Source organism: Mesorhizobium sp. M7A.F.Ca.MR.176.00.0.0, assembly GCF_004023165.1.
Classification (GTDB): Bacteria; Pseudomonadota; Alphaproteobacteria; order Rhizobiales; family Rhizobiaceae; genus Mesorhizobium.
On record NZ_RZTC01000035.1, the window covers coordinates 1 to 55659 of the forward strand.

The window sequence follows — 55659 nt, forward strand, 5'->3', positions numbered from 1 at the left end:
GAAAACTGTTACCTATCTATCCGGTTCAAACTGTTACCCATCTATCGGCTGGACAGCTGGCCGCATCGCTGGCGCCTATTCTGCAACATTGGAGATTGGCGAAACCGTCCATGACGGCGTCTTTCTCCCCGTCACTATACGGGGAGAAATGCCCGGCAGGGCAATGAGGGGCGGCGCTGACCTCGGCGATACCGGACGGACAGCGCGCCACATATCGTGGCGCGCCCTGACCAATTTTACTCCGCCGCCTCATACCCCGCGATGCCCTTGATCTCCAAAAAATCCTCGAGCCCGTATTCGGCATATTCGCGGCCATTGCCGGACTGCTTGTAGCCGCCGAACGGCAGGCCGGCGTCCCACTGGGGATAGTTGATGTAGACATTGCCGGTGCGCATGCGCGCCGCGACTTCGCGCGCCTTCTTCATGTCCTTGGCCTGGATATAGGAAGCGAGGCCATAGACGGTGTCGTTGGCGGTCTCGACCACCTCGTCGACGCTGTCGTAGGGCATGATCGCCAGCACCGGCCCAAAGATCTCCTCGCGCGCGATGCGCATGTCGTGGGTGACGTCGGCGAACACCGTCGGCCTGACATAATAGCCGCGGTTGAGTTCGGCCGGACGGCCGGGGCCGCCGGCGACCAGCGTCGCACCTTCATCGATGCCGGCCTGGATCAGGTCCTGGATCTTGTCGAACTGGATCTGGCTGACGACCGGGCCAAGCTTGGTGCCGGCGGCGTCGGCGGGGCCGACGGTGAACTTTTCCGCAGCCGCCTTGGCATAGCCGGCTGCCTCGTCATGGCGGTCGCGCGGCACGAACATGCGCGTCGGCGCGTTGCAGGACTGGCCGCTGTTGCTGAAGCAGCCGGCGACGCCCTTGCTGACGGCGCTTGCGAGGTCGACATCCCCGAACAGGATGTTGGCCGACTTGCCGCCAAGCTCCTGATGCACGCGCTTGACCGTGTCGGCGGCGGCCTTGGCCACCAGGATGCCGGCACGGGTTGAACCGGTGAACGACATCATGTCGATGTCAGGATGGCTGGACAGCGCCTGGCCGACGCCCGGTCCGTCGCCATTGACGAGGTTGAAGACGCCCTTCGGCACGCCGGCCTCGTCGAGGATTTCGGCGAAGATGATGGCGTCGAGCGGCGCGATCTCGGAGGGCTTCAGCACCATGGTGCAGCCGGCAGCAAGCGCCGGGCCGACCTTGCAGGTGATCTGGTTGAGCGGCCAGTTCCACGGCGTGATCAGCCCGACGACGCCGATCGGCTCCTTGACCACCAGATGGTTGCCCTTGACGTGGCGGAATTCGAAAGTCTTCAGCACGTCGGCCATCTTCTGCAGATGCGCAAAACCGATGCCGACCTGGCTGTCCAACGCCATCTGGCGCGGCGCGCCCATCTCGCGTGACACAGCGACGGCAAGATCGCCACTGCGCTTCTTGTAGACCGCGATGATGCGGTTCAACAGGTCGAGCCGCTCGCCAACCTCGGTGAAACCAAAGCTGTTGAAGGCGCGCCTGGCGGCGGCGACCGCCTTGTCGACATCGGCCTTGGAGCCGAGCGAAATCTGCGCAAAGGCGTCCTCATTCGAGGGATCGATGATATCCAATGTGTTGGGCACAACAGGATCGACCCACGCGCCATCGATATAGAACTGCAGATTGTGTGACATGGTTTTCTCCTTGACCGCATCGTCGCGCCGGGCCGTCATATCTGGCTGGAGATAACGATGCACAAACGCCGCTGTCAAACGCAACCCCCGAAGTGGTTGAGCCAGTGCGGCAGTGATTGAGCCAGAGTGGTTGGGCCAGCAACCGGCTTGGTGAGGATGGACTACAGCAAGGTATGCCCGGCCTCGACCAGAAACCGCCTCGCCGCGGCCTGATCCGTCGATTTCACCAACAGATGGTCGCCATCGAAAGTGGACACCACGAAGATGCCCAACCCGTTTTCCGACAACGGCCTGATGACCGAGAGCACGATACCGGTTTCGTCGAAGGCAAACGGCCCATGAAGCTTGAAGGCCACCCAGTCACCGTCCTGCCTGACACTATCCGGCACACGATCCTGCAGGCAAACGATCGAAAGCTCGTCGTCAGTCCTTGTGATGCTGACGAAGCCTGGCCCGTCCGCCCAACCGGGGATGGTCTCCCACGCCGCCAGCCGGGCAACCGCGTAAAACCCTGGGAGTTGTTTGAGCCTGACGCAGATGGCCATTGTCGAACCCCTCCCTCAGATCGCCGGTGATCCCGCCAGCTTCTTGCTCATGTGGACCGTCATACCGTTCATGAACGGCTCTTCCCGGTCCACGATATAGCCCTGCCTCTTGTACAGCGACACATTCGCCGCGAACGCGCCATTGGTCAGCAGACGAAGCTCGGCACGTCCTGCTTCGATCGCCTTACGCTCGGCAAGCTCCAGCAACAGCCGGCCAATCCCCCTTCCCTGCGCATCCGGTGCGACGCAGACATTCTCGATCCACAGGTGATCCTCGGCCAGCACGGTTTCGATCATCCCGACGATCCGATCATCCTCGACGGCGAGATCGAACGGATGCTCGGCAACGGCCTTGTCGTAGTCGGCGCGCATCGGCAGCGGCTCGCGGCCGATCACCGGCACCCATTTGGCATAGGCGGCGCGAACGATATCCCGGATCGCGGCGGCGTCAGCGGGCTCGGCCGGCCGAAGCCGGATGGAAAAATTGTTGGTCATCAAAGTGCTCCAGACATGAAAACCCCCGCCGGCGGTTTCGCGGGCGGGGCTGGAAACGAACGAACCGGGTCTATCCTGCCGGTCTTTGTCGTCGCGCAATCAGTCTGCCGCTCCGCATTGTGCAGGGGCGACGTCGCTTGGTGGGCGCGAGGAAGAACATGGCGCCAAGCTGGAACAGGAAGCGCGGCGCGTCAAGACACCTACAACGGCTTCAGTATTCCTGCGCCGTCGGCCTGAACAGGATTTCGTTGATGTCGACCTCGTCGGGCTGGCTCATGGCGAACACCACCGTCCTGGCGAAGGAATCGGCGGGGATAGCCACCCGGTCGTAGAGTGCCCGTACGCCCTCGGCGACATCGGGCTCGGTGACGCTGCCGGGCAGCTCGGTCGACACGGCACCGGGCGAGATGATGGTGGTGCGGATGTTATAGGGTTTCACTTCCTGGCGCAGGCCTTCCGAGATGATGCGCACCGCGTGCTTGGTCGCGGCATAGACCGCTCCACCCGGCCCGACCTTGTGGCCGGCGACCGACGATACGTTGATGATGTGGCCGCTCTTCTGCGTCTTCATGTGCGGCAGCGCGGCAGCAATGCCGTAGAGCACGCCCTTGATGTTGACGTCGATCATCCGGTCCCAGTCCTCGACCTTGCCGCGCTCCAGTGGCGAGTGCGGCATCAGGCCGGCATTGTTGATCATGACGTCGACGCGGCCGTGCGTCTTGACCGCATGGTCGACCAGACGCCGGACCTGGCCGACATCGGTGACGTCGGTCTGAAGGATGGCGTCCTCGCCAAGTTAAAGCGCGCCGGCCAGCGCCTGCAACCGGTCAAGGCGGCGCGCCCCCAGGACCAGTTTCGCACCCTCCCTGGCCAGAAGCCGTGCGGCGGCTTCGCCCAGCCCGCTGCTGGCGCCAGTGATGACGACGACTTTGTCCCTGATGTTCTCGGCCATGATTCTTTTCCTTTTCTGATCTTTGGCTTCGCTGCCCCCGGCAGCCTGGGCGGTCGCGTTGGCGGCTCAGCCGGGCAATTCGACCCGACCGAGCCAGCCGGTGACCTCTTCAAGCGTCTGGCGTTCCTGGTCGCACTGCTTGGAAAAACCCTCGATGAGCCGAGCCCCTGGTGCATGATCTGCGAGGACTTTCAGGCTCTGCCCTATTCCGTAGCCGCCATGGGTGATGAACGGCACCAAGGTCTTGCCGGACAGATCGTGTTTCGACAGGAAGGAGCGGATCACCGAAGGCGCGGTCATGCCCCAGATCGGAAATCCGAGGAACACCGTCTCGTAGGATTCGATATCAGGCATCGTGGCGGCCAGCGCCGGTTCGAAACCGGACTCCCGCTGCTGCTCCGCCACCGCAACCTGCTGCTTGTAGTCTTCCGGGTAGGGATCGACGGTCGCGATCTCCAAAATATCCGCTCGCAGAGTCCTGCTGATCTGGCGCGCGATGACCCGCGTGTTGCCGGTGCGGGTGTAGTAGGCCACCAGCACTTTGGCGCCGCCCGTTCGCCGCGCGCTCGACGCACTGGCGGGCCGGCTCGATCCGGGACTCAATCCGGCGCCCAGAGGCAGTGCAAGCATGGTCATCAGCGCACCTCGTCTTGAGACTGGTTGGCTCATCACGCTCTCCCAGGTGGCTAACGATCGATCCTTGCTTCCTGTTGCGGAGAATAGCGCGCTCCCTTCACCGCGATCGCCGAGACCGCATTCTCGATGTTGGCAAGATCGTCCGCCGTCAGCGCGATGGTGGCCGACGCGATGTTCTCTTCGAGGCGATTGAGCTTGGTGGTGCCGGGGATCGGAACGATCCAGGGCTTCTGCGCCAGCAGCCAGGCGAGAGCGACCTGTGCTGATGTCGCCTTCTTCTCGGCAGCGATCACGCCGATCGCGTCGACCAGCGCCTGGTTCGCCTTGCGGGCGTCTTCCGCAAAACGCGGCACGGTGTTGCGGAAGTCGCTGCTGTCGAACGTCGTGCTGGCATCGATGGCGCCGGTGAGGAACCCCTTGCCCAGCGGGCTGAAGGGCACGAAGCCGATCCCCAGTTCTTCAAGCACCGGCAGGATCGCCTCTTCCGGTTCACGCCACCAGAGCGAATATTCGCTCTGGACCGCGGCGACCGGCTGTACCGCATGCGCGCGCCGGATCGTGCGTACGCCCGCCTCGGAGAGACCGAAATGCTTCACCTTGCCTTGGCTAATCAAGTCCTTCACAGCGCCCGCCACCTCTTCGATCGGCACGACCGGATCGACGCGGTGCTGGTATAGGAGGTCTATGTGGCCGGTCCTCAGCCGCCTGAGCGAGGCCTCGACGACGTCACGAATATGCTGCGGCCGGCTGTCCATGCCATCATGTCCGGCTGTCCCGGCGATGTCGATGCCGAATTTGGTGGCGATCACCACCTGGTCACGGATCGGCTGCAGCGCCTCGCCGACGACCTCCTCGTTCGTGAACGGTCCATAGACCTCCGCGGTGTCGAAGAAGGTGATGCCACGGTCGAACGCCGCCCTGATCAGGTGGACTGCATCCGCCGTCTCCATCGGCTGCCCGTATGACTGGCTCATCCCCATGCAGCCGAGCCCGATGGCCGAAACGTCGAGACCGCTGTTTCCAAGTGTGTGCATCTGCATTGTCGTTATCCCTTCTTCTCGGCGTCGGCTTGTTCGAAGACCTTGCGGGCAATGCCGATCGCAGTGCTTGCAACGGGCCATCCGGCGTAGAAGGCGAGATGTGTAATGGTTTCGATGAGTTCGTCGCGGGTGACGCCATTGTCGAGCGCGCGCTTCATGTGAAAAGGCATTTCATTGATCCGGTAGCCCGAAATCAGGCTGGTAACGGTGACAAGGCTGCGGTCCCGCGGCGACAGGCCGGGGCGCTCCCAAACATCGCCGAACAACACCTCGTCGGTGTATCTGCCAAGCGCGGGAGCGATATCGGAGAATGGGCTTTTCAGCCTTGGAACATCTGTCATGGTGGTCTCCTTCGAAGAGTTCGGGCGTTGAACTCGGCGCCACGCGCCGATACTTGGTCAAACCCCGTATTGTTCGTCGCTGACATGCTCCAGCCAGTCGACGACCTTGCCGTCGAGCGCTTCGGCGACAGCGATGTGGCTCATCGCGGTGGTCGGCGCGGCGCCATGCCAATGCTTCTCTCCGGGCGCGAACCAGACGATGTCGCCGGGCAGGATCGGTTCGATCGGGCCGCCCTCGCGCTGCACCAGGCCTGCGCCCGAGAGGACGATCAGCGTCTGGCCAAGCGGATGCCTGTGCCAGGCGGTGCGCGCACCGGGCTCGAAAGTCACGGTGGCGCCGCCGACCCGGGCGGGCTCGCTGCCCTTGAACGGCGCGTCGATGCGCACCGCGCCGGTGAAATAGTCGGCCGATCCCTTGGCCGAGGCTTGAGAGCCGTTTCGCGTGATGTCCATGGTTTGTCCCTTCCTGGCAACAGGCGTGACGCGACCGCCGGTCTTCAGAGGCGGCCGGCAGAGGCGCCCGGTGTGATGACGCCTATCTAGGGTCTGCGATTGGTGCCGATTAGGTGCTATATCCAGCATGATCTTATGAAAGAGGCTCATGAATGCCGCGAGACAATCTGAATGAGCTAACCGCATTCCTCGCCGTCGCGCGCGAGGAAAGCTTCACCAGGGCGGCGGCCAAGCTCGGGGTTTCTCAATCGGCGCTCAGCCATACGGTGCGGGCGCTGGAGGGGCGGCTGGGCGTGCGGCTCCTGACCCGCACCACGCGCAGCGTGTCGCCCACCGAGGCCGGCGAGCGGCTGGCTCGCACCGTGGGGCCGCGGCTCGATGAGATCGAAGCCGAGATCGCGGCACTCAGCGCCTTGCGCGAAAAACCCGCCGGCACCATCCGCATCACCGCCGGTGAGCATGCCGCCGATGCGATCCTGTGGCCTGCCCTGGCGAAATTCCTGCCCGACTATCCCGACATCAAAGTCGAGATCATCGTCGACTACAGCCTGACCGACATCGTTGCCGAGCGCTTCGACGCCGGCGTGCGGCTGGGCGAACAGGTGGCGCGCGACATGATCGCGGTGCGCATCGGCCCCGACATGCGCATGGCGGTGGTCGGATCGCCGGCCTATTTCGCCAAATGGCCGAAACCGCGCACGCCGCAGGATCTGACCACCCACAATTGCATCAATCTGCGGCTGCCCACCTATGGCGGGCTCTACGCCTGGGAGTTCGAGAAGGCCGGGCTCGAGCTGAAGGTGCGGGTCGAAGGCCAGCTTGTGTTCAACACGGCCGCGCTGCGCATGAACGCGGTGCTCGCCGGCCTCGGTCTTGCCTATCTGCCGGAGGAACAGGTGACGGCTCATCTGGCCGACGGCCGGCTGGTGCGGGTGCTCGCCGACTGGTGCGCGCCCTTTCCCGGCTACCACCTCTATTACCCCAGCCGCCGGCAAGCGACGCCGGCCTTCTCGCTGCTGGTCGACGCGCTGCGCTACCGCGGCTAGAACAGGCTCTCCATCTGGACTGTGCCCGCAGTCGTTCTATCTTCCGGATCGAGCAGATCTGACGAAATCCGGAGCTATCGCCGTGACCGTGACCGACCTCTATCGAGGCTACATCGCTTGCCTCAACAATCAGCACTGGCAGAAGCTGCATCGCTTCGTTCATGACGAGGTGCACTACAATGGCGACCGCGTCGGGCTGTCGGGTTACCAAGAAATGCTGGAGCGCGATTTTCGGGAAATCCCGGACCTCTATTTCGACATCCAGCTGCTGATCGCCGAACCGCCGTTCATAGCCAGCCGGCTCCAGTTCAACTGCACGCCGAAGGGAACCTTCTTCGGCCTGCCCATCAACGGCAGGAAGGTGTCCTTCAGCGAGAACGTCTTCTATGAATTCCTCGACGACAGGATCAGGAACGTCTGGTCGGTGATCGACAAGGCGGCCATCGAAGCGCAGCTTTAATTCAGGCCGGCCAGAAGATGACGCCGATCGTTCGTAAAAATCGATCATTATGACGAAAATAATTCGTTGGAAAGATTATTTGAGTAATGGCATTCCTCCGGCACACCCGTCTGGAGCATTGCTTTGTCTTCCGTTTCCCACTTCGCGAACGATATTCCGAAAAGCGCTTTTCCTGCCGATCTGACACGAGGGCGGAAATCCCTCAACTGGAATGGCATCGTCCCCGGCATCGTCCTTGTCACGATGATTACTGCCGTCGCCTTCTCGGCCCGCAATGTTTCGGGCTTCGCGCTGTTCAGCCCGATGATCCTCGCCGTCGTCGCCGGCATGATCTACTCCAACGTGCTGGGCACACCGGTGCACGCCAAGGCCGGCATCGCATTCTCGCAAAAGCGCCTGCTGCGCTTCGCCATCGTTCTGCTCGGCTTCCAGCTGACGCTGGGCCAGGTCGTCTCGATCGGCGCCGGCGGCGTCGGCATTGTCGCCGCCACGCTTGGCGCCACCTTCGTTTTCACCATTACGCTCGGTCGGCTGATCGGCGTCGACGCCAAGCTGGCGCAGCTGATCGCCGCCGGCACCTCGATCTGCGGCGCCTCGGCCATCGTCGCCACCAACATCGTCACCGATGCGCGCGACGAGGACGTCACCTACGCCGTCGCCTCGATCACCTTGTTCGGCACCGTCGCCATGCTCGGCTTCCCGCTCATGGCGCCCATGCTCGGCCTCGACCAGCACGCTTTCGGCCTGTGGGCCGGTGCTTCGATCCATGAAGTGGCGCAAGTCATCGGCGCTGGCTTCCAGAACGGCACCCAGTCCGGCGAGATCGCTACCGTCGCCAAGCTGACCCGCGTCGCCATGCTGGCGCCGATGGTCGTCGCGCTCGGCCTGATGGCGCGCCGCAGGAGCAGCAGCGAGGTGGCGGCGCGGCCGCCCATGCCGTGGTTCGTCGCCGCCTTTGTCGCAATCGTAGCGCTGAACAGCCTCGTCACGGTGCCAGCCGAGGTGAAGTCGGCAATGGCGCTCGCCACCACCATCATGCTGACCATGGGGCTGGCCGCCATGGGCCTGCAGGCCGACATCTCGCAGCTGCGCTCGCGCGGCCTGCTCCCGCTGGCGCTCGCCTTCTCGGCCTTCCTGTTCATCGGCTGCTTCAGCCTGATGCTGGTGAAATTCACCTAGTCTAAACCGGGCCTCAGTCCTCGAACGAACTCGACGCGGCATAGATCGCCGCCAGCGTCTCGATGCCGGCCTGGTCGGCCTTGTCGAAGCGGCCTGGCAGCGGGCTGTCGAGATCGAGCACGCCGAAGACGCCTTCATCGTCCTCGAGCAGCACCACCAGTTCCGAGCGCGAGTCCGCATCGCAGGCGATGTGGCCGGGAAAATCATGCACGTCCTTGATCAGCATCGAGGTGCCGAGTTCGACCGCCGTTCCGCACACGCCCTTGCCGACGGCGATGCGCACGCAGGCCGGCTTGCCCTGGAACGGCCCGAGCACCATTTCCTCGTCCGATTGCAGGAAATAGAACCCGGCCCAGTTGAGGTCCGGCACCATCTGGAAGATGAGTGCTGCGGTGTTGGCGGCGTTGGCGATCGAATCGCGCTCGCCGTCGAGCAGCGCCTTAAGCTGAGTGGCGAGGTCGCGGTAGAACGCGGCCTTGTCTGAGGTGTCGATGGCCTTGGCCGCAAACATGAACGTGTCTCCGTATAGGGGGTGGCGGTTCGTCCGATCGCTTGCCAAAGTCCGGCGAGCTCCGCAACCAGACGGCCGCCTGGACAGTCTAGCGTGGATTGCGTCCCCTCCGAAAGCCGCAAGATAAGGATTGCCTCCCGGCGCTGAGCCGGTCGGCAAGGCAGCTATGCGTAAACTTTGCGATGGATCATCTTGAGAATCATGACGGCCCCGATCGGGGGCCGCCATTCACATCTCAAACAGGTCGAACAAGTCCTGGGTTTTAGTAGCCGCCCATGCCGCCACCGCCGCCACCCGCAGGCGCGGCATCCTTGGCCGGGATGTCGGTGATCATCGCTTCGGCGGTGATCAGGAGGGCTGCGATCGAACCGGCATCCTGCAGTGCGGTACGCACCACTTTCGCCGGATCGACGATGCCTGCCTTGATCATGTCAACATAGACCTCGTTCTGGGCGTCAAAACCCTGATTGTGGTCCTTGCTGTCGGTGAGCTTGCCGACGACGATGGAGCCCTCGACGCCGGAATTCTCGGCGATCTGGCGGATCGGCGCTTCAAGCGCCCGCAGCACGATCGTAATGCCGGCCGTGACATCGGCATTGGCGCCGGTCAGGCCGCCAAGCACCGAGCGGGCACGCAGCAGAGCCACGCCGCCGCCGGGCACGATGCCTTCTTCAACCGCCGCGCGGGTGGCGTTCAGCGCATCGTCGATGCGGTCCTTCTTTTCCTTGACTTCCGACTCGGTGACGCCGCCGACGCGGATGACGGCAACGCCGCCGGAGAGCTTGGCCAGCCGCTCCTGCAGCTTTTCCTTGTCGTAGTCGGAGGTCGTCTCCTCGATCTGGCCCTTGATCTGGGCGACGCGCGCCTGGATGGTCGCCTTGGTGCCGGCCCCGTCGATGATCGTGGTGGTGTCCTTCTCGATCAGCACACGCTTGGCGCGGCCGAGCATCTCGATGGTGACGTTTTCGAGCTTGATGCCGAGGTCTTCCGAGATCATCTGGCCTGATGTCAGCACGGCGATGTCTTCCAGCATTGCCTTGCGGCGATCGCCGAAGCCCGGCGCCTTGACGGCCGCGACCTTGAGGCCGCCGCGCAGCTTGTTGACGACCAGCGTCGCCAGAGCCTCGCCCTCGACGTCCTCGGAGATGATCAGCAGCGGCCTGCCGCTCTGCACCACCGCTTCGAGGATCGGCAGCATCGCCTGCAGATTGCCGAGCTTCTTCTCGTGGATGAGGATGTAGGGCTCTTCCAGCTCGACGCGCATCTTGTCGGCATTGGTGACGAAATAGGGCGAGAGATAGCCGCGGTCGAACTGCATGCCTTCGACGACGTCGAGTTCGGTCTCGGCGGTCTTGGCTTCCTCGACGGTGATGACGCCGTCATTGCCGACCTTGTCCATCGCTTTGGCGATCATCTCGCCGACGCTGGCATCGCCATTGGCGGCGATGGTGCCGACCTGTGCGATCTCGGCCGACGACTTGACCTTCTTGGCGCGCGCCTGGATTTCCTTGACCACGGCGGAAACCGCCTGGTCGATGCCGCGCTTCAAATCCATGGGGTTCATGCCGGCGGCGACCAGCTTGGCGCCTTCGCGCAGGATCGAGGCGGCCAGCACCGTGGCGGTGGTGGTGCCGTCACCGGCGAGGTCGTTGGTCTTCGAGGCCACTTCGCGCACCATCTGGGCGCCCATGTTCTCGAACTTGTCGGCAAGCTCGATTTCCTTGGCGACGGTGACGCCGTCCTTGGTGATGCGCGGCGCGCCATAGGCCTTGTCGATGATGACGTTGCGGCCCTTGGGGCCGAGCGTGACCTTCACCGCATTGGTGAGGATCTCGACGCCGCGCAGCATGCGGTCGCGCGCGTCGGTGGAGAATTTGATTTCCTTGGCAGACATGATTTTTATCCAGTTCGTTCGGAGAAAATGAGGTCAGGCAGCTTTCTTGGCGGCCACGGTCTTGTCGGTTGCGGCCGTCTCGCTCTTGTCGATAACGCCCATGATGTCGGCTTCCTTCATGATCAGAAGGTCCTCGCCGTCGATCTTGACCTCGGTGCCCGACCATTTGCCGAACAGGATGAAGTCGCCGGCCTTGACGTCGAGCGGAACAAGCGTGCCGTTTTCGTCGCGTGCGCCAGGGCCGATGGCGATGACTTCGCCCTCCTGCGGCTTTTCCTTGGCAGTGTCGGGGATGATGATCCCGCCCTTGGATTTGATATCGCCTTCGGCGCGACGAATGACGACGCGGTCGTGGAGTGGCCGAAATTTCATGGGAACTTTCTTTCTGGGGCCGGCACAGGCGGCCACGCCCCTCCTCTATAGACGCGTTGGCACTCGATAGATAGGAGTGCCAAAAATTATTCGCGGGCCAAATTAAATATTCAAAAGTATTATTTCAGCTGGCCGTTTCGTGATATCCGCAGAATGTCAAATAATTCAAAAGATTGAATTTTGCCGATCGAGTGCCTATTTATCGGACAAGTTCACTTTCACGATTTCAGGCACAAGGGAGATTTCTTCGATGGCCGAAGGCAATCAGACGATCATGGAAAAAGCTGAAGCCCGCTTTGTCGACAAGCAGAAGAAGACAGCGGAGAAAAACAAGGCGACCGCCGAATATATGTCCGAGGCAAGAGCCAGGGAGATCAAGACGGCAAGGCTGAGGGAGCTTCGGCTGGCCAAGGAAGAGGCCGATCGTGTCGCCGAGGCCCTCAATCCTACGCCGAAGAAGAAGCGGGCGACCAAGAAAGCCACGGAGGCCAAGACATGAGCCTCACCTTCCCCAACCCCAGCCGCAGCTATGACGAAGCGGGCCAGCGCATTCGTTTCGTCGGCCATGACGGCATGTTCCAGATCTCATTTTCCGTCGCTGCCGACGCCATGGCCAAGATGCGGCCGGGCACTGCTGCCGATGAAGCCGGTTATCTCCAGACATTCGACACCGAGAGCAGCGCCATCCGCGAGGTGGCGTCGAAGGCCTACGACCGCACCCGCAAGAGCATGTATGTGCTGACGGCGGCCGATTTCGGCTGAAATGCCGGCGAGTTGGCGCTGACCGCGATCAGGTCTTGCGCTCGGCCCTTTCGCGGCGTTTGACGTCGCGGACATTCATCTGCACGACCATGTCCTCGGCCTCGCGCGGCCCCATCCCGACCATCACCTTTTGCCGGACAACCGCAGGCTGGCCGGTGAAGACATCGATGATGCTCCAACTCTGGGGAAGCTCCATGCGCACCGTGTAGCGGTTGGCCATGCCGGTCAGCCTTGCATCCTGAAAAACACGGCGCCCAGGATCAGCACCGTCCAGGCGACGACCGACAGTTTCAGCACCATGCCGCCATGCGCAGCCAGAAGCTTCCGCAGGTGCGGCACACCTGCCGGCGAGATTGGTGCCGCCGCCAAGGCGACAGGGGTCTTGAGGCCAAGTTTTCCAAAAACGGGCAGCAGCGACGGTTCACGCACGAAAGGCCTCGAATGTCAGGAAAAAGCGAAGCAACAACGCTCGCCTCCCTTCCATAGCACTCTTTTCGCGAGCGCCTGCATGCCAAATTCAAGACAGGACTGCTTTGACGGCCGGTCCGTACTGCCTTCGCAACACACAATCTATTCGTGGGACCTGACTGCGCTCGGGGCAGATTGGGACGCCAAATTCTGGAGGCCTCGCCTCGGGATCGAACCGAGGCTTCAGAGATTTGCCGTCTCCAGCGTAGCCGCTCCGCCACGAGGCCATGGCTGTCGAAGTAGCGGCCAAATATTTACGGAAAGGTTAATCCCGAGGGGATTGTTCAGAATTTTCGGGATCGAGTTTCAGAGTGTTCGCCAGCCAACCTTGCCGGGCCTAGCTTCCGGCACAGAGTTGCGATCCCTCACGCCCAAGCGGCAGCCCGCCCCGTCTCGACCGAGGGCCTCCAGCACTGCGACTGACGTTCTTCCCCTGAGCTACGCGCTTCCGAGGCTGCTTTATACCCCGGGTTGCATTTCGGAGGAGAGGAGCGGAGGCCAACCAACTTTCCCCTTGAACAGCGATTCGATCTGGCTTAGCTTCATCTGAGAAAAGGTTTTCCCAAGCAATTGTCGTTGGGCTCGGCCACCAGCCGGGCCTCATCCGGCTCGGTAAGAGAAAACCTTTTCCCAACCAAGGATCTCGGCGCGATGCCATCGGACGATCTGCCTGTTCCGGTCTTTTCCAAGCCAGTCACCTTGCGTGACGTGGCCGCCCAGGCCGGAGTCAGTGTCGCCACCGCATCCAAGGCACTCAATGGCCAGGGCCGGATGACAGCCGAGACGCGCGAGCGCATTCGCGAGACCGCCCGGCGGCTTGGCTTCCGGCCCAACAGCCTGGCGCAAAGCCTGCTCCGGCGGCGCAGCTTCACCGTCGGCCTGCTCACCAACGATACCTATGGCCGCTTCTCGCTGCCGCTGATGTCGGGCATTTCGGACGCGCTGGTCGACAATGGCGTCTCGGTGTTCCTGTGCAATGTCGAGGAGGATCCGCGGCTGGGCCAGATGCATGTCGACGCCATGCTCGACAAGCGCGTTGATGGCATCATCGCCACCGGCAAGCGCATCGATCGCCATCTGCCCGTCGACCTCTCCAATCTGCGCGTCCCGGTGATCTATGCCTTCACGCAGCCAGATCCCGACGCCGTCGCCTTCGTCTCGGACGATGTTGGCGGCGCCCGGCTGGCCGTCGAGCATTTCTGCCGGCTGGGCCGCAAGCGCATCGCCCACGTCACCGGGCCGGCGAGCTTTGCCGTGGTGCACGCGCGCGTCCAGGCTTACCGCGACGTGCTCGTCGAAAACGGCCTGACGGTCAGCGAGCCGCTGCTCGGCTCCTGGTCGGAAGCCTGGGGTCACCAGGCGGTTGCGCAACTGTTCGACGGCAAAAGCGAAAGGCCGGACGCGGTCTTCTGCGGCAACGACCAGATCGCGCGCGGCGTCATCGATGCGCTGCGCGAACGCGGCCTCGACGTCCCCAGTGATGTCGGCGTCATCGGTTTCGACAATTGGGAGATCGTGGCCGAGGCGACGCGCCCGCCGCTGACCTCTGTCGACATGAACCTTGTCGCGCTCGGGCGCGAGGCCGGGTTGACCCTGCTTTCGCTGGTCGGCGGCAAGCCCGCCGCGCCGGGCATTCGAAAACTGCCGTGCCGGCTGGTGGTGCGGCAGTCATGCGGCCATCCGCCGGGTGGCTGAAAACGAAGCGCCGCGCAATCGGCGCCAAGCCGCGGACCGCGGCCAACCTTGGAGGAGGAGAACATGAGGAACCTGATTGCCAAACTGACCCTGGCCGCTGCCGTTCTGGGTGGCGGTCTCGGCACTGCCGCCGCCGAGACGGCCAACATCTGGGTGCGCGCCGACGGCTCGAATTTCATGCCGAGGATCGTCGATGCCTACAACAAGGCGCACACCAACCAGGTCAAACTCGACATCATTCCCAATGCCGAGATCATCCCGAAATACGGCGCCGCGGCCGCCGGCGGCACGGCGCCCGACGCGCTGTCGCTCGACTTGATCTACACGCCCTCCTTCGCCGCAGCCGGCCAATTGGAGGACATTACCGACTGGGCAAAGTCCCTGCCCTATTTTGCCAGCCTGTCGCCGGCGCATGTGAAGACCGGCACCTACAAGGATCACATCTATGGCCTGCCCTTCTCCGCCGACGCCTCGGTGCTGATCTGGAACAAGAAGCTGTTCAAGCAGGCCGGCCTCGACCCCGAAAAAGGTCCGGCCAACTGGGCCGAGATCGCGGCCGATGCCGAGAAGGTCAACGCGCTCGGCGGCAACATCAAGGGCTTCTACTTCTCCGGCAATTGCGGCGGCTGCAACATCTTCACCTTCACACCGCTGATCTGGGCGTCTGGCGGCGACATCCTGAGCGAAGACGGCTCGAAGGCGACGCTGGACAGCCCGCAGCTGCGCGGCGCCATTGATCTCTACCGCTCGATGGTCAAGAAGGATCTGGTGCCGGCGGGCGGGCAGACCGATACCGGCGCCAACTTCTTTGCGGCATTTGCCGCCGGCAATATCGGCATCTCGCCGTCCGGCGCCTTCGCCATCGGCGCGCTCAACACCCAGTATCCCGATATCGACTACGGCGTCACCTTCCTGCCGGGCAAGGACAGCGGCTGGTCGTCCTTTGCCGGCGGCGACAATTTCGTCGTCACCAAGGGCACCACGAAACTGCCCGTGGTGAAGGAGTTCCTCGACTTCGCCTATTCGCTCGAAGGCCAGACCATCCTCGCCAAATACGGCAGCCTGCCGGTGCGCGGCGACATCGCCAAGGAAGCGCTGAAGGATCTCGATCCGCGCTACCAGGTCGCCGCCGAGGCCATGACCAAGGGCAAGACGCCCTATTCGGTGGTGTTCAACGACCTGATCAACTCCGCCAACGGGCCGTGGACGCAGATGATCAACGAGGTCTTCTTCGGCGACGATGTCGACGGCGCCATAGCCAACGCACAAGAGACGATGCAGTCGATCATCGACCAGGCGCCGCAGAAATAGCCCAACCTCACCTCCCCCTTGAGGGGAGGTCGGACCGCAGGTCCGGGTGGGGTCGCCACCGCAGTGCTCGACGTTTCTTGATGTCGCGCGCTCCGCAGAGGACCCCACCCCCGGCCCACGGCCGGACCCTCCCCTCAAGGGGGAGGGGGACGCAGCGCCAAGGGAACAGCCATGACCATCACCGCAGCAACCCCTGCCCCGCCCCGCGCCCGCAGGGTCGCCAGCCGCCAACAATGGATCGGCCTGCTCTATGTCGCGCCGGCTGTCGCGCTGGTCGTCGTCTTTTTCCTGATCCCGCTCGGCATGACGGCGTGGATGTCGCTGCACAACTGGCCGCTGATGGGCGAGCACAGCTTTATCGGCCTCGGCAATTACGTCGCCATCCTGCGCGACACCAGGTTCTGGAACGCGCTGCGCTTCACCGCCTTCTACACGGTGATCGTCACCATCGCGATCTTCGTGGTGGCCTTTCCGCTGGCGCTGTTCGTCGAACGGCCGCGGCCGCTGACCAATCTCTACCGCACCATGTTCTTCATGCCGGCGGTTGTCGGTTTCGCCTCGGCCAGCCTGCTCTGGTCGTGGTTGCTGAATGTCGATTCCGGCCTGTTCAGCCCGGCCGCTTACGACCTCGGACTGATCGACAGGAAGTTCAACCTTCTGGCCACCTTCCAGCCGGCCTTCTGGTCGATCATCGCCATGGTCGTCTGGAAGGTCGCCGGTTTCACCATGATCATCCTGATGGCCGGCCTGCAATCGATCCCGCAGGACCTGCAGGAGGCGGCCGTCATCGACGGTGCCGGGCCTTTCGCCAGGTTCAGGGCGATCACCCTGCCGCTGATGCGCCGCACGCTGGCGCTGGCGCTGATCCTGTCGGTCGCCGGCTCGATCCTCGCCTTCGACCAATTCTACATCATCCTGCGCGGCGGCCCGCGCAACCAGACGCTGACGGCGGTCTACTGGATCTTCAACCAGTCCTTCGTGTCGTTCAAGCTCGGCTATGGCGCGGCACTTTCCATGGTGCTGCTGGTCATCCTGGTGGCGCTCAGCCTCGTCCAGCTATGGTTGTTGCGCAAGCCGGAGGGTCTCGACTGATGGCGCAGGCAGCCTCCCGTAGCCGCCGGCTCCTGAGCCGCGTCGCAGAGCATTCTACCGGCATCGTCGCCTCGGTGCTGTTCGCCGCGCCGATTGTTTGGGCGGTGCTGTCGGCGTTCAAGCCGGCGGCCGAAGCACGCCTGCCGCCGCTGCCGCCCTGGCCGACGTCGGGGTTCTCGCTGGAGAACTATGCCACGCTCAACAGCTTCGGCGACGGGCTGTGGGCCTCTGCGCAAAACAGCATCTATGTCTCGCTGATGACGGTCGTGCTGTCGGTCGCCGTCAGCGTGCTGGCCGGCTACGGCTTTTCGCGGTTTCGGTTTCCGTTCAAGGACCTGTTCTTTATCCTCATCCTGTCGACGATCATGATCCCGTTCCAGTCGATCCTGACGCCGATCTTCCTGGTGCTGACCAAGCTTGGCCTGCACAACACCCTGACCGGCCTGGTCGGCGTCTATGTGACGCTGCAACTGCCGTTCTCGATCTTCATGATGCGCAACGCCTTCGACGCCGTGCCGCGCGAAATCGAGGAGGCCGCCCGCATGGACGGTGCCAGCAATCTCACAATGCTTTTGAAGGTGATGCTGCCGCTGGTCTGGCCGGGCGTCGTCACCATCGCCCTGTTTGCCTTCCTCGGCGCCTGGAACGAATTCCTCGCCGCCCTCGTGCTGATGACCGACCAATCCAAGTTCACGCTGCCGGTGATGATGACCGCACTGCAGTCGGGCCGCTTTGGCGCCATCGACTGGGGCGCGGTGCAGGCGGGCGTCACCGTGATGATGGTGCCGTGCCTCATCCTCTTCCTGGCGCTGCAGCGCTTCTACATCCGCGGCCTGATGGCCGGGGCCGTCAAATAGAATGGAGTAAGTTCATGACCGCATCGCCATCCGAAAAAGGAAAACCGAAGCTCGCCTTCCGCCCGCTGCCGGTGCCGCAGGTCGACGTGCACGGCTTCTGGGGCGACCGCGCCGACGCTGTCGCCACACGCACCGCCGACATCCTCTACGAGCGCTGCGTCGAGGCCCGCATGCTGGAGCAGATCGATCCGGACCGCCCCTCGCCCGGCATAGTCATCCCCTTCCACTCGCCCTCCCCCGACGAAGCCGACCGCCAGGGCGCGGAATTCACTGGATCGACGGTGACCACGCAGATGTTCTGGGATTCCGATCTCGGCAAGACGATCGAGACCGCGGCCTATTCGCTTTACCGGCGCAAGAACCCCGAACTGGAGAAGAAGATCGATGCCGTCATCGACATGTATGGCAAGCTGCAGCAGGAGGACGGCTATCTCTCGAGCTGGTATCAGCGCATCCAGCCCGGCAAGCGCTGGACCAATCTGCGCGACTGCCACGAGCTCTATTGCGCCGGCCACCTGATCGAGGGCGCGGTCGCCTATTACCAGGCGACGGGAAAACGCAAGCTGCTCGACATCATGTGCCGCTATGCCGACCATATCGCGTCGGTGCTCGGCCCCGAGCCCGGCAAGAAGAAGGGCTATTGCGGACATGAGGAGATCGAGCTGGCGCTGGTCAAGCTGGCGCGGGTGACAGGCGAGCGGAAATACATGGAGCTGGCCAGATACTTCATCGACCAGCGCGGGCAGCAGCCGCATTATTTCGACGAGGAGGCCCGCGCCCGCGGCGCCGACCCGAAGGCCTATCATTTCAAGACCTATGAATACAGCCAATCGCACATCCCGGTGCGAGAACAGCACAAGGTTGTCGGCCATGCTGTCAGGGCGATGTACCTCTATTCCGGCATGGCCGACATCGCGACCGAATATGGCGATGATACGCTGCGAGCAGCACTCGACCTTCTGTGGGACGATCTCACCACCAAGAGCCTCTACGTCACCGGCGGACTGGGACCGTCGGCGCACAATGAGGGGTTCACCAGCGACTACGACCTGCCCAACGAAAGCGCCTATGCCGAGACCTGCGCCGCGGTCGGCCTGGTGTTCTGGGCCAGCCGCATGCTTGGCATGGGGCCGAACGCCCGCTACGCGGACATGATGGAACGCGCCCTCTACAACGGTTCGATCTCGGGCCTGTCGCTCGACGGCTCGCTGTTTTTCTACGAGAATCCATTGGAAAGCCGGGGCAAGCACAACAGGTGGAAATGGCACCGCTGCCCGTGCTGCCCACCCAATATCGGTCGCATGGTCGCCTCGATCGGCAGCTATTTCTACAGCCTGGCCGACGATGCGTTGGCCATCCACCTCTATGGCGACTCGACCGCCCGTTTCGACATATCGGGCGTCCCGGTCAGCCTGACACAGGCGAGCAGGTATCCCTGGGACGGCGCCGTCGAGATCACGCTTGAACCGCAGGCGCCGGTCGAATTCACCTTGCACTTGCGCATTCCCGCCTGGAGCGCCAGTGCCCAGTTGAAGGTGAACGGCGAGGCCATCAAGCTGGCTGAGATCACCAGCGACGGCTACGCCGCGATCAAGCGGACATGGAAGAAGGGCGATGATGTCCGGCTCGATCTCGAAATGCCGATCGAGCGGCTCTATGCCAACCCGCAGGTGCGCCAGGATGCCGGCCGAGTCGCGCTGTCGCGCGGCCCGCTGATCTATTGCGTCGAGGCATCAGACAATGACAGCCAGCCGCATCGCCTGACGCTGCCGCGGACGGCCACCATCGAAGCGCAGCACCGGCCGGAACTTCTCGGCGGTGTGGTAACGCTGTCGACCGCGGCACTTGCCGATGCCGCCGACGGGTGGCAGGACGGGCTGTACAGGCCCGAGCCGCCGGCCACCGCCGAGACACGCCTGACCGCCATTCCCTATTTCGCCTGGGACAACCGCGAGCCCGGCGAGATGCTGGTATGGCTCAGGGACGGGTGAGTTGTGATGTTAGCCCGATTTCTTCGGCCACCAGTTCCTGCAGCCGCCACAAATTGCGGTCGCGGATGCCGCAGGCTTCGAGGTGGCGGATCGTCTCGAAAAGATATTGCGCGCCCGAGCCCCAATGACCAACGGCTGTCACCAGCGTCGCCGCGATCGCCTGCTTGTCGAGGTTGCCGGCATAACGCGGATTGGCGGGATCGACGACGAAGCCAAGCGCGCGACATGGGCCGCCTTCGGTCCTGACCTGCAGCCAGCGCGGCACGTTGACGGCGGGCAGGATGGTCATTTCGCGGCGCAGGAGCGCTTCGAGGTTAGCCGCCACCGGTTCCGCGATCTCGAACACCATGCCCTGGCACTGGCCGCCGCGATCGAGCGCCATCATCAGGCCGGGCTGCTCGACCGTGCCGCGAAAACGCTGCACCGTGAAGCAGAACGAACGATGCCAACCGCTGGCCACCGCGCGTTCTCCGCCCGTCACCTCGCCGGCGGGCTTCCACAACAGCGAGCCATAGGCAAATAGTTTCAGCGACCCGGCCGGAGCGCCGGCCAGCACCTCGTCGCGGATGCGCGTATAGTCGGCATCGGTCATGTGAACCATGCCCGGCGTCGGCCCGGCATCCTCGACAGCACGCATGGTGCGCGCGACCAACGCCTCGGTCAGCGCCATCGGCGTGTTGCGCGGGACCCTCGATGATGCGGTGGAAATGGCCTTGCTCATCTTCGCGCTCCCAGTCCTACCGCCATGTTGCTGAAGGCTGAAGGATTCTCAAGGGCCGTGCAGCCGAGATAGATCACGAGTGGCCGATGCCGCTCTTGCGTGACGCGTCTTGGAACGATGTTGCCGGCAAACTGTTCTGTTCCTTGCCGGAGGATGCCATGAACGACGCGTCGGCAAAGCCCGTTGGTCCCGTCCTCTCATCGGCGGAGCGCGTCAACACGCTATCCCATTTCCATCGCGCCGAGATCACTCGCATGGCGGGATGGCGCGACCGGCTCGACCTGACGACCAACTGGGCAATCACGGTGGTGGCGGCGCTGCTTTCGGTATCACTCTCGACGGCCAGTGCGCATCACGGCGTGCTGCTGTTCGCCATGCTGCTGATCCTGCTGCTGCTGTGGATCGAGGCGCGCCGCTATCGGTTCTTCGATTTCTATCGGGCGCGCGTACGCCAGTTCGAACGCCACTATTTCGCCCAGATCTTTTCCCCACAGCCCGACTTCGCCTCGGACTGGCTGCTCATCGTCGGCGAAGGCCTGCGCGCGCCGAAATTCCTGCTGTCGCAGCGCGTCGCGCTAGCCCGTCGGCTGCGGCGAAATTACATCTACCTGTTCCTGATCCTGTTGCTGGCCTGGGTGCTCAAGATATCCACACCCAGCCTTCAAACCGTGGGCGTCAGGACCGGCTTTGCCGGCTCGCTTCGCCAAGCCGTGGACAGCGCCGCCCTTGGCCCCGTTCCCGGTGTGGCGATCGTGGTTATCGTGGCCGCATTCTATGTCGGGTTGCTTGCCATCGTCTTTTTCACGGCCGATGACGACGGCGAACTGTCCTTTGGCGAGGTGCATGTTTGACGTTTATGCCCGCAACAAGTCGCTGCAATGCAAACGGCGGCCCGCGCGTTGAAATGGTCGGTCCGCCGAAACGTTTGGGAGAACGGAACTGCGCGCCTAGATGCCGAAGAACTGCTTGCCAACCATGTAGCCCAGCGCCGCTACGACCAGCGGAAACAGTGCCGGCGCGGCTTTGCCTAGAAGGGAGACCTGCAGGTCCTTCGCCGGCGTATGACGTGCATTGCCGAGATTCTTGGTCATTGCTTGCCTCGGGTTCGAAAGACTCATTAGCAAATGCTGATTAACAGCATGGCCGCGTTAACGGCCTGATAGGAAATCAACTCTGATCAGATGCAAATTCGAATGATCGGCACATGGACGGCAAAGACGCGCTGCCCTATTTAGCGGCGTTCGAAGCATTGGCCGGGACGCGCTGCCTGTTCGCGCCAATCGGGAAAACCGCGCCTGAACAACAAGATGGCTCAGGAGCTCAATTTAGCAGATGACGCCAGCTCCAGAGCCGCCTCGCCCGAGCCTGGTGTTGATAAGCGCTGGTCGAACGGCAGGCCCGCGGCGTACACAGGCCGCACGCTGTCAAAAAATTCGCAAACCAATGTCGGACTGGCCAGGCTTCGTCCGTCCTTGGGGTATCGAACAGGCATTCATGAAAGGATCCAGCTATGCCCGGCACCGTACGTTTGCACCGCGTCCTGACGACCAGCCCGGAAAAGGTCTATCGCGCCTTCGTTGAAGCGGACGCGCTGGCCAAGTGGCTTCCGCCAAACGGCTTCACCTGCACGGTCCATAGTTTCGAGGCAAAGGTCGGCGGCACGTTCAAGATGTCGTTCCGCAATTTCACCACCGGCGACAGCCATTCCTTCGGCGGCGAGTACCTCGAACTCGTCCCGGGCGAGCGCCTGCTCTACACCGACAGGTTCGACGATCCCAACCTGCCCGGCGAGATACGGGTCACCGTGACCTTGAAAAAAGTGTCGGTCGGCACCGAAATCGATATCACCCAAGCCGGCATTCCGGACGTCATTCCGGTCGAGGCCTGCTATCTCGGCTGGCAGGAGTCGCTCAGAAACCTGGCAAAGCTCGTCGAACCCGAAATCAATCAATAGGCTGGGGCCGGAAGAACGGGTCGTTTCTGGCCTGCCGAAGCGTGAGACTTGGACTGTGGCGGGAACTGCCCTTTGTCGCTAGCAATTCATCATCGACATCCCCTGTGACTGGACGTGTCAATGAAGAATGCAGCGGAGGCTGAAAAAGCATGACTCTGACCAACCGAGACATCATCGAGTTGACCGCGTGGCGACGCCAGCTGCACCAGGCCCCGGAAATCTCGAATGAAGAGGAAAAGACGGCAAAGGAGGTTGTCGCCTTCCTCGCCGATACGGGGCCGGACAAGGTGCTGACACAACTCGGCGGGCACGGCGTCGCGGCCATATATGACAGCGGCAAAGCGGGGCCGACGGTGCTGTTCCGTTCGGAACTCGATGCCTTGCCTATCGAAGAACTTTCAGGCGTACCGCATTCGTCGCGCGTGCCGGGCAAGTCGCATATGTGCGGCCATGACGGACACACCGCGATCCTGGCATCCCTCGGCCGTCAGTTGGGGCGCGAAAGGCCTGCAAGCGGCCGCGTCGTGCTGATGTTCCAGCCGGCGGAGGAAACCGGCAATGGCGCGGCAGGCGTCGTCGCCGATCCGCGCTTCGGCGAGATTGCTCCGGATTTCGCTTTCTCATTGCACAACCTGCCCGGCGTGCCATTTGGCGAGGTGCGGCTCAAAGCCGGCGTGGTCAACTGTGCTTCACGCGGCATGCGCATCGTGCTGGAGGGCAAGACCGCCCATTCGTCCATGCCGGAGACCGGCATTTCGCCGATGCTGGCGGTCAGTGAGCTGATGCCGGCGCTGCCGGCGCTCGGGCGCGGGACCTTCGCCGATGACGACTTCTCCATGCTGACGGTCACCCATGCCGCGATGGGCGAAGCCGTGTTCGGCATCTCGCCGGCTCACGCCGAGGTGTGGGCCACGCTGCGCACCCGGCGTGACGAGCGCATGGCGAACCTTTGCGCTGCTGCCGAAGCACTGGTCGCCAGGATCGCGGGCGAGCATCGCCTTTCCGCCCGCTGGGACTATCACGAGATCTTCGTCGCCAGCGTCAACGCGCCGGACGCGGTGGAGCATCTGCGGCGCGCGCTCGATGAAGAGGGCGTCGCGCACGGCGAAGAAGCCCTGCCGATGCGCGCCTCGGAAGATTTCGGCCTGTTCGGCCGTAGTGCCAAATCGGCGATGTTCTTCCTCGGTGCAGGCGAGCGGCATCCTGCCTTGCACAATCCCGACTATGACTTTCCCGACGACCTGATCCCGATCGGGTCGAGGATCTTCATGCGCACGGCACGCAATCTCCTGGGTTGACCTCCGCCAATTCCAACGCCGAAAGGAACACGCAATGCCAAAGATGCCAAAGAACACGATTTGCCTCTGGTTCGACAAGGACGCCGAGGCTGCGGCGCGCTTCTACGCGGAGACCTTTCCCGACACCATGGTGGGCGCCGTTCACCGTGCGCCGAGCGACTTTCCGTCCGGCAAGAAAGGCGACGTGTTGACGGTCGAATTTACCGTTGCCGGCATTCCCTGCATCGGATTGAACGGCGGCTCCACATTCAAGCAGAGCGAGGCCTTCTCGTTCCAGATCGCCACCGACGATCAGCAGGAAACCGACCGCTACTGGAATGCCATCGTCGGCAATGGCGGCCAGGAGAGCGCGTGCGGCTGGTGCAAGGACAAATGGGGCGTGTCCTGGCAAATCACGCCGCGCACGTTGACCGAGGCCATGGCGGCCGGCGGCGAGGAAGCCAAACGCGCCTTTGATGCAATGATGGAGATGACGAAGATCGACGTCGCGGCGATCGATGCAGCCCGGCGCGGCTGACCTCGATCGCAGCTGAGTTGCTATCGGACCTTGATGACGACCTTGCCCTTGGCGCGTCCTGTTTCGACATAGGCCAGCGCCTCGTTGGTCGCCTCGAAGGGAAAGACCCGATCGACGACCGGGCGGATCGCGCCGGCTTCGATGAGCGATGCGATCTTGCTCAACTGCTCGCCCTGCGCCCACATGAAGAGAAACGAGAACGTCACGCCACGGCGCTTGGCTCTCGCTCGAATACCGCGGCTCAGCAGGCGAAGCACCAGCTTCAGCACCATGTTCAGTCCTTTTTCCCTGGCGAAGTCGGGATCCGGTGGGCCGGAGATGGAGATGAGCTTGCCCCCCGGTTTCAAAACATTCAGTGACTTTCCAAGTGTCTTTGTGTCCTGGCTGTTCAAGACGACGTCGTAGCCCGACAGCACTTTTTCGAAATCGTCTTTCCTGTAGTCGACGACGACATCGGCGCCGAGCCCCTTGACCAGGCCGGCACTCGCCGCGCTGGCGGTGGTCGCAACGGTCGCGCCGAGATGCTTTGCCAGTTGGATGGCGAATGTCCCCACGCCGCCGGATCCGGCTTGAATGAAGACCTTCTGTCCCCTCTTCAGGTTGGCCCTTTCGATGAGCGCCTGCCAGGCGGTCAGGCCGACCAGCGGGATCGAGGCCGCCTCCTCCATGCTGAGGTTCCCGGGCTTCAGGGCCACGTCGGCTTCATCCATGGCTATGAACTCGGCGAACGTCCCGATCCGGCCATCGCGCGGCCGCGCATAGACGTCGTCGCCGAGTTTGAACTTGCGGACTTTCGATCCCACGCGGACAACCCTCCCGGCCACGTCGTGACCCAGGATGAACGGCCGGCGATAGGGCAGGATCAGCTTGAACTCTCCGGTTTTGACCTTGGAATCGAGCAGGTTCACCGCCGCGGCGTGGACCTCGACCAGCACATCACTGTCCCCGAGTTTCGGCTCCGGCATTTCGGCCAGCCGCAGCGTGCCGTTCTTGCTGTATTTGTCGACGACGAATGCCTTCATGGCAGTGACTTTCTGAGAGATTGTTGATGTTCGGGACGAAAGCCGCCCGGTGAGAGGTGTCAGGCCTCGAGAAAGGCCAATGCTTTCGGAACGAAATTCGCGTGGTTCTGGAACACCCCGCCATGGCCGGCATCCGCATAGATCACCAATTGCGCCCCCGGAATGCGGCGGGCGAGATCGTGGGTATTGACGCTCGGCACCATCCTGTCGTGATCGCCATTTGCGATCAGCGCAGGGACGCGGATGGCGCTCAAATCTTGCGGCGCCTGTAGTCCATAAGCCTTCACCGCCCGGAGTTGCGCGCCGAACGCGCTAAGCGATATCGGCCTGTCGCGGTCGGCCTTGCGCTCTGTCAGCCGCTGCAGGAACGCCTTCGCGGCGCGGCGCCCGTTCACCGTTCTGGTGAAAAACAGATAGTATTTCGGATCCCGAAAAGTCAGCGCACCCTTGATCATGTCCACGATCGTCAGTGGCGTCATCTTGTCGATGCCTTGGCCGCCGGCCGGCCCGGTGCCGGCCAGGATGAGCTTGCGCACAAGCCTGGGCTCGGTCAGCACGATCTCCTGCGCCACGAAGCCGCCGAGTGAGAAACCGAAGAGATCGACTTGATCGAACCCCAGCGCCCGGACAAAGGCGACCGCATCCCGTGCCATCTCGGCGATGCGTGACGGCGTTTTGCCGCCTGAAGCACCAACGCCCCTGTTGTCGAAGGCAATCACCCACCGGGTCGCGGCGAGGCCATCGACGATGCGTGGATCGAAATTGTCCAGTTGAGCGCCGAGATGGTTCAGCAGGATTACCGGCACGCCCGTCCTTGGTCCGAGCTGCCGATAGACGAATGCCGTGCCGCCGACATCGGCGGAGTGCGTTGGCGTGTCCTGGAACGATGCCCGTAAGTGGGGCGACCGCTTGAACCCATGTGTCATGCTTGGCACCTCCGCCTTGCGGGGGCTGGCCAATCGTGTTGTCGTTGCCAGTCGCATGTGCGTAAAATCCTCTGCTCGCTGTTGTTCAAACCGGCAGGCGGAACTGTTTGCGCAGGCTCTTGTCGAATATCCCCGCGGGAGCAAAGCGACGCAGCAGGCTGACTTGGTGCGCTGCCCTGCCGGCGGTGTAGCGCCGTTGCGGACGGGCATCGGTCGCTGCTTTGACGACCACCTGCGCCACCACCTCCGGCCGATCGGCTACGGGCATCACATCGCGAAGCAGCGCTTCCAGCGTAGCTCGAGCCTGATCGTATTCCTGCAACGACGAATCCGGTTGGATCCCGTTCTGGTCGAAGACAGTGCGAACGAATGCCGGCTCGATGACCGAGACGCGGATATTGAAGGCACGAACCTCGTGGTCGAGCGATTCCGAATAGCCCTCGAGCGCGTGCTTGACCGCCGAATAATGCGCTGAATACGGCGCCGGCACCAGTCCCAGCACAGAGCCGATATTGACGATGCGCCCCTCGCCACGCCGCCGCATCGACGGCAGCACCGCATTGGTCATGCGGATGACGCCGAACAGATTGACGTCGAACAAGGCCTGCACCTGTGCAATCGAGAATTCCTCGGCGCCTCCAAGCTGGCCGACGCCGGCATTGTTGACCAAGAGGTCGATCCGGCCGGTCTGCGACAGCACCGTCGAAACGAGTGCGGCAACGGCCTCACCGTCGGTCACGTCGCAAACCAGCATGGTCACCCCGTCCGGGCCGTTGTCGGCCTTGCGCCGGCTGGTTCCGAAGACTGTGAACCCCGCCTTTGCCAGAGCCTCGGCACTGGCGCGGCCAATGCCCGAAGAGGCTCCCGTCACAACAGCGGTTTTTTCGGAATTCGCATTCATTTGGTGCTCCAAAATCATGAGGGCTAGCTTTTTTGCGCCCGTTGAATTACAGTCGTAATATCAGATTACACTCATAATGCAATAGCAGAAAGGAATAGCAGCCATGCGCTACGAAAAGGGCCGGAAGGACGCCTCGCGCGGACGGATCCTGGAGGTCGCTGCGGAACGCTTTCGCGGCGACGGCATCGCCGCGTCCGGACTGGCGACCATCATGAGCGACGCCGGGCTGACGAACGGCGCCTTCTATCCGCACTTTCAATCCAAGGCGCAGCTTGTCCGCGAAAGCGTGGCGGCGGCGATGGAGCTTCAGGCGCAGCAACTGGCGGAAGCATTGGCTTCGGGCGTGGAGATGGCCATCGGCACGTATCTGTCGGCCGAGCACCGGGACAATCCCGGAAAGGGCTGCGCGTCAGCCGCGCTGCTGCCGGAGCTCGCCCGTCAGCCGCCTGAGACGCGTGAAGCCTATACAAACCACCTGCTGGCTTTGGTGCGCCAGTTGGCGCAAGCGCTACCGCAGGCCAAGGATCCGGAGGGCGTGGCGCTGGCTGTCTTCGCAACGCTCCTCGGCACGCTGCAAATGGCCCGCGCCGTGGGCGGAACGGAATTGTCCGATCGCATCCTCTCGGTGGGGAAAGATGCGGCGAAGACGCTGATCGAGCAGCGTTAGCGCTCCAGGAAGCTGACAGTGAGGAACATGCCGGGCGCTGACGATAGCCGATCCGTCAGATCTTCCGGCTGGCCAGCAGCCTTGTCAGCCAGTCCGGATTCATTTCCGGAACAGAGGACAAAAGCCGTTCGGTATAGGCCGCGTGCGGTGGCGTGAGAACTTCGCTCTTCAATCCCTGCTCGACGACTTTGCCGCGGTGCATGACGACGATTTCGTCGGCTATCGCGCGCACGGTAGCAATGTCATGGGTAATGAAGATGTAGCTCATTCCGAGTTCACGTTGGAGACGTATGAGAAGCTTGAGAATTTCCTCTTGGACGATCTGGTCGAGCGCGGACGTGATCTCGTCGCAGATGATAAGCTCCGGATCGGCAGCCAACGCCCGGGCAATGCAGACGCGCTGTTTTTGGCCACCCGACAGCTCGCCAGGCAGGCGTTCCAGAAAATCCTCGCTCATCTCGACCATGTGCATAAGTTCGCCGATCCGGCGATCCCTCCGCGCGCCCTTAAGGCCGAGGTAGAATTCGAGCGGCCGAGCTATGACTTCTTCGACCGTTTGGCGCGGATTCAGGGCGTTGTCGGGCATTTGATAAATCATCTGGATGCGGCGCAGGACCTCCTTCGGCCGCGTCTTCAGGCCCGTGGAAAGAAGCTGGCCGGCAAAAGAAATCGAACCTGAAATTGGCGGCAAAAGGCCGGTGACGACTCGAGCGAGCGTCGATTTCCCCGAACCGGATTCGCCGACCACAGCCACGGTTCTTCCGCGCGGAACCTTGATGGAGACATCCTGGAGCACCTTGACCTTTCCTGCATAGGCCGCGGTAACGTTGTCTATCGTCAGCAGATAGTCATCGGCTGGAACTTCGGGCTTGGCGAGCTTGCGTACGGCCCAGAGCGTTTTTGTATATTCCTGGCTGGGCGAGGCCAGCATCTGGCGTGTATCAGCCTCCTCCACGGTACGTCCGTGGCGCAGAACCATGATACGATCCGCCATTTGCGCCACCACCGCCAGGTCATGCGTCACGTAGATTGCAGCGGTGCTGAATTCCTCCACGATGTTGCGAATGGAAGCTAGAACTTCAACCTGCGTGGTCACGTCGAGCGCCGTTGTTGGCTCGTCGAATATTATGAGGTCCGGACGACAAGCCATTGCCATCGCTGTCATTGCCCGTTGCAACTGCCCGCCGGAGACCTGATGAGGATAACGAAAGCCTATGGTTTCCGGTTCTGGGAGCTGAAGGCGTCGATAAAGATCGACGGCGCTCCGGTTCGCCTCTTCCCGGCCGGCAATTCCATGCGCCACCGCGGTTTCGACGGTTTGTTCTAAGAGCCGATGTGCCGGATTGAAAGAGGCAGCCGCGCTTTGCGCGACATAGGCAATGCGGGAGCCCCTGAGGCGACGGCGCCCTTTTTCATTGACTGCCAGAAGATCAATCCCGTCGAACAGGACCGAGCCTTGCATGATCCGGCAGCCCGGCTTGGCATAACCCATTGCGGCAAGGCCAATGGTGGACTTGCCGGCGCCTGACTCTCCGATCAGCCCAAGAACCTGGCCCCGCTTCAGCGTCAGATCGACCCCGTGGACAATGGGATGCCACCGCTCATCCGAGAACCCCTCCACATGCAGATTGCGGATTTGAAGCAGATCCTTTCCTTTTTCGCGTGGGCCTGGGCCGCTACTTTTCATCCCGCAACCCGCTTGTTGCTTGCAGGAACCAGTCCACCACGAAATTCACGGACACGGTAAGGAGAGCAATCGCGCCGGCCGGAAGTAGCGGGGTGACATCGCCGTAGGTGATTAGGGTCGCGTTCTCGCGCACCATTGATCCCCAATCGGCCGTCGGCGGCTGAATACCGACGCCGAGAAACGACAGCGCCGCGACTGTCAGGAACACGAAGCAGAATCGCAAGCCGAACTCGGCGACCAGTGGCGGCATGACATTGGGAAGGATTTCCCTGGCGATGATCCATTTCGGTCCCTCGCCGCGTAATCGTGCCACCTCGACATATTCCATCACCGCCACGTTAAGCCCGACGGCGCGAGAAAGCCGAAAGACCCGGGTGGAATCCAGAAGCGCAATGATGACAATCAGGCTCGTGATCGACGAGCCGAAGATCGTCAGCAGCACCAGCGCGAAGATCAGACTCGGGATTGACATCAGCACGTCCACCGCACGCGACAAGATCTGGTCGAGCCACCCCCTGTACAATGCGGCAAGAAGGCCGAGCGAGACGCCGACCGCGAAGGACAGCAACGTGGTCGCGACCGCGATAGCGATGGTGTTGCGCGCACCGTAGATCAAGCGGGTGAGCATGTCGCGGCCGAGCTGATCGGTTCCCAATTTGAACTCCTGGCTCCACGGCGCGAAGGCTTCGCTGAAAACCTGCGTCTCGCCATATGGGGCTATCCAGTGCGCGAAGACCGCAACAAAGACGTAGCCGAGGATCACGACGATGCCGAACCATGCGCTGAACGGTGCCTTCTTCAGCGCAGTTTTCGCCCGGGTGGCACGCGAGCGCCTCAGCCTTTGAACCGCCGCGACAGATTCGGATCTGGTCATCGCGGGTGCAAGAGCCTGGGATTGGTGGCGATGGAAATAATGTCGGCTAGCAGGTTGAGAAGGATGTAAGTCGCGGCGAAAATCAGGGCGCAGGCCTGGACAACCGGAACATCCCTGGATTTCACCGCGTCAACCATCAGCTGGCCGATGCCGGGGTAGACGAAAACGACCTCGACCACGACCACTCCGACGATGAGATACGCCAGGTTGAACGCCACCACAGTGACGATCGGAGCCCAGGCATTGGGCAGGGCATGCCTCAGCACGATCACCATCGGGGACATTCCCTTGAGGCGCGCCATATCGATGTAGGGGCTTGCCAGCATGTTGATGATGGCCGCTCGGGTCATGCGCATCATGTGGGCCACGATTACGAGCGTAAGCGTGATTGCCGGCAGGGCGACTTTCCAGAGATGCTCCCAAAATGGCGTCTGACCGTTCACATTCGACAATGTCGGAAATTTGGGAACCGCATTGAGCATCCAGTTCAGCAAGACAGTGAGCCAATGAGGCAGCGTTTGAGCGAAATCGGATCCGATGAACGTGTCGCGCGAGATCACCAGGTAGGCGAGCATATAGGCGACGAAAAATTCCGGGAATGAAATGGTTGTCAGTGTCGCGACATTCACCAGCCGGTCGAACCAGCCGTTGCGGTACAGCGCAGCCAGAATGCCAAGCCCCAAGGCCAGAGGAACAGCTATCAGCGCAGTCACCGCTGCAAGGAACATCGTGTTGTAGAGGCGTGGTGCGATGATCTCGGCCACGGTACGCCGATATCCGGTGCGGCTCGCAAACGAAGAGCCGAAATCGCCATGGAGCATCTGGGCGACCCAAACGAAGTAGCGCTCGACAGGCGGGCGATCGATGCCGATTTCCCGCTGGAACGCGGCGACCGTTTCGGGCGTCGCCGATTGCCCGAGCGTGGCCTTGGCGAAGTCGCCTGGAAGCATCGCGATCGCAGAGAAGATAATGATGGACACGATGAACAAAGTGACCAGGCCGAGGCCAAGGCGCTGCAGGACCGTTCTTGCGACGGGGTTCATGTGCGTGGCGTTTCCCTTTGGGCGGCAGCCCTGCACTCGGAGCCAGCTGGCCGGAGCCTCAAAACCATCGCGGCTCCGGCCCGCCATCTCATGCCGTGGCGATCCACCAGCGTTCGGCCATTTTCAGTCCATCGTTCTCCCAGTTGGGCGCCACATCACCGTGTGCGAGCTTTTTGGATTGGGCGCTGACGAAATTGTTGAAGACCAGCACGATGCTGCCGCCGTCATCGTGGGTTAACTGCTGCATCTCGGCATACATCGCCGCTCGCTTGGCCTCGTCCGTCTCGGCGCGCGCCTGGACAAGTAGTTCGTTGAAATGGGGATTTTTCCAGAAGGATTCATTCCAACTGGAGTCGGCGGCGAAGGCTTGCGTGAACATCCAGTCGGCCGTCGCCCGACCGCTCCAATAGGAAGCGCACCAGGGTTTCTTCAGCCAGACATTGTCCCAATAAGCGTCCTCGGCCTCACGCACGACATTGACGTCGATGCCGCATTGGGCTGCCGTTTCGCGAATGAGCGAAGCCGCGTCCACGGCGCCGGCAAAAGCGGCATCGGCGACCGAGAGGTCCACCTTCAGGTTCTCCATTCCGGCCTTTTTCAGGTAGTGCTTGGCTTTTTCCGGATCGAAGCTGTGTTGCGGTTGCGGATCCTTGGCGAATTTGATGGCCGGCGCGATCGGGTTGTCGTTGGCCACAGTGGCGTGGCCAAGAAAGATCTTGTCGACGATTTCTTGGCGATTGATCGCCCATTTCAATGCCATTCGCACGTCTGGATTATCAAATGGCGCCATCGTGACATTCATCGGCAAGGTATAGTGCCCATAACCAGTGACTTCGACGATCTCCACCTTGGGATTGCGTTTCAACATGCCGAGGGTCTTCAGGTCGGCGCGGCCGATATAGTCCACCTCCCCCGTCGACAGCGCCGCCATGCGAGCGGCAAGATCCGTGATGGCGATGAACTCCACCTCATCGAGATAGGGCTTGCCGTTCTTGAAGTAGTTTGGATTGCGCTTGAGCTTGGCCGAAACGCCGGGCTGGAAATTCTCGACGACGAAAGCACCGGTGCGAACGCCTGAAGCCCAATCCGCCTTGCCATCCTTGGCCGGCATGATGACCAGATGGTAGTCACTCATAATGTAAGGGAAATCGGCGTTGCCGCTCTTGAGCGTGAAAACCACCGTTTCCGGGCCATCCGCCTTGATGTCGGCGACGGAGTCCAACAGCGATTTCGCCGCCGATTTGGTGTCCTTGCCCATGTGATATTGCAAGGAGGTCACGACGTCATCCGCCGTCACGGTCTTGCCGTTGTGAAAGGTTGCGCCTTTGCGCAGCTTGAAGGCCCAGGTTTTGGCCCCATCCGAAGTTTCAAAGCTCTCGGCGAGGTCCGGTTGGACATTGCCTTTGGCGTCGACCTCAGTGAGGCTGTTGGACAGCGAGCCCGAAAATGCGGTTTGTGTGAACGTGTCGGGGTAGCCGGCCGGATCGATCGAATCCGTCGTCGCGCCATGAGCCATGCCGAGCTTGGCGAAGCCGCCCTGCATCGGTTCGGCCCGCGCCGTGCTCACGAACAGCCGGTCGGCGGCGGCAACGGTCAGGCCCGCGGCCAGCCCAAGATGAATGAAATCGCGACGGGAAACCTTGCCGCCTCCGATCAGGCTTTGCGCGATACCAAGCTTGTATTCAGATTCTGACATTTGACTCTCCCATTGCGGAGTTCTCCGCGTTATTTCTCGTCAAGCACCGGCGAACAAATCTGCTTATCGGCTCCCGCCACCTTTCCTTCGAATTTTTCCAATCCCAATCGGCTTGCGCCAATCAGGCCGTCACGTAGATGCCACCGGCTTCGACGGTGACTGGAAATGTGCGCGCGCGAACGGACGGATCGACCAAGGCCGCGCCTGACTTGATGTCGAACTCCCAGCCGTGCCAGGCGCATCGAACGATCTCGTTTTCGCGATGATAGATGAATTGCGCCTGTTCAACGGGCGCGGTTGTGCCGCATTGCGGCCCCTCGCAAAGCGGAGCGCCACGGTGCGGACAGACATTCAGCAGCGCGTGGAATGAATCTCCGATGCGGAAAATCCCGACCGAAAGGCTGCGGATCTTGGCGATGAACGGAGACCCTGTTTCGATCTCGTCGACGCGGCAGATATATGTCTTCTCGGGCATCGTATGCTTCCTCAGGCGGCATTCGCGGCTTGCGCGCGGGGGATGCGTTTGTAGACTTCCAGCGCGTTCAGTCCCATGATCTTGCTCCTCCAGGCAGGAGGGATTTGCAGCGTGTTGGCATCGTCGTAATCCCAGTGCGGATAGTCCGATGCAAACATCAGCGTGTTTTCTCCGTCCATCGCTTCGAGCGTGGACCAGAGATGTTGGATGTTTGCAGGCTGCTCCAGCGGCTGCGTGGAAAAGCGGATGTTGCGCCGGCAATATTCAGACGGCAGCATCTTCAGCCATGGCGTCTCCTTGCGCAGCGCTTTGTAGTCGGCGTCCAGGCGCCAAAGGACCGACGGAACCCAGGCGACGCCGCATTCGATGATCACGAAGTAGAGGTCCGGCCATTTCTCGAAGACGCCATGGGCGATCATGCTTGCCACGTGCGACATCGCCGACATGTGCAGAATGGCATGCGTTTCCCAGAAGAATGTTGTCGGGGCGGGAGCAATGGCAGTTGAATTCACGCCGCCATGCCCGCCCAGATGAATGGCGAATGGCAACCCCACTTCCGCGCAGGCTTCGTAGATCGGGTGGTAAAACGGGTCGCCATACGGCTTGACGGACCCCTGGGAGGCGAGAACCTGGACCATGCGCGGATGACTGCCAAGACGGCGAATCTCGGCGGCAGCGAGCTTCGGATCCTGTGGCGCGATGATGATCGAGCCCATGAAACGATCGTCTTTCGGCAACCACTGATCGATCTGATAATCGTTGTACGCGCTGACCAGAGCGCTGGCATAGTAAGGGTTAGCCAGGGTCGACGCCTCGATAGGCTCATCGCCGGTCAGGATCGCCACGTCGACTTTGTATTTGTCGAGGTGCTTCTCTTTCATGATGAGATAGTTGTCGGCTTCCGTTTTCGGACGGATGTCCTTGCGGGAGAAGTCCTGCGGGTGGAACCAGGGCCGATGGCCATGCGGAAAGGCGCCAACGGGACCTGTTTTCTCGCCCTCGATGAACATGTCTTTCCACAAGCCGGAGAGATAGGGCTCCAACACGGTGGCGCTTGACCAGTAATTATGACAGTCGCAGTCGACTATGAACACTTCTTCCGCTCCGTATCCGTATCTCGTCCCGGCGGCGCTGCCGGCCGTTGATCTGCTGCAGCTTCCGCCTTGAGTATTGTTTGATCAAGCTTATGATACGTGGAATATGATCGAGTTTTTCGATTGGAGATTTCATGCAACTTGATCACATCGAGACCTTTCTCGACATCATCGAATCGAGAAACTTCAATCGCACCGCGGATCGGCTAGGATTGACCCAGTCGACGATCAGCACCCGCATCAAGAACCTCGAGAGCGCAATCGGGTCCGAACTGTTCCAGCGCGGACGCGCCGGGGCGGAGCCGACCGCCGCAGGGCGCCGGTTCGAAGCTTATGCAAGATCCTTGCTGTCCACATGGTCGCAGGCTCGCCACGATGTCCGGGCGTTCAATCGTTTCGAAGGCACCTTGCGCGTCGCCGCGCAGGTCGGGATGACCCGCTCGGTTTTGCCGGGTTGGGTGGAGACGCTGTGTCAGGCTCTTCCCAAATCGTCGATCCATGTCGAGTCGGATTATTCAAACCAGATGGTCAGCGACCTGAGCATGGGAAATCTCGATATCGCAGTGCTTTATGCCCCGCGATACCTACCCGAAATCTCCTATGAGCATTTGATGGTTGAGGAATATGTGATGGTTTCCACGGTGGCCAGAACCCTCTCCGAGGTCGATCCCGAAACCTACATTCGTCCGGGCTATACGGTCCTGCTGGAGAAGGCCCATGCCGAATTGCTCGGCGAGTTGGCGATCTGTCGCCTTTCCATGGGATCGGAAACCTTGGCGGAGATGATGCTACGGCGCACGGGCGGCACCTGCTATATGAGAAGTGACGATGCGCGCAGGTTCGCCCTCGAACGCCCATCGTTCATCGTCGAAGGCGCTCCGACGCTGCATCAGCCGGTCCATACGGCCATCCTGGCGCGCCGCAAACACGAACCGATCATCCGCAAGGGAATCCGCGCCCTTCACGTTGCCGTGATGTCACTGGATATGTAATCGAAATAATCGATCATAACTCGGGAGGGATGCTTCTGTTGCGGGGGGCCTGGAACTGGCATCTTGGGTTCGACTTCGAACCGAGATGAATGATGAACGCACACGTTTCCTTGGGGGCCCCCGACCTCCTGCCGATGAGGCATCATCGGCAATGGGCACAAACCACATCGCAGCTTGTACTCTGCCGTCGTGTAATCGAGGAAACGCCCGATGTGAAAACTTTCGTTTTCACATCCCCGACGGATCGGATGTTCTGCTTCAGCGCGGGCCAGTATGTACTCGTGCACCTCAAGATCGAGGGTGCCGCGGTGACGCGCTCCTACTCTGTTTCGTCACCACCGACGCGACCGCTCGACCTGCAGATCACGGTGAAGCGAACACCGGGCGGCCTGGTTTCGAATTGGCTCCACGACAATTTGGGGGCGGGCGACGAGATCGAGATCGAAGGGCCGCTCGGCTCATTCAATCTCGATGACCTACCCTATGAAAAGCCGCTCTTCCTTTCGGGCGGCAGCGGGATAACGCCGGTGATGTCCATGCTGCGTGCGCTTACCGACCGCGCGGCCGACCAGGATATCTCATTCGTTCATAGTGCCAGAACGCCTGGTGATATAGTCTTTCGACGGGAATTGGACGCACTTGCCTCTCGCTTTCCCAACGTAAAAGTAACGTGCGTTTGTAGCCAGGAAGATCCCACCTGGAGGGGGCCGACTGGCAGAATAGACAGTCAGATGCTGCTGACCCTCGTTCCCGATCTCCACAACCGCACTATTTTTGCCTGTGGCCCTGAAGCGTACATGAAAGCCGCACGTGCCTGCCTGGATGCGATTGGCGTGGCTCCGTCACGGTACCACCAGGAGAGCTTCGGCGGCGGCAGCAGCCCCCAGTTGGAACCGGCCCCGACAATACCATCTTCGGTCCGTTTCGTCCGCTCCGGGATCGTGCATAACTGCTTGCCCGGAGAGACGCTGCTGGAGGCGGCGCGCCAATGTGGCGTCTACGTCCCAACCGCCTGCCAGCAGGGAGTTTGCGGCACATGCCGCATCGCCAAGCTGTCCGGCGAAGTCGCCATGGAGGATCTCGGCGGGCTGGCCCCTGAAGAGAAGTCGGCCGGCTATGTCCTGGCATGCTGCAGCCACCCTAAGGGCGCGGTTTCGCTCGATCTTTAACCCCGGGTGCTTGGTTCAGCATTGAAGCCGGCGCAGTAAGTGTGTTGAACTGCCGGTGAAGGCGTTGCGGGCGTAGCGGACTGATGCGCATCGACCTCAGCCGATATTGCTCAGAAGTCGAGAGCAACCATCATGCCACGGACTTCGGCCATTTCCAGCAGCAGGTCCTGCAGTCTGTCGTCCAGCGCGGCACCGGTCAGCGCCAGAAGCTCGGTAATGCTCTCTCTCATCGATATGACGGCGGCGCCTGTCTTCTCGGCGAGCAGCCGTCCGATGGCAGCCCGGATCAGCTCGTCCTGATCAGACATGCTTCACCTCCCGACGCACTGCAACCTCTCCTTGCTTTCCATGCCTCACCGCCGCTTTCGACAACGTGCGTGATTTTCCCATACGGTATGTTTTTTGATGCGATCGCGGGCGGCTTTGCTCACGCCAGCAGATCGTCTTTATCGACCTGGCAGTCGTTCAAAGCCGCCAATGAAGGCAGCAGCGAAAAATGGCCGGGTTGGACCGTTTCAACCGCTGCAAGCAGCTCCTGCGGCACTTCCTGCCGATAAAGCCCGGTGCATACGCCCCCTTCGACCCTTGCCGGCAATTCCGTGATTGCGTCGAAAATCGGAAATGTACCCGTTGGTTCTTCCAGGTTCTCGAAACGCCCCACCCGAAACCTCCTCTTGCGCAAAAGTAGCGACTAACGCCGCTATCCCCAAGTGGTTCCCTAGGCCGGCACATTTTTTCGCGCCTTGGTTGTAGCGCATGCCGGTAGGACAGTCATGCCCCCAGGGTGCATCGTCAAAATCGGTACGCACCACTTTTAAATCTTGACGCGTGTCAATTTTTTATAAAACATGCGCAAACGCCGGATTGGCATCGGCCGGCGCTCTGGGAGGAGCAATGCCTGACATCGAAAAGTGCCCAAACCTCGGCTGCAGTCCGCACATTCCAAAGCGGGCAGCAATCTGTTGGCGGGACCATCGCGCCAGGCGCCGGGGTCGCTTGCGCGCCGTCTAACATTGCAGTCACCGGACAGCGACATTGATGCAGCCCATAAAACAATCAGGAGGAGGAAAAACCATGCGTATGTTCAATTGCCTGAAGCTTGGCACGAACCTGCTTGGCGCAGGCATGCTTGCAGCCATCGTCGCAGCGCCCGCCCATGCCGAGGATACGGCGAAAGTCGCGGCCATCGTCAAAGGCCTCGACAATCCGTTCTTCCAGACCATGCAGAAGGGCATCGAGGAACAGGCCAAGGCAAACGGCGTGAATGTCAGCGTCCAGGCCGCCGCCAATATGGGTGACGCCACCGGCCAGGCCGACCGCCTGACCGCCATGGCCATGCAGGATTTCGATTGCTACCTGGTCAACCCGATCAGCGTCTCCAATCTCGTCCAGGCGCTGGTGCCGGTCGCCCAGAAGAAGAAGCCGATCGTCAACATCGACTCGACCATAGACCCCGAACAGGCCAAGGCCGCCGGCTTTGCCGTCTCGACCTATATCGGCACCGACAATGTCGCCGCCGGCGCGCTGGCCGGCGAAGAGATGCTGAAGCTGGTGCCGAAGGGCTCCAAGGTCGCGCTGGTCGCCGGCATCATCGGCGATGTCGGCTCCAACGCCCGCATCAAGGGCTTCAAGCAGGCGGTGGAAGGCAAACTCGACATCGTGGTGATGGTCAGCGCCGACTGGGATCGCGAAAAGGCGCTGACCGCCGCCACCGATATTCTCGCCGCGCACCCGGATCTCGCCGGCTTCTTCGCCGCCAACGACATCATGGCGCTCGGCGTCGAGCGCGCCGTGCGGACCTCGGGCAAGGACGTCAAGGTGATCGGCCTCGACGGCATCGTCGACGCGCTCAAGTCGATTGCGGCAGGCGAACTCACCGCCACCGTCGCCCAATATCCCTATGTTGTCGGCGCCATGGGCCTCGAGGCCTGTGCAGTGGCCGCCAAGGGCAAGGAACTGCCGGCCAACGTGCCGGCGCCGGTGCTGTTGATCAACAAGGACAATGCCGAAGCCTCGCTGAAGAACTTCCCGCGGCCCGGCGGCGACTATCCCGATCCCTTCCGCGAGATGCTGAAGTGAGCACACCAGCAGACAACGCACCCGCCGCCCATTCGGCGGGTGCTGAGGAGAGCCGTCCCTCCCTGGCGGCTCTCCTCCTCGATCCGTCCTTCTGGGCCGACTGGGCATCCGTCGTCGGCCTGGTCGGCCTCGTCATCGTCTTCGGCATCGCCCAGCCGGTCTTTCTCAGCGTCGCCAATCTGCAGGCGCTGCTGTTGGCGGCGGCGATCCTGGTGGTGCTGTCGATCGGCCAGACCTTCGTCATCGCCACCTCGGGCATCGACCTGTCGCTGGCGGCAGCCGTCATGCTCGGCGCCATCATCCTCGGCCTCGTCAACGCCGCCGGCTACGGCATCTTCGTCGCCTGCGGGCTCGCGGTTCTCGCCACCAGCGCCGTCGGTTTCCTCAACGGGCTGATCATCACCGCAGGCAAGATCCCCGACTTCGTGGTGACGCTCGGCACGCTGTCAGGCATCACCGGCCTTGGCCTCATCCTGTCGGGCGGCGAACCGACCATGGTCGGCTCGACCTTCCTGCTCAGGCTCGCTTCCGGCTCGCTCGGACCGTTCGGTTATCCGGTCTGGGTAGCAATCGCAGCCGTCATCGTCGCGCATATCGCACTCTACCACACACGCTTCGGCGTGCATCTGCTGGCGACCGGCGGCCAGACCGAAAGTGCCGGCGCGCTGGGCATCCGCACCAACCGGGTCAAGATCGCCGCCTATACAATCTCGGGCTTCTGCGCCGGCATCGCGGCCATTCTTCTGGTCGCCCGCATCGGCTCGGCCGAACCGCAGATCAACACCAGCCTGCTCTTGAACTCGGTGGCGGCGGTGGTGCTGGGCGGCGTCAGCCTGTTCGGCGGCCGCGCCAGCATTCTGGGACCGGCGATCGGCGCGCTGATGCTCACAGCACTCGTCAACGGCCTGACCTTGCTCAACGTCTCGGCCTGCTACCAACCGCTTGCCGTGGGCGCCATCGTGGTGCTGGCGGCCCTGATCATGCGGTATCAGAAATGAGCGCGCCCCATCACATCCCCGCCGCTGAGGCGATCATCGCCTGCGAAGGGCTGAGCAAGCATTTCGGCGGCATCCGCGCCTTCACCGACGTCGCCTTCCAGGCCCGTCGCGGCGAGGTCACCGCCGTCATCGGCGACAATGGCGCCGGCAAGTCGACGCTGATCCGCAGCCTGGTCGGCGTGCATCAGCCGGACACCGGCAATTTGTTCTTCGACGGCCGGGCGCGGCCCTTCGCCAACCCCGACGAGGCACGCAAGGCCGGCATCGAGACCGTGCACCAGAACCTGGCGCTGATCGACGAATTGACGGTCGCGCAGAACCTGTTCCTCAACCGCGAGATCGTGCGCCGCATCGGGCCGTTCGCTTTCCTCGATCGCAAGGCGATGAAGCGCGAGGCCCGTTCCATGCTGTCGCGGCTGTCGATCAACGTGCCGTCGATCAACCAGCGTGTGCGGCGCTTGTCGGGCGGCCAGCGGCAGGCGATCTCGATCTGCCGCGCTGTCGGCTCCGGCGCCAAGCTGGTGGTGATGGACGAACCGACGGCAGCACTCGGCGTGCAGGAGACCGCCAATGTCGAGGCTCTGATCCGGCGTCTGCGCGAGCAGTCGGTCTCAGTCATCCTGGTCAGCCACAATTTCGATCAGGTCCGCCGCCTGTCCGACCAGATCTGGGTGATGCGGGCGGGAAAGATGGCGGCGACCGTGCGCGCTTCCGAAACGTCCGGAAACGAGCTCGTCGCGCTGGTAACCGGCGCGGCATAGTCCTGCAGCATCAGACTTGAAATCAAAGGGAGTTCGCCTGTGGCACCAATTCGTGTCGGACTGATAGGTCTTGGAGAGGTCGCGCAGTCGATCCATCTGCCTGTGCTGGGCGATCAGCGCGACCGCTGGGTGATCGCGGGCGTGTACGACGTGTCGCCCAGCCTGGTGTCACTCGTCACCTCTGAATTTACGACGGCAAAGGCCTTCGACACGGCCGAGGCGCTGATTAGTTCGCCCGACATCGACGCGGTGTTCGTGCTGTCGTCCGACGACACCCACAGCCGCTTCGTGCGGGCGGCGATTGCAGCCAACAAACATATCCTGCTGGAAAAGCCCGCCTGCCTGACGGTGCGCGAAATCGACGATCTGCTGGCGCTGATGCCGGGCTACGACAAGACCCTGTTCGTCGGCTATATGCGCCGCTACGCGCCGGCCTATCTGGCGGCCAGGGACGAACTGCCGGCATACGCCGACATCACCCATGTCCGAATCTTCGACATGATCTCGGAAGGCCGGCACTTTCTCAAGAAGAGCCAGAACGTCCTCTATCCCAACGATATAGACCCTACCCTGCTGGCGCGTGGCGCAAGCGAACGCGACGCACTGATCCGCGAAGTCGTCGGCGCCGATGCGCCGGCCGACCTGGTGCGCGCCTATCGCGGCCTGACGGCGCTTTCCTCGCACCACATTTCAGCGATGCGCGGGCTGATCGGCGAGCCGGCGCGCGTGCTGGCCGCGCACCGCACCAATGGCGGCGCCAACACATCAGTCAGCTTCGACTACGGCCATTTCGCTTGTCTCTACGACGCGGTGGTCGACGATCTCGGCCTGTTCGACGCCATGATCGAGGTGCGCTCGAACACCAGGCGTGTGCGCATTCTCTACGACACGCCCTACATCCGCAGCCTGCCGACGCGGCTGGAGGTCACCGATGCCGGCCCGCTCGGCCCGGTGACGAAAACCTTCGGGCCTCTCTACGGCGATGCTTTCTCGAATGAACTCGAGATTTTCCACCGCCACATCACCGAAGGCACAAAGCCTCCGACCGACCTCGCCGATTCACGCCGCGACCTGGCGCTGATGGCCGAGATCATCGAGCGGATGAAAGAAAGTGGCGGGCGCTGAGGCGCCGCCTGCCGCCTACTTCCCACAGTGATGGTCGTTGATCTTGTTCACCGCATTCGCGTCGGGTCCGACGCGATGATAGGAGCACGCGCCGGCGGCCGTCGTCACCAACTGCTGATCGTAGTAGCGCGGGCCGCCGAACAGGATGTCGATGAGATCGCCTTCGGCGGGAACGTAGCGTTCGGATTGGACCCGGCGGTCGTGGTGCCGGTCGCCAGCGAAAGCCGGGGCGCAAGCGCTTGAGCCCATGGCGACAGCGAGAGCTAGGATCGCAACGCATTTGGTGGTCATGCCAATACCCTCCTGGCCATTCCGGAATCACACCATACATCCAAAACCGCCAGCCGGACAAAAGTTCCGGAGCAGACCGCGATAGGCTCTTGCCGAAGGCAGCTGCCTCGCTCATCCATGGTGCGTAGAAATGTGGAACCTGTGATGACCGATGCCAGCCTTCATCTCGTCGAAGCGACGATCGACCAACTGCGCCGCGCGCTTGATGACGGCACCGTCACCAGCGTCGAACTGGTCGGGGCTTATCTCAGGCGCATCGGGCATTTCGACCGCCACGGCATCAGCCTCAATGCCGTCCCAGTGCTCAATCCTGATATGTTCGAGGAGGCGGCAGCCTCCGACCGGCGCCGCCGCAACGGCGCCGTGCTCGGACCGCTCGACGGCATCCCCTACACCGCCAAGGACAGCTACAAGGTATCAGGCCTGACGGTCGCCGCTGGTTCGCCCGCCTTCGAGCATCTCATCGCCAATGAGGACGCCTTCACCATCGCCCGGCTGCGCGCCGGCGGCGCCGTGCTGATCGGGCTGACCAACATGCCGCCAATGGCCAATGGCGGTATGCAGCGCGGCGTCTACGGTCGCGCCGAGAGCCCCTACAATGGCGACTATCTGACCGCCGCCTTCGCATCGGGCTCATCCAATGGCTCCGGCACGGCGACAGCAGCCAGCTTCTGCGCCTTCGGGCTTGGCGAGGAGACCTGGTCGTCCGGCCGCGCGCCGGCCACCAACAATGCGCTGGTCGCCTACACGCCGTCGCGCGGCGTCATTTCGGTGCGCGGCAACTGGCCCCTGGTGCCGACCATGGATGTCGTGGTGCCGCACGCGCGGACAATGCCCGACATGCTCGAATTGCTTGACATCATCGTCGCCGACGATCCCGAGACGCGAGGCGATTTCTGGCGCGCGCAGCCCTGGGTCAAGCTGCCGAAAAGCTCCGATATGCGGCCGCCCCGCTATACCGATCTCGCACTGGCGGGATCGTTGAAAGGCAAGCGCCTGGGCGTGCCCAGAATGTATATCGGCCGCGACAGCGAGGCCGATGCGCCGATCGAAACCCGCGCCTCGGTGCTTGCCCTGTGGGAGCGGGCCGCGGCCGATCTCACGCGGCTTGGCGCCGAGGTGGTCGAGGTCGATTTTCCCGTCGTTTCCAACTATGAGCGCGACCGCCCGGGTGCTCGCACCATGGTCGAGCGCGGGCTGATGCCCCAGGAGTTCGCCGAGCGCGAACTCTGGGATCTCTGCATCTGGGGCTGGGACGACTTTTTGCGCGCCAATGTCGACCCGGCCTTGCCCGATCTCGTTTCGGTCGACGGCCCAAAGATCTTCCCGCAGCCGCCCGGCACGCTGCCCGATCGCTATGAAGGCGGCTTCGACCTGAGGGAATATGTCGAGCGGGCATGGTCCGGCGTCACGCCCTTCGTGGACATTCCAACGCTGGAAGAGGGACTGAAGGGACTGGAAGCGACAAGGCGGATCGATTTCGAGGACTGGCTGGACGCGCAAGGCATCGACGCCGTGGTGCTGCCTGCCGCCGCCGATGTCGGGCCGGCCGATGCCGATATTGATGAGATGTCCGCCGACCTTGCCTGGCGCAATGGCACCTGGGTCGCCAACGGCAATCTGGTCTGGCGCCATTTCGGCATCCCCACCGTCACCGTGCCGATGGGAACCATGGCCGATATCGGCATGCCGGTCGGCCTCACCTTTGCCGGCAAGGCCTATGACGATGAGAGACTGCTGCGCATGGCCGGCGACTTCGAACGCTCCACGCAGCGCCGCACCCGCCCGCCGCGCACGCCGGAACTTGACGACGATGTGTTTTCAGGCCGTCCTGCCCGAGCCGGCGACAGCAAGGTGCCAGCGTTCGCGATCACGCTTGCCGCCGAGACGCGGCCTTCCGGCGATCAGGACGAGATCGTCATCACGCTCGAACTGCCCGGCGAGGCCGCCGAAACGGCCAACATCCAGGTGCATGTCAACGGAGAGGTCGTCGTGCTGCAGCGAAGCGGTGCGCGCCTCAGCGGGCATGCCCTCATTCCGGCCGCCGAGCATCAGCGCTTCCACAGCGTCTGGCGTGGCTCCTACGGTTCGATCGTGACGGCGGTGGTGCGGCTGGAGGATGGGCGCACCGCTGGCGCCTTTGCGGTCACCGGCGGGATAAAATGAGTGCTGGGCACTAGGAGGGCAGAGAGGCCAGCCATTCTTCCCAAAATTCCTGCTGAATGTGGACGAAAACCGGAACCACGTCGACGCCATCGTCAAATATGTCGACCAGATCCGTCTCTTGGGGAAATCGCCCCATCGTCACCTTGCAGGCCATCAATCCGCGACTCTTCTCCATCACGGTATTTTCGGGATAAACATTGGCACTCGCCCCGTAGCAGAAGGGCAGCAAACCATCGGCTTCGAGCCCCTGACGGATCTGGAACAGAGCTTCGAAAAAATCTTCCTCTTCGGCCCTGATCACCTTGTCCCGGTAGCCGCATGTCAGGCTGCAGACGGCGCCCTCTACATGCAGCGTAAACACGGCTTCCTCGTCTCCGCCCGTGCCCCCTCCGACCAAGAATACTGTCCGCTGATGATCCATTCCACCCCCCTTTGCTGTTCACCGGATGGTAGTTCGACAGCGGCCGACTTTCTAGCCATTGCAGGAATTCAGACCTCGCTGCCTCCGCGGTTCGCCGCTCGCCTTTCGCAATTGGTGACTGACAGAGGCTACCCCCGCGCCGCCCAAAGCAAACCCCGCTCCACCATCAGCGCCATTTCCGGCACCGCGAACTCATCCGCAGTGTGACCAAGGGAACTGTAGAAAACCTTCCCCGCCCCATAGCGCCGTTTCCAGACGACCGGCATGACGACGCCGCCTATCCCAGGAAAATGCGCGTCGGTGAAGGTGGTGGTCGCCAGCACTTCGTTGCTCGGGTCGACATGCATGTAATACTGCTCCGACCGGTAGGCGAAATCGCTGATGCCCAATGTGATCGGCTCGTCCGGCCTGGTGATCGCGACAGTATAGTCGATGATATTGCCGGGGTGCGCCACCCATTGGCCGCCGGTCATGAACTGATAGTCGGGCTCGTTGCGAAAACTGTCGCCCATAGTGCCGTGGAAACCGCCGAGCCCGCTTCCCCCGCGAACGGCAAGCGTCAGGTTCTGCAACTCGGCCTTTTCGATCGTCGACATCGTGATGACGGGCACGATGAGATCGAAGGAAGCAAGCTCCGGATCGGCGAAAATCGCGGTGCCTTGGCCGAGCGTGACGTCGAAGCCGTTTCGCTCAAGCAAGGTGCGAACGATATTCGCGCTCTGCTCCGGCGTGTGGCCCTCCCAGCCGCCCCAGGCGATCAAGGCCTTCTTTGGCATTGTGTACCTCCCTGGAACTCCGCCCTGATCGATCCGGCGTCAGCGCCAGCCAAGCGCCGGCGCGACATGGGTCAGGATCGCCTCGATGACATGCGCATTGTAGTCGACGCCAAGTTGGTTCGGAACGGTGAGCAGCAGCGTGTCGGCCTCGGCGATCGCCTCGTCCTGCGCCAATTCCTTGATCAGCACATCCGGCTCGGCCGCGTAGCTGCGCCCGAAGATCGCCTTGGTGTTCTCCTCGATGAAGCCGATCTGGTCGCGGCTCTCATTGCCGTGGCCGAAATAGGCACGGTCGCGATCGTCGACCAGCGCAAAGATGCTGCGGCTGACCGAGACGCGCGGCTCGCGACTGTGACCGGCCGCTTTCCAGGCCTCGCGATAGATGCGGATCTGCTCGGCCTGCTGGATATGGAACGGCTTGCCGCTCTCGTCGAATTTGAGCGTCGAACTCTGCAGGTTCATGCCGAGCTTGGCCGCCCATTCCGACGTGGCGTTGGTGGCCGCACCCCACCAGATCCGCTCGCGCAAACCCTCCGAATGCGGCTCGAGGCGTAAGAGGCCGGGCGGATTGGGGAACATCGGCCGCGGATTGGGTTGGGCGAACCCCTCGCCCCGCAGCGTCTCGAGGAAGACCTCGGCGTGATGCCGCGCCATGTCGGCGTCGCTCTGGCCTTCCGGCGGCGCGTAGCCGAAATGGCGCCAGCCATCGATCACCTGCTCGGGCGAGCCACGGCTGATGCCAAGCTGCAGGCGGCCGCCGGCGATGATGTCGGCAGCGCCCGCATCCTCGGCCATGTAGAGCGGGTTCTCGTAGCGCATGTCGATGACGGCGGTGCCGATCTCGATGCGGCTGGTCTTGGCGCCGACGGCTGCCAGCAACGGGAACGGCGACGCGAGCTGGCGGGCGAAATGATGCACGCGGAAATAGGCGCCATCCGCCCCCAGTTGCTCGGCGGCGATCGCCAGCTCGATGGATTGCAAAAGCGCGTCCGAAGCCGAGCGCACTTGCGATTGCGACGAGGGCGTCCAGTGCCCGAATGACAGGAAACCGATTTTCTTCATAGCCATGCGATATAAGGATGCGCGTCAGGCTTCAATGCAAAAGAGATTTTTCGACACGCCCGATCAAGGCTCATGCATCGCTATTCTCGAAGGCGCCGATGCCTTGTGCGATCAGATTGGTTGCCATCACCAGCGAGACGATTGCCGCGGAATTGAAGACGACGACCCACCATTTGCCGCCGGTCAGGAAACCATAGCCGTCGGCGACGGCCAGCCCCCAATCGGCCGATGGCGGCTGGATGCCGAGGCCGAGAAAGCTCAGCGTCGCGATCGAGAAGAACGCGTAGCCCAGCCTTGTGACGAGCTCGATGAGGATCGTTTCCCTGATGTTGGGCAGGATCTCCAGGAACATGATGGCGAGCGGACCTTCGCCGCCGAGCCGCGCGGCGCTGACATAGTCGCGCTCCTTCTGCTCGCGCACGGCGGCGCGGACGGTGCGCGCCACTAGCGGCGCGTAGGCGATGCCGATCACCAGGATGACCGTTAGATTGGACGGGCCGATGGCCACCAGCGTCATGGTGACGAGAACGATGAACGGAAACGCCATCAGCGTATCGAGCAGCCGCGCGCCGATGGCATCGGTGAGGCCGTCGAAATAGCCGAGCACCAGACCGATGATGCTGCCGGCGGCGACACCGGCCAGCGTCGCCAGCGGCGCAACCAGCAGGATGTCGCGCGATCCGACGACTATGCGGGACAGCACGTCGCGGCCGAGCTGATCGGTCCCGAACCAGTGCAGCGCGTCGGGCGGCGTCAGCATCGCCAGGAAATCCTCGGCATAGGGATCGTAGGGAACGAAGAGGTTGCCTGCTATGGCGCACACGACCCAGAACAGAAGCAGCAGCGATCCGACCACGACCGACGGCGGCAATCCGGCGAAAGCACTGCGGATCCGGCGCACTGCCGGAAAGCCGGCCACGGAGCGCGGTGGTGCGGGAAACTCCGCCAGATCTGTCATGGCGAGGTCCGGCGGCGTTGCCGCGGATCGAGCAGCGCCAGTACGAGGTCGCCGGCCGCCGCCGACAGCACGAAGATTGCCGCCATCACCAGCACGCCGGCCTCGAGCATCGGGAAATCGCGTGCCTTGGCCGCATTCAGAACCAGATTGCCAAGCCCCTGGATGCCGAACAGCGCCTCGATCACCACCAGCCCGCCAAGCATGTATCCGGTCTGCGTCGCCAGCACCGCGATGGTCGGCGTCAGCGCATTGCGCAGCACGTGCCGAAAGATGATCTCGCGCCGCTCGAGCCCTTTCAGGACGGCGGTGCGCGTATAATCGGCGGCCATTGCCTCGATCACCCCTGCCCGCGTCATCCGGGCGATGTAGCCGGCAAGGTTCAGCACCAGCGGCAGCGCCGGCAGGATCAGATAATAGCCATGCGTCCAGAAGCCCGCGCCATCGGGCGCAACACCGGAGATCGGGAACCAGTTCAGCCACAGGCCGAAAACGATGAGCAGCATCAGGCCAGAAACGAAATCAGGCACAATGCCGAAGGAGACGCCTGCCATCACGATCAGCCGGTCGATCAAGCGGCCCGCATTGAGACCGGCAACGACGCCGGCACCAACGCCCAGCGGAATGAGAAAAATCAGAATAATGCCGGCAAGGGCCGCGGAGCGCTTGAGGCTTTCCAGCACGAAGGGCGCCACCGGCCCGCGCATCGACAGCGAAGTGCCGAAGTCACCGGTGACGGCCTTGCTGAACCAGAGCCAGTACTGGACGAGAACCGGCTGATCGGCGCCCAGCCGCTTGTTCAGTTCCGCCACCGCCTGCGCATCGGCAAAAGGCCCGAGCATCACACGGCCGACATCGCCGGGCAGGACCTGCCCGGCGAAGAACACCAGGATGCTGACCAGCCACAGCGTGAGGACAAGTGTGCCCAGACGCGCTGACAGAATGCGACCGGTCAGCATGTCGCGATCATGCCTGGACGAAGGAAACGCGGTCGAGCAGCAGATGCGAGATCGCGGTGAAGCGCACGCCCTCGACCTTCGAGCTGACGATCCGGCTGTATTGCGAGAAGTAGCTGATGATCGCCGGCGTCTCGTCAAGCAGCAAGGTCTGGATCTTGCCGGCAACGAGGCGCTGTGCCTGCAGATCACGCGCCTTAGAGTAGTCGAGCAGCAGCGCATCATAGGCCGGGTTGTTGAAATGCGCCGCGTTCCAGGCTCCCGAACTCTTCAGCGTGGCGTTGAGGAAGATGTCGGGCGTGCCGCGATGGCCGTAGTCGGTGATGCCGAGCACCGAATCCAGCCAGGGCGAGCTACCGAAGGTCGCCGAGCCGTAATAGGCGTCCTGCGGCAGGACATTGAGCTTGACGTCGATGCCGGCCTTCCTGGCGAAGTTCTGGATGATCACCGCATAGTCGGGAATGTCATAGGCGCGCTCGGTGGTCAGCGTCACCTCGAAGCCGTTCGGCACGCCCGCCTCGCCGAGCAGGCGCTTGGCTTCCGCAATGTCCTGCTTGCGCTGCGGCACCGACGGATCGGCCGATGGGAAGATCGGCGCGAACGGGGTGTCGTTGCCGACGATGGCGCGGCCCTTCAGCAGGCCCTTGACCACCGCCTCGCGGTCGATGGTGAGCGCCAGTGCGCGGCGGATGCGCTTGTCGGTGAACGGCGCCTGGTCGGTTCTGAGATGCACCTGATCATGCGAGCTTGCCTGCACGCTCAGCAGCTTGAAATTGGGATTGCCCTCGATCGCCAGCTCCAGGCGCGTCGTGCTCGGGATGACGTCGAGCTGGCCGGCCTGCAGCGCCAGCACCTGCGCCTGCTCGTCGTCGAAGAACTTGATCTCGACCCGGTCGGGCAGCGCCTTGTCGCCCCAGTAGTCCTCATTGCGCACGAAGCTTGCGCCTTGCTTGGGACGGAAGGATTCGAGCTTGAACGGACCGGTGCCGTTGAAACTCTTCTCGAAATCGCCGGCATAGTCGGCCGGCAGGATGACGGCATTGTAGACGTCGGAGGAGACATAGAAGGGGAAGTTGCTGTTCGGACCATCGAGATCGAAGGCGACTGTTTCGTCATCGACCAGCTTGGCGCCGCCCTTGGACAGGATGCCCTTGTAGGCCGACAACGCCGACGAGCCGCTGGCCGGATCGACCAGCCGCTCGAAGCTCGCCACCACGTCTTTGGCCGTGACCGCGCGGCCGTCGTGGAATTTCACCCCTTGCCGCAGTTTGAAGGTCCAGCGGCTGGCCGTCTCGTCGGCCTCCCAGGACAAAGCGAGCTTCGGCTGCAGCCCGTCCTTCGGGTCATCGAGGATCAGATATTCGCCGACCTGGCTGATCACCCCGATGCTGGCCGGATCGGTGACCGAAACCGGATCGATCGCCTTGGTCGGCTGGCCGAGCCCGACACGCACCGTGCCGCCGGCAGCGGCCGCGGCGCGCGCACCTCCAAGCCCCTGCGAGGCGGCAAAGCCGGTCAAGCCGAGCAGTGCGGCATATTTCAGGAGATCGCGGCGTTTGAGAAAGCCGCCCTGATATTCATCGACGGCGACATTCCAGATGTCCCCCGACAGATTGCGAACTGCGTCGATATCTCTGAGTTTGGTCATGTTAAACCCCTGCCTTGAAATGAAGATTGAAAGCTATGCGACGGGTTCGCCGTCGAGATGGATGCGGTCGACGGCCTGCGGATAGAACGCGATGAGGCCCTTGATCTTGGGCATTTCCTCTATGGGATCCCGGTAGCTCCAGGCGATGTCAGGGCGCACCGAGCCGTCGCTCAGCAGGCCGGACCAATAGGAGGCGATGCCCTTGTAAGGACATCGCGTCGTTGTGACGGACGCCGTCAGCCGCTCCAGCCGGATGTCTTCCGCAGGCAGATAAAAACGCGTTGGCAGATGCGTCTCGAACAGCAGAACCGGGCGGTGGCTGTCGGCGATCGGCTCGCCGTCGAACCAGATTTGCACATGGCTGGAGCTCTGCAGCACATCGATGCGTGCGTAGGGATCGCGGGCGTGGACGAAGACTTCCTCTTCCTCCTCGAACCATTGGTCGACGGCTTTCCAGGTGAAGGCGATGCGGCCGGCCAGAGGCGCCAGGTTTTCAACCGGTGGCGACACGAACGCCCAGGCCGCGTTGGCGCTGCGCCTGTCACCGCTGTCGATATCCCAATAGGCGGTTTCGCCACCGACCGGGTGCGGTTCGCGATGCAGTGAGGGTCTCAGCACCGACGGGTCGACCGCTGACGGCGGGAAGAAATAGATCGGCAGGAAATGGTTGGAGCGCAGCACGAGCACGTTGCGGCTGTCGGCGATGGTGCGGCCGCCGAACTTGACGCGCACGCGCTTGGGGCTGTGCAGGACATTGACGAGCTGCGGCGCGGTGGCTTCGCGGGGCTGCAATCTTGGTGCAACGGTCATGATCGTTCTCCCGGCCTGACGTCAGGACACCGCGCGCGCATTGTCGCGTTGTTCGGCGAAGCGATTGGCTGGTCGCGCCAGGCCGAAGCGGTCGCGCAACGTTCCCGGCGCGTATTCGGTCGGGAACACGCCGCGCCGCTGCAGCTCCGGAACCACCTGTTCGGCGAAATTCACCCAGTCCTCGGGCAGCAGCGGGAACATCAGGTTGAAGCCGTCGGCGGCACCGGAAACGAACCAGTCCTGCAGCTGGTCGGCGATCTGTACCGGCGTGCCGGCGACGGTCGGCACCGAACCGCTGTTGGCGAGTTTGCGGGCGATCTCGCGCAGGCTGAGATTCTGCTTCGCCCACTGCTTGACCCGGTTGAGCGACGTGCGTCCGCCATTGAACGTGCTCTCGTCCGGCAGCGGCGGCAATGGCCCGTCCGGCGGGAACAGCGACAGGTCCAACCCGCTCCAGCTGGACAGAAGGTCGATGCCGACCTGATCCGGCAGCAAGGTCTGCAGGTATTCCTGCTTTTCCCGGCCTTCTGCTTCGGAGGCGGCGACAACAGGCAGGATGCCGGGCAGGATCTTGAAGCTCTCCGGCCGCCTGCCGTGGCGGGCCAGCCGCTCGTTGATATCCTGACGGTATTTGATGCCATCTTCCTTGGTGCTGTAGATGGCGAAGTGCGCATCGGCCTGGGCGGTGGCGAAGTTCTTGCCGTCCTCCGAGGAGCCCGCCTGGACGATCAGCGGATGGCCTTGCGGCGGCCGCGAGACGTTGAGCGGCCCGCGCACCTTGAAATGCTTGCCCTTGTGGTCGACGGGGTGGACCTTGTCGGGGTCGGCGAAATAGCCCGACGCCTTGTCGATCAGCAGCGCCTCGTCTTCCCAGCTGTCCCACAGCGCTTTGACGATATCGAGGAATTCGGCCGCACGCTCGTAGCGGAACGCATGTTCGATATTGCCGTCGCGGCCGAAATTGCGCGCCTCCTCGTCCATCGCCGAGGTGACGACGTTCCACGACGCCCTGCCCTTGCTGATGTGGTCGAGCGAGGCGAACATGCGCGCCACATTGTAGGGCTCGCTGTAGGAACTCGATGCCGTGGTGATCAGGCCGATATGCTTGGTCACGCCTGCCAGCGCCGAGAGCAGCGTCAGCGGTTCGAGGCGGGCATTGGCGTAGTGGGCGACGCCGCTCTTGACCGAATCCCAAATCGAAACGTGGTCGGCGACGAAGATGGTGTCGATCCTGGCGCGCTCGGCCGCCTGCACGAGATCGCGGTAGAATTCGAAGTCCAGCACCTCCCGCCTCGGCGCCCTGGGATGGCGCCACGACATCCGGTGATCGCCCTGCGGGTTGAAGAAGAATGCGCTGAGGGTCATGTGGTCTCGAGCCATGACGGCCTCCTTCCAGATCTGCTCCGGAGACCGTCGCGCTGCTTGCCTAAGCCGCGACAATCTCTGCTGATGCAAGAAAGGTAGATTGCGCTCCGGCTTAATCCGAGTAATTTTATAGAGATAATGCACTCCGAAAGCGGAAGCGATTGCCCTCGATGGCGGCGCTGGAAGAAAGTGGTTTCAAGTCCCCATGTCCTCCTCGGTTCTGAACGTAGACCAGCTGTCCGTCGCCTATGACGGGCGCAAGGGATCGCATCCCGCCGTCAGCGGCGTGTCGCTGCACATCCGCGAAGGCGAAGCGCTCGGCTTGGTCGGCGAGTCAGGATCGGGCAAAAGCTCTGTGGCGCTCGCCATCCTGCGTTATCTGCCGAAGAACGCCCGTATCGCGGCCTCAGCGCTTGAATTCCAGGGCCGCGAAATCCGCGACCTTTCCGCCGAGCAACTGCGCCGGCTCAGGGGAAATCATATCGCGGCGGTCTACCAGCACCCGGGCGCGGCCCTCAATCCAAGCATGACGATCGGTCGCCAGATCACCGAGACGATCATGCGGCACCGCCCGGTTCGCCTCGACGAGGCGCGCGAGCGTGCGGCCGAACTGCTCGGCCGGGTCCGCGTCAGCCATCCGGAGCGTGTGCTGGATCTCTATCCGCACGAACTCTCCGGCGGCATGCAGCAGCGCGCCAACATCGCCATCGCGATTGCGCTCGACCCGTCGCTGCTGGTGCTGGATGAGCCGACGACGGCGCTCGACGCCAGCGTCCAGTCCGAGATCATCGCCATCCTCTCCGACCTGCGCAAGGATCACAAAACCAGCATCCTGCTGATCAGCCACGACATCAACATGATCCGCCGCTCCTGCGACCGGGTGGCGGTGATGCAGGCGGGAACCGTGGTCGAAAGCGGCGTTGCGGGCGATGTCTTCGACAACCCCTCTCACGCCTACACCAAGGCGCTCATCGCCTCGATCCCGGCGCTCAACTACACCAAGCGGGACGGAAGACTGGCGGAGACGGACGGCGTGCCAGCGCACCCCACAGCCCAAGGCGAAGACGCCGGCCTGCCAAAAGAACGCCGGATCGCGATCGCCTGCAAAGGCATCAGTCATGCCTTCGGCAGCCAGTCAGTGCTGCACGGCATCGATCTCGACATCGGCCAGGGCGAAACCTTCGGGCTGATCGGCGAGTCCGGTTCGGGCAAGTCGACCCTGGCACGCATCGTCACCGGCCTGCAGATGCCCAATGCCGGATCGGTCGAGCTGTTCGGCAGGACGGTCGCGCCGCGCGTCGAGAAGAGAAACCTTGCCGAACGCCGCGACGTGCAGATGGTCTTCCAGTCGCCGGATCGCACGCTCAACCCGCGCCAGCGGATCGGTCGCATCCTCGGCCGTCCGCTGCGCCGGCTCGCCGGTCTGCGCCGCAGCGAGGTGAGAGCCCGCGTCAGCGACCTGCTGGCCTCGGTCCGCCTCGCCGGTGTCACGGCCGAGCAGAAATCGCGCTCGCTGTCCGGCGGCCAGCGGCAGCGGGCGGCGATCGCGCGCGCCTTCGCCGGCGTGCCGAAGGTCGTCGTGCTCGATGAACCGACCTCCGCGCTCGACGTCTCCGTCCAGGCGACCGTTCTCAACCTGCTCAACGACCTGCAGCACGACAAGGACACGACCTATCTGTTCATCAGCCACGACCTCAGGGTGGTGCGCTACATGGCCGACAGGATCGGCGTGCTCTATCGCGGACGCCTGGTCGAAACCGGCACATCCGACCAGATCTTTCGCGGCCCCAACCACCCCTATACGGCACTACTTCTGGCGGCATCTTCCGATGAAGCCGAGCCGAAACTATCCGCTCCAGCCGAGATCGAGGCCACCGGTGTCCCGAACACCGGATGCGCCTTCGCCGATCGCTGCCCCCTGGTCCTGCCCGACTGCAGAAAGGCAGAACCATCAGCCATAGAGGTTGCGGCTGGCCACCGGATCGCCTGCTGGCGGCACGGCCAGGGTTTTTGAGCGGCTCAACAGCAGTCCGAAGCCCGCGGCAACTCGGTTTCAGCGGCAGGCAGGTCGTCCGATGCATGGAACCTCTCCGACGGCTGGCGAGGCGGTGCAACATTGTCATGGGCGTGCTGATTTGCCGACACTGGAAGCCCGGAGTTCCTGGTGCCCGCGCTGGGCCTGGGTGTTTCCTCGCATACAAATATATTCGTTCATGCTAATATATTGTGGTCATGCACATTCGTTCGTGACGAACATGTGGGAGGATGCAATGAAAACCATAAATCGCAGGTCTGCAATTGCTCTCGGTGTGACGGCTGCCGCGATAACGCCTCTGTTCACCCTGGCGGCGTCCGCGAAGGTCAAGAAATACGGCCCGAAGGAAGGCAAGGAGATTGCGCCCGGTGTCAGGGTGGTTGAGGTCAGCACCGGCGACTCCGACATTCCCGCCTACAAGAGCATCGCAGTCGTCGACGTGGTGTTCCAGCCCGGCGCACACGCGCCTCAGATGGTGATGGACAATGACATGGTCTGCACCATTACTTCAGGCGCATTCACGATCAAGAAAGCCGACAAGGAATTCAAGCTCAAGGAAGGCGACATGTACACCTGCGCCAAGGGCAAGACCGACGAGGCGACGAACACAAGCAAGGAGGTCGGCGTCCATCGTATCGCCGTCCTGATACCTGCCTAGAGCATGATGCCGAAAAGTGTGAAGCGGTTTTCGGACGACATCATACTCTATCTCTTTGATTTAGAGACGGATTCAGATTTCAGCTCGATTCGACCTGAAATCATCCGGCTCTAGCAGACCGGATTCCGGCCGGATGGAAGATCGCACGCCGTCCGGCCGTCGCTTGCGTACAGCCCGGATGCTGGCCTCGTCCGGCCAACGCCCTTCAGCAAGAGGATTCCGTCGCTGGTGCCAGCCGGATCGCAGTCGCATGCTCGCTTTCCGTTCAGGCACAGTGCGATACCGGAATTGGCTCTTGAACGGCTAAGTCGGACACGCGTAACATCGCGCCATCTGAATTGAGTCTGCTTTATTAGTCCGGACTAACCTCCGGATTGGTTTGGATATTTCCCTTGAACACGCAAGCAATCGGCGGCGCGCCGGAGCGCGGCAAATCGTTTGCCCATGTGGCGGAAGCCTCTTGGGGCAAGGGCCTCAGCACCTTGCTCCGCATCGTGCGCATGACGCTGCGCCATCCCTGGCAGGTCGCCATCACCATCGTCTCGACCTTTATTGCCGCGACCTTGCAGCTTTTCATTCCCCGCCTGCTGGGCCGCGCCATCGACCAGGCGCAGGGCGTCATGGCCGCGGGTGCCGGCGCTGCCGCGGAACAGGCGCTGTGGAATACGGCGCTGACGCTGCTCGTTGTCTCGATCCTGCGCGGCCTCTTCACAATGGCGCAGAACTACTATGGCGAGGCCGTCGGCC

General features: G+C 62.6%; 58 protein-coding genes, 1 tRNA gene and 2 pseudogenes. 25 read left to right on the forward strand and 36 right to left on the reverse strand.

All coding sequences use genetic code 11. The features are described 5' to 3' along the window. Positions 1–236: 236 nt before the first annotated feature. From EOB59_RS14010 to EOB59_RS14045, 8 genes and pseudogenes are all read right to left on the reverse strand, one after another. Positions 237–1670, reverse strand: coding sequence for an aldehyde dehydrogenase family protein (locus EOB59_RS14010; RefSeq protein WP_128288588.1), 1434 nt, complete (start codon positions 1668–1670; stop codon positions 237–239). A gap of 161 nt (positions 1671–1831) precedes the next feature. Further along, entirely contained in the window at positions 1832–2215 is a 384-nt protein-coding gene (locus EOB59_RS14015; protein ID WP_128288589.1) for an ACT domain-containing protein, read from the reverse strand. 15 nt (positions 2216–2230) lie between these two features. After that, positions 2231–2710 carry a GNAT family N-acetyltransferase gene (locus tag EOB59_RS14020; RefSeq protein ID WP_128288590.1) on the reverse strand — a complete coding sequence of 160 codons (480 nt, stop codon included), beginning with the start codon at positions 2708–2710 and terminating at the stop codon, positions 2231–2233. 211 nt (positions 2711–2921) lie between these two features. Then, positions 2922–3662 (reverse strand): annotated as a pseudogene (locus tag EOB59_RS14025) (SDR family oxidoreductase). Between the two features lie 66 nt (positions 3663–3728). Beyond that, positions 3729–4331, reverse strand: coding sequence for a flavodoxin (locus tag EOB59_RS14030; RefSeq protein WP_245486622.1), 603 nt, complete (start codon positions 4329–4331; stop codon positions 3729–3731). 17 nt (positions 4332–4348) lie between these two features. Further along, positions 4349–5338: an aldo/keto reductase gene (locus tag EOB59_RS14035; RefSeq protein ID WP_128288591.1), complete on the reverse strand. Its 990-nt coding sequence runs from the start codon at positions 5336–5338 to the stop codon at positions 4349–4351. Between the two features lie 5 nt (positions 5339–5343). Next, positions 5344–5679, reverse strand: coding sequence for a carboxymuconolactone decarboxylase family protein (locus EOB59_RS14040; RefSeq protein WP_127294898.1), 336 nt, complete (start codon positions 5677–5679; stop codon positions 5344–5346). 57 nt (positions 5680–5736) lie between these two features. Continuing rightward, positions 5737–6132, reverse strand: a complete 396-nt coding sequence (locus tag EOB59_RS14045) for a cupin domain-containing protein (protein ID WP_128288592.1) — start codon at positions 6130–6132, stop codon at positions 5737–5739. 152 nt (positions 6133–6284) lie between these two features. On the opposite strand from EOB59_RS14045, the gene EOB59_RS14050 reads away from it, so the two are divergent. The 3 genes from EOB59_RS14050 to EOB59_RS14060 all read left to right on the forward strand — a co-directional run bounded on the left by EOB59_RS14050 (position 6285) and on the right by EOB59_RS14060 (position 8817). Then, positions 6285–7178, forward strand: a complete 894-nt coding sequence (locus tag EOB59_RS14050) for a LysR family transcriptional regulator (protein WP_128288593.1) — start codon at positions 6285–6287, stop codon at positions 7176–7178. An 82-nt stretch (positions 7179–7260) separates the two neighbouring features. Further along, on the forward strand, positions 7261–7638 hold the full coding sequence (locus EOB59_RS14055) for an ester cyclase (protein WP_164895648.1): 378 nt from the start codon (positions 7261–7263) through the stop codon (positions 7636–7638). A 123-nt stretch (positions 7639–7761) separates the two neighbouring features. Next, a complete protein-coding gene (locus EOB59_RS14060; protein WP_128288595.1) occupies positions 7762–8817 on the forward strand; it encodes a YeiH family protein in 1056 nt (351 codons plus the stop codon). A 13-nt stretch (positions 8818–8830) separates the two neighbouring features. On the opposite strand, the gene EOB59_RS14065 is transcribed toward EOB59_RS14060, so the two are convergent. From EOB59_RS14065 to EOB59_RS14075, 3 genes are all read right to left on the reverse strand, one after another. Further along, complete coding sequence (locus tag EOB59_RS14065; protein WP_127271638.1) at positions 8831–9328, reverse strand: GAF domain-containing protein; 498 nt, start codon at positions 9326–9328, stop codon at positions 8831–8833. A gap of 262 nt (positions 9329–9590) precedes the next feature. Beyond that, a complete protein-coding gene (groL, locus tag EOB59_RS14070; protein WP_127255944.1) occupies positions 9591–11222 on the reverse strand; it encodes a chaperonin GroEL in 1632 nt (543 codons plus the stop codon). A gap of 33 nt (positions 11223–11255) precedes the next feature. Continuing rightward, positions 11256–11594, reverse strand: a complete 339-nt coding sequence (locus tag EOB59_RS14075; RefSeq protein WP_128288596.1) for a co-chaperone GroES — start codon at positions 11592–11594, stop codon at positions 11256–11258. A 250-nt stretch (positions 11595–11844) separates the two neighbouring features. On the opposite strand from EOB59_RS14075, the gene EOB59_RS14080 reads away from it, so the two are divergent. Both EOB59_RS14080 and EOB59_RS14085 read left to right on the forward strand, forming a co-directional pair. Beyond that, entirely contained in the window at positions 11845–12093 is a 249-nt protein-coding gene (locus EOB59_RS14080) for a hypothetical protein (protein ID WP_127269690.1), read from the forward strand. Continuing rightward, the gene (locus EOB59_RS14085; protein ID WP_127269692.1) at positions 12090–12356 is read left to right on the forward strand and encodes a DUF1488 domain-containing protein; all 267 of its coding nucleotides are present in this window, start codon (positions 12090–12092) and stop codon (positions 12354–12356) included. Before EOB59_RS14080 ends, EOB59_RS14085 begins: the two co-directional genes overlap by 4 nt. Positions 12357–12384: 28 nt before the next feature. Here the strand turns inward: EOB59_RS14085 and EOB59_RS14090 are convergent, their stop codons facing one another. The 3 genes from EOB59_RS14090 to EOB59_RS35285 form a co-directional block, all read right to left on the reverse strand. Beyond that, positions 12385–12576 (reverse strand): hypothetical protein, encoded by a 192-nt coding sequence (locus EOB59_RS14090; protein WP_127269694.1) that lies wholly within the window; start codon positions 12574–12576, stop codon positions 12385–12387. A gap of 5 nt (positions 12577–12581) precedes the next feature. After that, a complete protein-coding gene (locus tag EOB59_RS14095) occupies positions 12582–12785 on the reverse strand; it encodes a hypothetical protein (protein WP_127399473.1) in 204 nt (67 codons plus the stop codon). A 190-nt stretch (positions 12786–12975) separates the two neighbouring features. After that, positions 12976–13051 (reverse strand) — tRNA-Cys (locus EOB59_RS35285). Between the two features lie 424 nt (positions 13052–13475). Here EOB59_RS35285 and EOB59_RS14100 point away from each other — a divergent pair. From EOB59_RS14100 to EOB59_RS14120, 5 genes are all read left to right on the forward strand, one after another. Further along, positions 13476–14519, forward strand: a complete 1044-nt coding sequence (locus tag EOB59_RS14100) for a LacI family DNA-binding transcriptional regulator (protein WP_127272522.1) — start codon at positions 13476–13478, stop codon at positions 14517–14519. Between the two features lie 63 nt (positions 14520–14582). Beyond that, positions 14583–15830 (forward strand): sugar ABC transporter substrate-binding protein, encoded by a 1248-nt coding sequence (locus EOB59_RS14105; protein ID WP_128288597.1) that lies wholly within the window; start codon positions 14583–14585, stop codon positions 15828–15830. 171 nt (positions 15831–16001) lie between these two features. Further along, positions 16002–16922: a sugar ABC transporter permease gene (locus tag EOB59_RS14110; protein WP_127381884.1), complete on the forward strand. Its 921-nt coding sequence runs from the start codon at positions 16002–16004 to the stop codon at positions 16920–16922. After that, positions 16922–17779: a carbohydrate ABC transporter permease gene (locus EOB59_RS14115; protein ID WP_127398214.1), complete on the forward strand. Its 858-nt coding sequence runs from the start codon at positions 16922–16924 to the stop codon at positions 17777–17779. The genes EOB59_RS14110 and EOB59_RS14115 overlap by 1 nt, the downstream gene beginning before the upstream one ends. 14 nt (positions 17780–17793) lie before the next feature. Beyond that, a complete protein-coding gene (locus EOB59_RS14120) occupies positions 17794–19770 on the forward strand; it encodes a glycoside hydrolase family 127 protein (protein WP_128288598.1) in 1977 nt (658 codons plus the stop codon). On the opposite strand, the gene EOB59_RS14125 is transcribed toward EOB59_RS14120, so the two are convergent. Next, positions 19757–20491, reverse strand: a complete 735-nt coding sequence (locus EOB59_RS14125) for a gamma-glutamylcyclotransferase (protein ID WP_128288599.1) — start codon at positions 20489–20491, stop codon at positions 19757–19759. The two genes, EOB59_RS14120 and EOB59_RS14125, sit on opposite strands and share 14 nt — an antisense overlap. A gap of 158 nt (positions 20492–20649) precedes the next feature. On the opposite strand from EOB59_RS14125, the gene EOB59_RS14130 reads away from it, so the two are divergent. Continuing rightward, a complete protein-coding gene (locus EOB59_RS14130; protein WP_128288600.1) occupies positions 20650–21342 on the forward strand; it encodes a DUF2270 domain-containing protein in 693 nt (230 codons plus the stop codon). A 96-nt stretch (positions 21343–21438) separates the two neighbouring features. On the opposite strand, the gene EOB59_RS14135 is transcribed toward EOB59_RS14130, so the two are convergent. Continuing rightward, on the reverse strand, positions 21439–21582 hold the full coding sequence (locus tag EOB59_RS14135; protein WP_127271038.1) for a hypothetical protein: 144 nt from the start codon (positions 21580–21582) through the stop codon (positions 21439–21441). Between the two features lie 419 nt (positions 21583–22001). Here EOB59_RS14135 and EOB59_RS14140 point away from each other — a divergent pair, with 419 nt between their 5' ends. The 3 genes from EOB59_RS14140 (at position 22002) to EOB59_RS14150 (ending at position 24260) form a co-directional block, all read left to right on the forward strand. Then, a complete protein-coding gene (locus EOB59_RS14140) occupies positions 22002–22445 on the forward strand; it encodes an SRPBCC family protein (protein ID WP_128288601.1) in 444 nt (147 codons plus the stop codon). Between the two features lie 149 nt (positions 22446–22594). Continuing rightward, positions 22595–23743, forward strand: a complete 1149-nt coding sequence (locus EOB59_RS14145; protein ID WP_128288602.1) for an amidohydrolase — start codon at positions 22595–22597, stop codon at positions 23741–23743. Between the two features lie 43 nt (positions 23744–23786). Then, a complete protein-coding gene (locus tag EOB59_RS14150; RefSeq protein ID WP_164895650.1) occupies positions 23787–24260 on the forward strand; it encodes a VOC family protein in 474 nt (157 codons plus the stop codon). Positions 24261–24280: 20 nt separating this feature from the next. On the opposite strand, the gene EOB59_RS14155 is transcribed toward EOB59_RS14150, so the two are convergent. The 3 genes from EOB59_RS14155 to EOB59_RS14165 all read right to left on the reverse strand — a co-directional run bounded on the left by EOB59_RS14155 (position 24281) and on the right by EOB59_RS14165 (position 27109). Continuing rightward, positions 24281–25282, reverse strand: coding sequence for an NADP-dependent oxidoreductase (locus EOB59_RS14155; RefSeq protein WP_128288604.1), 1002 nt, complete (start codon positions 25280–25282; stop codon positions 24281–24283). A 59-nt stretch (positions 25283–25341) separates the two neighbouring features. Next, entirely contained in the window at positions 25342–26208 is an 867-nt protein-coding gene (locus tag EOB59_RS14160; protein ID WP_128288605.1) for an alpha/beta hydrolase, read from the reverse strand. Between the two features lie 85 nt (positions 26209–26293). Continuing rightward, positions 26294–27109 carry an oxidoreductase gene (locus EOB59_RS14165; protein WP_128288606.1) on the reverse strand — a complete coding sequence of 272 codons (816 nt, stop codon included), beginning with the start codon at positions 27107–27109 and terminating at the stop codon, positions 26294–26296. 103 nt (positions 27110–27212) lie between these two features. Between EOB59_RS14165 and EOB59_RS14170 the strand changes: the two genes are divergently transcribed. Then, positions 27213–27776, forward strand: coding sequence for a TetR/AcrR family transcriptional regulator (locus EOB59_RS14170; RefSeq protein WP_128288607.1), 564 nt, complete (start codon positions 27213–27215; stop codon positions 27774–27776). 55 nt (positions 27777–27831) lie between these two features. Here the strand turns inward: EOB59_RS14170 and EOB59_RS14175 are convergent, their stop codons facing one another. The 6 genes from EOB59_RS14175 to EOB59_RS14200 all read right to left on the reverse strand — a co-directional run bounded on the left by EOB59_RS14175 (position 27832) and on the right by EOB59_RS14200 (position 34645). Beyond that, positions 27832–29463, reverse strand: a complete 1632-nt coding sequence (locus EOB59_RS14175) for an ABC transporter ATP-binding protein (protein ID WP_128288608.1) — start codon at positions 29461–29463, stop codon at positions 27832–27834. Further along, the gene (locus EOB59_RS14180; protein ID WP_127326516.1) at positions 29453–30337 is read right to left on the reverse strand and encodes an ABC transporter permease; all 885 of its coding nucleotides are present in this window, start codon (positions 30335–30337) and stop codon (positions 29453–29455) included. Before EOB59_RS14180 ends, EOB59_RS14175 begins: the two co-directional genes overlap by 11 nt. After that, positions 30334–31380: an ABC transporter permease gene (locus EOB59_RS14185; protein ID WP_128288609.1), complete on the reverse strand. Its 1047-nt coding sequence runs from the start codon at positions 31378–31380 to the stop codon at positions 30334–30336. Before EOB59_RS14185 ends, EOB59_RS14180 begins: the two co-directional genes overlap by 4 nt. 88 nt (positions 31381–31468) lie before the next feature. Continuing rightward, positions 31469–33076 carry an ABC transporter substrate-binding protein gene (locus EOB59_RS14190; RefSeq protein ID WP_127809716.1) on the reverse strand — a complete coding sequence of 536 codons (1608 nt, stop codon included), beginning with the start codon at positions 33074–33076 and terminating at the stop codon, positions 31469–31471. 121 nt (positions 33077–33197) lie between these two features. Next, entirely contained in the window at positions 33198–33551 is a 354-nt protein-coding gene (locus EOB59_RS14195) for a Rieske (2Fe-2S) protein (protein ID WP_023809364.1), read from the reverse strand. A gap of 11 nt (positions 33552–33562) precedes the next feature. Next, positions 33563–34645 carry an amidohydrolase family protein gene (locus EOB59_RS14200; RefSeq protein ID WP_127381872.1) on the reverse strand — a complete coding sequence of 361 codons (1083 nt, stop codon included), beginning with the start codon at positions 34643–34645 and terminating at the stop codon, positions 33563–33565. Between the two features lie 134 nt (positions 34646–34779). Here EOB59_RS14200 and EOB59_RS14205 point away from each other — a divergent pair, with 134 nt between their 5' ends. Together EOB59_RS14205 and EOB59_RS14210 are read left to right on the forward strand one after the other, a co-directional pair. After that, a complete protein-coding gene (locus tag EOB59_RS14205; protein WP_023809366.1) occupies positions 34780–35637 on the forward strand; it encodes a LysR family transcriptional regulator in 858 nt (285 codons plus the stop codon). A gap of 212 nt (positions 35638–35849) precedes the next feature. Next, entirely contained in the window at positions 35850–36806 is a 957-nt protein-coding gene (locus tag EOB59_RS14210; RefSeq protein WP_206622047.1) for a hybrid-cluster NAD(P)-dependent oxidoreductase, read from the forward strand. Between the two features lie 110 nt (positions 36807–36916). Here the strand turns inward: EOB59_RS14210 and EOB59_RS14215 are convergent, their stop codons facing one another. Both EOB59_RS14215 and EOB59_RS14220 read right to left on the reverse strand, forming a co-directional pair. Continuing rightward, positions 36917–37114 (reverse strand): hypothetical protein, encoded by a 198-nt coding sequence (locus EOB59_RS14215; RefSeq protein WP_127270219.1) that lies wholly within the window; start codon positions 37112–37114, stop codon positions 36917–36919. A 119-nt stretch (positions 37115–37233) separates the two neighbouring features. Further along, positions 37234–37467: a hypothetical protein gene (locus EOB59_RS14220; protein WP_127395712.1), complete on the reverse strand. Its 234-nt coding sequence runs from the start codon at positions 37465–37467 to the stop codon at positions 37234–37236. A gap of 413 nt (positions 37468–37880) precedes the next feature. On the opposite strand from EOB59_RS14220, the gene EOB59_RS14225 reads away from it, so the two are divergent. The 4 genes from EOB59_RS14225 to EOB59_RS14240 are packed head-to-tail and all read left to right on the forward strand — an operon-like array spanning position 37881 to position 41769. After that, the gene (locus EOB59_RS14225; protein ID WP_127381869.1) at positions 37881–38885 is read left to right on the forward strand and encodes a substrate-binding domain-containing protein; all 1005 of its coding nucleotides are present in this window, start codon (positions 37881–37883) and stop codon (positions 38883–38885) included. Next, positions 38882–39883 (forward strand): ABC transporter permease, encoded by a 1002-nt coding sequence (locus EOB59_RS14230; protein WP_128288610.1) that lies wholly within the window; start codon positions 38882–38884, stop codon positions 39881–39883. Before EOB59_RS14225 ends, EOB59_RS14230 begins: the two co-directional genes overlap by 4 nt. Beyond that, positions 39880–40644: an ATP-binding cassette domain-containing protein gene (locus EOB59_RS14235; protein ID WP_127396575.1), complete on the forward strand. Its 765-nt coding sequence runs from the start codon at positions 39880–39882 to the stop codon at positions 40642–40644. The genes EOB59_RS14230 and EOB59_RS14235 overlap by 4 nt, the downstream gene beginning before the upstream one ends. 39 nt (positions 40645–40683) lie before the next feature. Continuing rightward, positions 40684–41769, forward strand: coding sequence for a Gfo/Idh/MocA family oxidoreductase (locus EOB59_RS14240; protein ID WP_128288611.1), 1086 nt, complete (start codon positions 40684–40686; stop codon positions 41767–41769). A 15-nt stretch (positions 41770–41784) separates the two neighbouring features. On the opposite strand, the gene EOB59_RS14245 is transcribed toward EOB59_RS14240, so the two are convergent. Next, entirely contained in the window at positions 41785–42060 is a 276-nt protein-coding gene (locus EOB59_RS14245; RefSeq protein WP_127269574.1) for a hypothetical protein, read from the reverse strand. Positions 42061–42204: 144 nt separating this feature from the next. Between EOB59_RS14245 and EOB59_RS14250 the strand changes: the two genes are divergently transcribed. Beyond that, positions 42205–44226, forward strand: coding sequence for an amidase (locus EOB59_RS14250; RefSeq protein ID WP_128288612.1), 2022 nt, complete (start codon positions 42205–42207; stop codon positions 44224–44226). Positions 44227–44236: 10 nt separating this feature from the next. On the opposite strand, the gene EOB59_RS14255 is transcribed toward EOB59_RS14250, so the two are convergent. The 8 genes from EOB59_RS14255 to EOB59_RS14290 all read right to left on the reverse strand — a co-directional run bounded on the left by EOB59_RS14255 (position 44237) and on the right by EOB59_RS14290 (position 52219). Then, entirely contained in the window at positions 44237–44647 is a 411-nt protein-coding gene (locus EOB59_RS14255) for a hypothetical protein (protein ID WP_127396571.1), read from the reverse strand. Positions 44648–44775: 128 nt separating this feature from the next. Further along, the gene (locus EOB59_RS14260; RefSeq protein WP_128288613.1) at positions 44776–45423 is read right to left on the reverse strand and encodes a ThuA domain-containing protein; all 648 of its coding nucleotides are present in this window, start codon (positions 45421–45423) and stop codon (positions 44776–44778) included. A 39-nt stretch (positions 45424–45462) separates the two neighbouring features. Further along, on the reverse strand, positions 45463–46485 hold the full coding sequence (locus tag EOB59_RS14265; RefSeq protein ID WP_164873964.1) for an LLM class flavin-dependent oxidoreductase: 1023 nt from the start codon (positions 46483–46485) through the stop codon (positions 45463–45465). Positions 46486–46555: 70 nt separating this feature from the next. After that, positions 46556–47443 (reverse strand): ABC transporter permease, encoded by an 888-nt coding sequence (locus EOB59_RS14270; RefSeq protein WP_128288614.1) that lies wholly within the window; start codon positions 47441–47443, stop codon positions 46556–46558. Continuing rightward, positions 47440–48399 (reverse strand): ABC transporter permease, encoded by a 960-nt coding sequence (locus tag EOB59_RS14275; protein WP_127269148.1) that lies wholly within the window; start codon positions 48397–48399, stop codon positions 47440–47442. The genes EOB59_RS14270 and EOB59_RS14275 overlap by 4 nt, the downstream gene beginning before the upstream one ends. A 7-nt stretch (positions 48400–48406) precedes the next feature. Continuing rightward, positions 48407–50044 (reverse strand): ABC transporter substrate-binding protein, encoded by a 1638-nt coding sequence (locus EOB59_RS14280; protein WP_128288615.1) that lies wholly within the window; start codon positions 50042–50044, stop codon positions 48407–48409. Between the two features lie 33 nt (positions 50045–50077). Beyond that, complete coding sequence (locus EOB59_RS14285; protein ID WP_128288616.1) at positions 50078–50854, reverse strand: DUF427 domain-containing protein; 777 nt, start codon at positions 50852–50854, stop codon at positions 50078–50080. A gap of 21 nt (positions 50855–50875) precedes the next feature. After that, positions 50876–52219: an LLM class flavin-dependent oxidoreductase gene (locus tag EOB59_RS14290; protein WP_245486623.1), complete on the reverse strand. Its 1344-nt coding sequence runs from the start codon at positions 52217–52219 to the stop codon at positions 50876–50878. A 205-nt stretch (positions 52220–52424) separates the two neighbouring features. Here EOB59_RS14290 and EOB59_RS14295 point away from each other — a divergent pair, with 205 nt between their 5' ends. The 3 genes and pseudogenes from EOB59_RS14295 to EOB59_RS14310 form a co-directional block, all read left to right on the forward strand. Beyond that, complete coding sequence (locus EOB59_RS14295; RefSeq protein ID WP_128288618.1) at positions 52425–54233, forward strand: ABC transporter ATP-binding protein; 1809 nt, start codon at positions 52425–52427, stop codon at positions 54231–54233. 256 nt (positions 54234–54489) lie between these two features. After that, the gene (locus EOB59_RS14300; protein ID WP_127270176.1) at positions 54490–54912 is read left to right on the forward strand and encodes a hypothetical protein; all 423 of its coding nucleotides are present in this window, start codon (positions 54490–54492) and stop codon (positions 54910–54912) included. Between the two features lie 392 nt (positions 54913–55304). Further along, positions 55305–55659: pseudogene (locus EOB59_RS14310) on the forward strand (ABC transporter ATP-binding protein); the annotation flags it as partial.

Bases quoted from the DNA above. Each gene is read 5' to 3' on its own strand.
- EOB59_RS14010 (WP_128288588.1), bottom strand. From the start codon at position 1,670: ATGTCACACAATCTGCAGTTCTATATCGATGGCGCGTGGGTCGATCCT.
- EOB59_RS14015 (WP_128288589.1), bottom strand. From the start codon at position 2,215: ATGGCCATCTGCGTCAGGCTCAAACAACTCCCAGGGTTTTACGCGGTT.
- EOB59_RS14020 (WP_128288590.1), bottom strand. From the start codon at position 2,710: ATGACCAACAATTTTTCCATCCGGCTTCGGCCGGCCGAGCCCGCTGAC.
- EOB59_RS14030 (WP_245486622.1), bottom strand. From the start codon at position 4,331: ATGAGCCAACCAGTCTCAAGACGAGGTGCGCTGATGACCATGCTTGCA.
- EOB59_RS14035 (WP_128288591.1), bottom strand. From the start codon at position 5,338: ATGCAGATGCACACACTTGGAAACAGCGGTCTCGACGTTTCGGCCATC.
- EOB59_RS14040 (WP_127294898.1), bottom strand. From the start codon at position 5,679: ATGACAGATGTTCCAAGGCTGAAAAGCCCATTCTCCGATATCGCTCCC.
- EOB59_RS14045 (WP_128288592.1), bottom strand. From the start codon at position 6,132: ATGGACATCACGCGAAACGGCTCTCAAGCCTCGGCCAAGGGATCGGCC.
- EOB59_RS14050 (WP_128288593.1), top strand. From the start codon at position 6,285: ATGCCGCGAGACAATCTGAATGAGCTAACCGCATTCCTCGCCGTCGCG.
- EOB59_RS14065 (WP_127271638.1), bottom strand. From the start codon at position 9,328: ATGTTTGCGGCCAAGGCCATCGACACCTCAGACAAGGCCGCGTTCTAC.
- groL (WP_127255944.1), bottom strand. From the start codon at position 11,222: ATGTCTGCCAAGGAAATCAAATTCTCCACCGACGCGCGCGACCGCATG.
- EOB59_RS14075 (WP_128288596.1), bottom strand. From the start codon at position 11,594: ATGAAATTTCGGCCACTCCACGACCGCGTCGTCATTCGTCGCGCCGAA.
- EOB59_RS14080 (WP_127269690.1), top strand. From the start codon at position 11,845: ATGGCCGAAGGCAATCAGACGATCATGGAAAAAGCTGAAGCCCGCTTT.
- EOB59_RS14085 (WP_127269692.1), top strand. From the start codon at position 12,090: ATGAGCCTCACCTTCCCCAACCCCAGCCGCAGCTATGACGAAGCGGGC.
- EOB59_RS14090 (WP_127269694.1), bottom strand. From the start codon at position 12,576: ATGGCCAACCGCTACACGGTGCGCATGGAGCTTCCCCAGAGTTGGAGC.
- EOB59_RS14100 (WP_127272522.1), top strand. From the start codon at position 13,476: ATGCCATCGGACGATCTGCCTGTTCCGGTCTTTTCCAAGCCAGTCACC.
- EOB59_RS14105 (WP_128288597.1), top strand. From the start codon at position 14,583: ATGAGGAACCTGATTGCCAAACTGACCCTGGCCGCTGCCGTTCTGGGT.
- EOB59_RS14110 (WP_127381884.1), top strand. From the start codon at position 16,002: ATGACCATCACCGCAGCAACCCCTGCCCCGCCCCGCGCCCGCAGGGTC.
- EOB59_RS14115 (WP_127398214.1), top strand. From the start codon at position 16,922: ATGGCGCAGGCAGCCTCCCGTAGCCGCCGGCTCCTGAGCCGCGTCGCA.
- EOB59_RS14120 (WP_128288598.1), top strand. From the start codon at position 17,794: ATGACCGCATCGCCATCCGAAAAAGGAAAACCGAAGCTCGCCTTCCGC.
- EOB59_RS14125 (WP_128288599.1), bottom strand. From the start codon at position 20,491: ATGAGCAAGGCCATTTCCACCGCATCATCGAGGGTCCCGCGCAACACG.
- EOB59_RS14130 (WP_128288600.1), top strand. From the start codon at position 20,650: ATGAACGACGCGTCGGCAAAGCCCGTTGGTCCCGTCCTCTCATCGGCG.
- EOB59_RS14135 (WP_127271038.1), bottom strand. From the start codon at position 21,582: ATGACCAAGAATCTCGGCAATGCACGTCATACGCCGGCGAAGGACCTG.
- EOB59_RS14140 (WP_128288601.1), top strand. From the start codon at position 22,002: ATGCCCGGCACCGTACGTTTGCACCGCGTCCTGACGACCAGCCCGGAA.
- EOB59_RS14145 (WP_128288602.1), top strand. From the start codon at position 22,595: ATGACTCTGACCAACCGAGACATCATCGAGTTGACCGCGTGGCGACGC.
- EOB59_RS14150 (WP_164895650.1), top strand. From the start codon at position 23,787: ATGCCAAAGAACACGATTTGCCTCTGGTTCGACAAGGACGCCGAGGCT.
- EOB59_RS14155 (WP_128288604.1), bottom strand. From the start codon at position 25,282: ATGAAGGCATTCGTCGTCGACAAATACAGCAAGAACGGCACGCTGCGG.
- EOB59_RS14160 (WP_128288605.1), bottom strand. From the start codon at position 26,208: ATGACACATGGGTTCAAGCGGTCGCCCCACTTACGGGCATCGTTCCAG.
- EOB59_RS14165 (WP_128288606.1), bottom strand. From the start codon at position 27,109: ATGAATGCGAATTCCGAAAAAACCGCTGTTGTGACGGGAGCCTCTTCG.
- EOB59_RS14170 (WP_128288607.1), top strand. From the start codon at position 27,213: ATGCGCTACGAAAAGGGCCGGAAGGACGCCTCGCGCGGACGGATCCTG.
- EOB59_RS14175 (WP_128288608.1), bottom strand. From the start codon at position 29,463: ATGAAAAGTAGCGGCCCAGGCCCACGCGAAAAAGGAAAGGATCTGCTT.
- EOB59_RS14180 (WP_127326516.1), bottom strand. From the start codon at position 30,337: ATGACCAGATCCGAATCTGTCGCGGCGGTTCAAAGGCTGAGGCGCTCG.
- EOB59_RS14185 (WP_128288609.1), bottom strand. From the start codon at position 31,380: ATGAACCCCGTCGCAAGAACGGTCCTGCAGCGCCTTGGCCTCGGCCTG.
- EOB59_RS14190 (WP_127809716.1), bottom strand. From the start codon at position 33,076: ATGTCAGAATCTGAATACAAGCTTGGTATCGCGCAAAGCCTGATCGGA.
- EOB59_RS14195 (WP_023809364.1), bottom strand. From the start codon at position 33,551: ATGCCCGAGAAGACATATATCTGCCGCGTCGACGAGATCGAAACAGGG.
- EOB59_RS14205 (WP_023809366.1), top strand. From the start codon at position 34,780: ATGCAACTTGATCACATCGAGACCTTTCTCGACATCATCGAATCGAGA.
- EOB59_RS14215 (WP_127270219.1), bottom strand. From the start codon at position 37,114: ATGTCTGATCAGGACGAGCTGATCCGGGCTGCCATCGGACGGCTGCTC.
- EOB59_RS14225 (WP_127381869.1), top strand. From the start codon at position 37,881: ATGCGTATGTTCAATTGCCTGAAGCTTGGCACGAACCTGCTTGGCGCA.
- EOB59_RS14235 (WP_127396575.1), top strand. From the start codon at position 39,880: ATGAGCGCGCCCCATCACATCCCCGCCGCTGAGGCGATCATCGCCTGC.
- EOB59_RS14245 (WP_127269574.1), bottom strand. From the start codon at position 42,060: ATGACCACCAAATGCGTTGCGATCCTAGCTCTCGCTGTCGCCATGGGC.
- EOB59_RS14250 (WP_128288612.1), top strand. From the start codon at position 42,205: ATGACCGATGCCAGCCTTCATCTCGTCGAAGCGACGATCGACCAACTG.
- EOB59_RS14255 (WP_127396571.1), bottom strand. From the start codon at position 44,647: ATGGATCATCAGCGGACAGTATTCTTGGTCGGAGGGGGCACGGGCGGA.
- EOB59_RS14260 (WP_128288613.1), bottom strand. From the start codon at position 45,423: ATGCCAAAGAAGGCCTTGATCGCCTGGGGCGGCTGGGAGGGCCACACG.
- EOB59_RS14265 (WP_164873964.1), bottom strand. From the start codon at position 46,485: ATGAAGAAAATCGGTTTCCTGTCATTCGGGCACTGGACGCCCTCGTCG.
- EOB59_RS14270 (WP_128288614.1), bottom strand. From the start codon at position 47,443: ATGACAGATCTGGCGGAGTTTCCCGCACCACCGCGCTCCGTGGCCGGC.
- EOB59_RS14275 (WP_127269148.1), bottom strand. From the start codon at position 48,399: ATGCTGACCGGTCGCATTCTGTCAGCGCGTCTGGGCACACTTGTCCTC.
- EOB59_RS14280 (WP_128288615.1), bottom strand. From the start codon at position 50,044: ATGACCAAACTCAGAGATATCGACGCAGTTCGCAATCTGTCGGGGGAC.
- EOB59_RS14285 (WP_128288616.1), bottom strand. From the start codon at position 50,854: ATGACCGTTGCACCAAGATTGCAGCCCCGCGAAGCCACCGCGCCGCAG.
- EOB59_RS14290 (WP_245486623.1), bottom strand. From the start codon at position 52,219: ATGACCCTCAGCGCATTCTTCTTCAACCCGCAGGGCGATCACCGGATG.
- EOB59_RS14295 (WP_128288618.1), top strand. From the start codon at position 52,425: ATGTCCTCCTCGGTTCTGAACGTAGACCAGCTGTCCGTCGCCTATGAC.
- EOB59_RS14300 (WP_127270176.1), top strand. From the start codon at position 54,490: ATGAAAACCATAAATCGCAGGTCTGCAATTGCTCTCGGTGTGACGGCT.